Origin of the sequence: Phaeobacter sp. JH204B, assembly GCF_048055755.1 — a bacterium.
Lineage (GTDB): Bacteria > Pseudomonadota > Alphaproteobacteria > Rhodobacterales > Rhodobacteraceae > Phaeobacter > Phaeobacter bryozoorum.
Genome location: NZ_JAYMXF010000007.1, coordinates 56,868 through 114,194, shown reverse-complemented (window position 1 = coordinate 114,194; position 57,327 = coordinate 56,868). Strand labels below are relative to the sequence as shown.

The 57,327-nt window shown below is 58.7% G+C and carries 53 protein-coding genes (2 of these 53 running past the window's edge); 35 read left to right on the top strand and 18 right to left on the bottom strand.

The window, feature by feature from the left end:
• The 8 genes from VXL81_RS02745 to VXL81_RS02710 form a co-directional block, all read left to right on the top strand.
• A protein-coding gene (locus VXL81_RS02745; protein ID WP_416552843.1) for an Hsp33 family molecular chaperone HslO crosses the window boundary here: on the top strand, positions 1–178 show its final stretch. It extends 824 nt beyond the left edge of the window; the window shows 178 of its 1,002 coding nt (coding positions 825–1,002); its start codon lies beyond the left edge, outside the window; it ends in the stop codon at positions 176–178.
• Positions 171–767: a CoA pyrophosphatase gene (locus VXL81_RS02740; protein ID WP_340547141.1), complete on the top strand. Its 597-nt coding sequence runs from the start codon at positions 171–173 to the stop codon at positions 765–767. The genes VXL81_RS02745 and VXL81_RS02740 overlap by 8 nt, the downstream gene beginning before the upstream one ends.
• A complete protein-coding gene (locus tag VXL81_RS02735; RefSeq protein WP_416552841.1) occupies positions 764–1,915 on the top strand; it encodes a CCA tRNA nucleotidyltransferase in 1,152 nt (383 codons plus the stop codon). Before VXL81_RS02740 ends, VXL81_RS02735 begins: the two co-directional genes overlap by 4 nt.
• A gap of 224 nt (positions 1,916–2,139) precedes the next feature.
• On the top strand, positions 2,140–3,978 hold the full coding sequence (locus VXL81_RS02730) for an ABC transporter ATP-binding protein (RefSeq protein ID WP_416552839.1): 1,839 nt from the start codon (positions 2,140–2,142) through the stop codon (positions 3,976–3,978).
• Entirely contained in the window at positions 3,975–5,852 is a 1,878-nt protein-coding gene (locus tag VXL81_RS02725) for an ABC transporter ATP-binding protein (RefSeq protein ID WP_416552837.1), read from the top strand. Before VXL81_RS02730 ends, VXL81_RS02725 begins: the two co-directional genes overlap by 4 nt.
• Positions 5,853–5,940: 88 nt before the next feature.
• Complete coding sequence (locus VXL81_RS02720; protein WP_416534327.1) at positions 5,941–7,188, top strand: class I SAM-dependent RNA methyltransferase; 1,248 nt, start codon at positions 5,941–5,943, stop codon at positions 7,186–7,188.
• 5 nt (positions 7,189–7,193) lie between these two features.
• Positions 7,194–8,003: an ion transporter gene (locus VXL81_RS02715; protein WP_340547146.1), complete on the top strand. Its 810-nt coding sequence runs from the start codon at positions 7,194–7,196 to the stop codon at positions 8,001–8,003.
• Positions 8,004–8,067: 64 nt separating this feature from the next.
• The gene (locus tag VXL81_RS02710; RefSeq protein WP_340547147.1) at positions 8,068–8,586 is read left to right on the top strand and encodes a L,D-transpeptidase family protein; all 519 of its coding nucleotides are present in this window, start codon (positions 8,068–8,070) and stop codon (positions 8,584–8,586) included.
• Between the two features lie 109 nt (positions 8,587–8,695).
• Here VXL81_RS02710 and VXL81_RS02705 read toward each other — a convergent pair whose 3' ends face one another.
• Positions 8,696–9,187, bottom strand: coding sequence for a CAP domain-containing protein (locus tag VXL81_RS02705; RefSeq protein WP_340547148.1), 492 nt, complete (start codon positions 9,185–9,187; stop codon positions 8,696–8,698).
• A 166-nt stretch (positions 9,188–9,353) separates the two neighbouring features.
• Here VXL81_RS02705 and VXL81_RS02700 point away from each other — a divergent pair, with 166 nt between their 5' ends.
• Positions 9,354–9,995, top strand: a complete 642-nt coding sequence (locus tag VXL81_RS02700) for a L,D-transpeptidase (RefSeq protein ID WP_340547149.1) — start codon at positions 9,354–9,356, stop codon at positions 9,993–9,995.
• A gap of 141 nt (positions 9,996–10,136) precedes the next feature.
• Positions 10,137–10,319, top strand: a complete 183-nt coding sequence (locus tag VXL81_RS02695) for a hypothetical protein (protein ID WP_340547150.1) — start codon at positions 10,137–10,139, stop codon at positions 10,317–10,319.
• A 105-nt stretch (positions 10,320–10,424) separates the two neighbouring features.
• Here VXL81_RS02695 and VXL81_RS02690 read toward each other — a convergent pair whose 3' ends face one another.
• From VXL81_RS02690 to VXL81_RS02680, 3 genes are all read right to left on the bottom strand, one after another.
• A complete protein-coding gene (locus VXL81_RS02690; protein WP_416552835.1) occupies positions 10,425–13,454 on the bottom strand; it encodes an aminotransferase class III-fold pyridoxal phosphate-dependent enzyme in 3,030 nt (1,009 codons plus the stop codon).
• 73 nt (positions 13,455–13,527) lie between these two features.
• Complete coding sequence (gene hemH / locus VXL81_RS02685) at positions 13,528–14,589, bottom strand: ferrochelatase (RefSeq protein WP_416552833.1); 1,062 nt, start codon at positions 14,587–14,589, stop codon at positions 13,528–13,530.
• A 128-nt stretch (positions 14,590–14,717) separates the two neighbouring features.
• Complete coding sequence (locus tag VXL81_RS02680) at positions 14,718–15,548, bottom strand: methyltransferase domain-containing protein (protein WP_340547153.1); 831 nt, start codon at positions 15,546–15,548, stop codon at positions 14,718–14,720.
• A gap of 14 nt (positions 15,549–15,562) precedes the next feature.
• Between VXL81_RS02680 and VXL81_RS02675 the strand changes: the two genes are divergently transcribed.
• From VXL81_RS02675 to VXL81_RS02660, 4 genes are all read left to right on the top strand, one after another.
• Complete coding sequence (locus tag VXL81_RS02675; RefSeq protein ID WP_416542717.1) at positions 15,563–16,291, top strand: double zinc ribbon domain-containing protein; 729 nt, start codon at positions 15,563–15,565, stop codon at positions 16,289–16,291.
• Between the two features lie 85 nt (positions 16,292–16,376).
• Complete coding sequence (gene grxC, locus VXL81_RS02670) at positions 16,377–16,634, top strand: glutaredoxin 3 (protein WP_340547155.1); 258 nt, start codon at positions 16,377–16,379, stop codon at positions 16,632–16,634.
• 42 nt (positions 16,635–16,676) lie between these two features.
• Positions 16,677–17,507 (top strand): carbon-nitrogen hydrolase family protein, encoded by an 831-nt coding sequence (locus tag VXL81_RS02665; RefSeq protein WP_416552832.1) that lies wholly within the window; start codon positions 16,677–16,679, stop codon positions 17,505–17,507.
• The gene (locus VXL81_RS02660; protein WP_340547157.1) at positions 17,507–17,947 is read left to right on the top strand and encodes a MarR family winged helix-turn-helix transcriptional regulator; all 441 of its coding nucleotides are present in this window, start codon (positions 17,507–17,509) and stop codon (positions 17,945–17,947) included. Before VXL81_RS02665 ends, VXL81_RS02660 begins: the two co-directional genes overlap by 1 nt.
• Before the next feature lie 270 nt (positions 17,948–18,217).
• Here the strand turns inward: VXL81_RS02660 and ubiG are convergent, their stop codons facing one another.
• The gene (gene ubiG / locus VXL81_RS02655; RefSeq protein WP_416544111.1) at positions 18,218–18,964 is read right to left on the bottom strand and encodes a bifunctional 2-polyprenyl-6-hydroxyphenol methylase/3-demethylubiquinol 3-O-methyltransferase UbiG; all 747 of its coding nucleotides are present in this window, start codon (positions 18,962–18,964) and stop codon (positions 18,218–18,220) included.
• Positions 18,965–19,013: 49 nt separating this feature from the next.
• Here ubiG and pip point away from each other — a divergent pair, with 49 nt between their 5' ends.
• The 6 genes from pip (at position 19,014) to infB (ending at position 26,375) form a co-directional block, all read left to right on the top strand.
• The gene (pip, locus tag VXL81_RS02650) at positions 19,014–19,994 is read left to right on the top strand and encodes a prolyl aminopeptidase (RefSeq protein ID WP_340547159.1); all 981 of its coding nucleotides are present in this window, start codon (positions 19,014–19,016) and stop codon (positions 19,992–19,994) included.
• Positions 19,991–20,833 (top strand): ABC transporter substrate-binding protein, encoded by an 843-nt coding sequence (locus tag VXL81_RS02645; RefSeq protein WP_416552830.1) that lies wholly within the window; start codon positions 19,991–19,993, stop codon positions 20,831–20,833. The genes pip and VXL81_RS02645 overlap by 4 nt, the downstream gene beginning before the upstream one ends.
• Positions 20,834–21,023: 190 nt before the next feature.
• Positions 21,024–21,614, top strand: a complete 591-nt coding sequence (gene rimP, locus VXL81_RS02640; protein ID WP_340547161.1) for a ribosome maturation factor RimP — start codon at positions 21,024–21,026, stop codon at positions 21,612–21,614.
• Positions 21,614–23,239: a transcription termination factor NusA gene (gene nusA, locus VXL81_RS02635; protein ID WP_416544109.1), complete on the top strand. Its 1,626-nt coding sequence runs from the start codon at positions 21,614–21,616 to the stop codon at positions 23,237–23,239. The genes rimP and nusA overlap by 1 nt, the downstream gene beginning before the upstream one ends.
• Before the next feature lie 26 nt (positions 23,240–23,265).
• Positions 23,266–23,886 (top strand): RNA-binding protein, encoded by a 621-nt coding sequence (locus VXL81_RS02630; RefSeq protein ID WP_340547163.1) that lies wholly within the window; start codon positions 23,266–23,268, stop codon positions 23,884–23,886.
• A gap of 8 nt (positions 23,887–23,894) precedes the next feature.
• Positions 23,895–26,375 (top strand): translation initiation factor IF-2, encoded by a 2,481-nt coding sequence (gene infB / locus VXL81_RS02625; protein ID WP_340547164.1) that lies wholly within the window; start codon positions 23,895–23,897, stop codon positions 26,373–26,375.
• A gap of 105 nt (positions 26,376–26,480) precedes the next feature.
• Here the strand turns inward: infB and VXL81_RS02620 are convergent, their stop codons facing one another.
• The 4 genes from VXL81_RS02620 to VXL81_RS02605 all read right to left on the bottom strand — a co-directional run bounded on the left by VXL81_RS02620 (position 26,481) and on the right by VXL81_RS02605 (position 29,257).
• The gene (locus VXL81_RS02620; RefSeq protein WP_340547165.1) at positions 26,481–26,615 is read right to left on the bottom strand and encodes a hypothetical protein; all 135 of its coding nucleotides are present in this window, start codon (positions 26,613–26,615) and stop codon (positions 26,481–26,483) included.
• Positions 26,616–26,778: 163 nt separating this feature from the next.
• Positions 26,779–27,177 carry an 8-oxo-dGTP diphosphatase MutT gene (mutT, locus tag VXL81_RS02615; protein ID WP_340547166.1) on the bottom strand — a complete coding sequence of 133 codons (399 nt, stop codon included), beginning with the start codon at positions 27,175–27,177 and terminating at the stop codon, positions 26,779–26,781.
• Positions 27,174–28,403 (bottom strand): bifunctional glutamate N-acetyltransferase/amino-acid acetyltransferase ArgJ, encoded by a 1,230-nt coding sequence (gene argJ / locus VXL81_RS02610; protein ID WP_416552828.1) that lies wholly within the window; start codon positions 28,401–28,403, stop codon positions 27,174–27,176. Before argJ ends, mutT begins: the two co-directional genes overlap by 4 nt.
• A gap of 2 nt (positions 28,404–28,405) precedes the next feature.
• Positions 28,406–29,257 carry a peptidylprolyl isomerase gene (locus tag VXL81_RS02605; protein WP_416534317.1) on the bottom strand — a complete coding sequence of 284 codons (852 nt, stop codon included), beginning with the start codon at positions 29,255–29,257 and terminating at the stop codon, positions 28,406–28,408.
• A gap of 177 nt (positions 29,258–29,434) precedes the next feature.
• On the opposite strand from VXL81_RS02605, the gene secA reads away from it, so the two are divergent.
• The 3 genes from secA (at position 29,435) to VXL81_RS02590 (ending at position 34,773) form a co-directional block, all read left to right on the top strand.
• Entirely contained in the window at positions 29,435–32,122 is a 2,688-nt protein-coding gene (secA, locus tag VXL81_RS02600) for a preprotein translocase subunit SecA (RefSeq protein ID WP_416542724.1), read from the top strand.
• 137 nt (positions 32,123–32,259) lie between these two features.
• Positions 32,260–33,192 carry a hypothetical protein gene (locus VXL81_RS02595; protein WP_416552826.1) on the top strand — a complete coding sequence of 311 codons (933 nt, stop codon included), beginning with the start codon at positions 32,260–32,262 and terminating at the stop codon, positions 33,190–33,192.
• Positions 33,193–33,216: 24 nt separating this feature from the next.
• Positions 33,217–34,773, top strand: coding sequence for a substrate-binding domain-containing protein (locus VXL81_RS02590; protein WP_416552824.1), 1,557 nt, complete (start codon positions 33,217–33,219; stop codon positions 34,771–34,773).
• A gap of 15 nt (positions 34,774–34,788) precedes the next feature.
• Here the strand turns inward: VXL81_RS02590 and radC are convergent, their stop codons facing one another.
• The 3 genes from radC to dnaK all read right to left on the bottom strand — a co-directional run bounded on the left by radC (position 34,789) and on the right by dnaK (position 38,841).
• Entirely contained in the window at positions 34,789–35,553 is a 765-nt protein-coding gene (radC, locus tag VXL81_RS02585; protein WP_416552822.1) for a RadC family protein, read from the bottom strand.
• 128 nt (positions 35,554–35,681) lie between these two features.
• Positions 35,682–36,845 (bottom strand): molecular chaperone DnaJ, encoded by a 1,164-nt coding sequence (dnaJ, locus tag VXL81_RS02580; RefSeq protein ID WP_340547173.1) that lies wholly within the window; start codon positions 36,843–36,845, stop codon positions 35,682–35,684.
• 76 nt (positions 36,846–36,921) lie between these two features.
• Positions 36,922–38,841, bottom strand: a complete 1,920-nt coding sequence (gene dnaK / locus VXL81_RS02575) for a molecular chaperone DnaK (protein WP_340547174.1) — start codon at positions 38,839–38,841, stop codon at positions 36,922–36,924.
• 212 nt (positions 38,842–39,053) lie between these two features.
• Between dnaK and VXL81_RS02570 the strand changes: the two genes are divergently transcribed.
• On the top strand, positions 39,054–39,656 hold the full coding sequence (locus VXL81_RS02570; protein ID WP_416552821.1) for an alpha-ketoglutarate-dependent dioxygenase AlkB family protein: 603 nt from the start codon (positions 39,054–39,056) through the stop codon (positions 39,654–39,656).
• A 21-nt stretch (positions 39,657–39,677) separates the two neighbouring features.
• Here VXL81_RS02570 and VXL81_RS02565 read toward each other — a convergent pair whose 3' ends face one another.
• Positions 39,678–40,499, bottom strand: a complete 822-nt coding sequence (locus VXL81_RS02565; protein ID WP_340547176.1) for an ABC transporter permease — start codon at positions 40,497–40,499, stop codon at positions 39,678–39,680.
• A gap of 134 nt (positions 40,500–40,633) precedes the next feature.
• Between VXL81_RS02565 and cysQ the strand changes: the two genes are divergently transcribed.
• The 5 genes from cysQ to VXL81_RS02540 all read left to right on the top strand — a co-directional run bounded on the left by cysQ (position 40,634) and on the right by VXL81_RS02540 (position 45,452).
• Positions 40,634–41,431: a 3'(2'),5'-bisphosphate nucleotidase CysQ gene (gene cysQ / locus VXL81_RS02560; RefSeq protein ID WP_416552819.1), complete on the top strand. Its 798-nt coding sequence runs from the start codon at positions 40,634–40,636 to the stop codon at positions 41,429–41,431.
• A complete protein-coding gene (locus VXL81_RS02555; RefSeq protein ID WP_416539860.1) occupies positions 41,431–42,231 on the top strand; it encodes a 3-deoxy-manno-octulosonate cytidylyltransferase in 801 nt (266 codons plus the stop codon). Before cysQ ends, VXL81_RS02555 begins: the two co-directional genes overlap by 1 nt.
• A 184-nt stretch (positions 42,232–42,415) precedes the next feature.
• Positions 42,416–43,309 (top strand): UTP--glucose-1-phosphate uridylyltransferase GalU, encoded by an 894-nt coding sequence (gene galU, locus VXL81_RS02550; RefSeq protein ID WP_416534311.1) that lies wholly within the window; start codon positions 42,416–42,418, stop codon positions 43,307–43,309.
• A 96-nt stretch (positions 43,310–43,405) separates the two neighbouring features.
• Positions 43,406–44,389 (top strand): UDP-glucose 4-epimerase GalE, encoded by a 984-nt coding sequence (galE, locus tag VXL81_RS02545; RefSeq protein ID WP_416539859.1) that lies wholly within the window; start codon positions 43,406–43,408, stop codon positions 44,387–44,389.
• A 1-nt stretch (position 44,390) separates the two neighbouring features.
• Positions 44,391–45,452 (top strand): glycosyltransferase family 2 protein, encoded by a 1,062-nt coding sequence (locus tag VXL81_RS02540; protein WP_416542731.1) that lies wholly within the window; start codon positions 44,391–44,393, stop codon positions 45,450–45,452.
• 8 nt (positions 45,453–45,460) lie between these two features.
• Here VXL81_RS02540 and VXL81_RS02535 read toward each other — a convergent pair whose 3' ends face one another.
• The 4 genes from VXL81_RS02535 to VXL81_RS02520 form a co-directional block, all read right to left on the bottom strand.
• A complete protein-coding gene (locus tag VXL81_RS02535; protein WP_416537719.1) occupies positions 45,461–46,276 on the bottom strand; it encodes an ABC transporter permease in 816 nt (271 codons plus the stop codon).
• On the bottom strand, positions 46,273–47,154 hold the full coding sequence (locus VXL81_RS02530) for an ABC transporter permease subunit (RefSeq protein WP_416539857.1): 882 nt from the start codon (positions 47,152–47,154) through the stop codon (positions 46,273–46,275). The genes VXL81_RS02535 and VXL81_RS02530 overlap by 4 nt, the downstream gene beginning before the upstream one ends.
• Positions 47,154–48,281, bottom strand: coding sequence for an ABC transporter ATP-binding protein (locus VXL81_RS02525; protein WP_340547184.1), 1,128 nt, complete (start codon positions 48,279–48,281; stop codon positions 47,154–47,156). The genes VXL81_RS02530 and VXL81_RS02525 overlap by 1 nt, the downstream gene beginning before the upstream one ends.
• A gap of 114 nt (positions 48,282–48,395) precedes the next feature.
• Positions 48,396–49,481, bottom strand: a complete 1,086-nt coding sequence (locus VXL81_RS02520; protein WP_340547185.1) for a polyamine ABC transporter substrate-binding protein — start codon at positions 49,479–49,481, stop codon at positions 48,396–48,398.
• Positions 49,482–49,622: 141 nt separating this feature from the next.
• Here VXL81_RS02520 and VXL81_RS02515 point away from each other — a divergent pair, with 141 nt between their 5' ends.
• From VXL81_RS02515 to VXL81_RS02490, 6 genes are all read left to right on the top strand, one after another.
• Positions 49,623–50,309, top strand: a complete 687-nt coding sequence (locus VXL81_RS02515) for a GntR family transcriptional regulator (RefSeq protein WP_416552817.1) — start codon at positions 49,623–49,625, stop codon at positions 50,307–50,309.
• A 65-nt stretch (positions 50,310–50,374) separates the two neighbouring features.
• Positions 50,375–51,769: an aspartate aminotransferase family protein gene (locus tag VXL81_RS02510; protein WP_340547187.1), complete on the top strand. Its 1,395-nt coding sequence runs from the start codon at positions 50,375–50,377 to the stop codon at positions 51,767–51,769.
• A 366-nt stretch (positions 51,770–52,135) separates the two neighbouring features.
• Complete coding sequence (locus VXL81_RS02505) at positions 52,136–53,236, top strand: ABC transporter ATP-binding protein (RefSeq protein ID WP_416534309.1); 1,101 nt, start codon at positions 52,136–52,138, stop codon at positions 53,234–53,236.
• An 85-nt stretch (positions 53,237–53,321) separates the two neighbouring features.
• Entirely contained in the window at positions 53,322–54,428 is a 1,107-nt protein-coding gene (locus tag VXL81_RS02500; protein WP_340547189.1) for an extracellular solute-binding protein, read from the top strand.
• 100 nt (positions 54,429–54,528) lie between these two features.
• The gene (locus tag VXL81_RS02495) at positions 54,529–55,800 is read left to right on the top strand and encodes an ABC transporter permease (RefSeq protein WP_340547190.1); all 1,272 of its coding nucleotides are present in this window, start codon (positions 54,529–54,531) and stop codon (positions 55,798–55,800) included.
• 5 nt (positions 55,801–55,805) lie between these two features.
• Positions 55,806–56,981 carry an ABC transporter permease gene (locus VXL81_RS02490; protein WP_340547191.1) on the top strand — a complete coding sequence of 392 codons (1,176 nt, stop codon included), beginning with the start codon at positions 55,806–55,808 and terminating at the stop codon, positions 56,979–56,981.
• A 71-nt stretch (positions 56,982–57,052) separates the two neighbouring features.
• On the opposite strand, the gene VXL81_RS02485 is transcribed toward VXL81_RS02490, so the two are convergent.
• Positions 57,053–57,327, bottom strand: the 3' end of a protein-coding gene (locus VXL81_RS02485) for an acetyl-CoA C-acyltransferase family protein (protein ID WP_416539855.1). 901 nt of this gene lie beyond the right edge of the window; only the last 275 of its 1,176 coding nucleotides appear in the window; its start codon lies beyond the right edge, outside the window — the gene reads right to left on this strand; it ends in the stop codon at positions 57,053–57,055.

Genomic DNA, 57,327 nt, shown 5'->3' with positions numbered 1-57,327 from the left:
GGAGCGGGTACGCGCAAGCCTGTCGATCTACTCCGCCAAGGACATCGCAACGATGACCACTGACGACGGCCGCGTGACAGCCGATTGCCAGTTCTGTGGCGCCCATTATGATCTTGATCCGGCGACGCTGGGGTTTGAGGCCGATAAAACGGATGAGGCAGAGGGCGATAGTGCCTGATCTGCGAGAAAAGCTGACCGCTGCGCTGGGCGCTGAGGGGGGAGGGTCATCCGATTTTGATCTGAACCCCGACGTCGTTCTACCTGTTGATCGTAAATTGCGACCGGCAGGCGTTCTGGTGGCGATCAGCATCGCTGAGGGCGTGCCGCAGGTCATCCTGACAAAACGGTCATCGGCGTTGAAACATCATCCCGGCCAGATCGCTTTTGCCGGTGGGAAGCAGGACGCAGGTGATGCAAGCGTGACCGATGCCGCCCTGCGTGAAGCATGGGAAGAGATCGGGCTGCCGCGTGATCTTCCGCAAATTGTCGGTCAGCTACCTGCGCATGAAACTGTGACCGGGTTCATGGTGACGCCGGTGGTGGCCCTGATTGATCAGACCTTTGATATCAAGGCCGAAGCTGGCGAGGTTGCCGAGGTTTTCAGTGTCCCACTCTCACATCTCTGCGATCCGTCTCGCTATCAGATCCAGTCGCGTCGCTGGCGTGGGGTGCGGCGGAACTACTTCGCTGTTCCATACGGTCCCTATTACATTTGGGGCGCAACCGCGCGAATGCTGCGCGGCCTCGCCGACCGGATGCAGTCATGAGATATCTGACCGCGCCCTGGCTCGATGATCCGGCTGTCCAGCGCGTCTGCGAGGTGCTGACCGAGGGCGGTGCGGAGGTCTATTTCGTCGGCGGATGTGTGCGAAATGCGCTATTGGGCGCGCCGGTTTCAGATCTCGACCTGTCCACTAACGCGCTGCCGCAACAGGTTATCGAACTGGCCGACAAGGCCGGCATCAAAGCCATACCAACAGGCATCGATCACGGCACTGTAACACTGGTGCATCGCGGTACGCCCTATGAGATCACCACCTTTCGTCGTGACGTTGCTACCGATGGTCGTCGCGCTGTCGTCGCATTTGCGGATCGTATCGAGGAGGATGCGGCGCGACGCGACTTTACCATGAATGCGCTTTACGCTCGCCCGGATGGGGAACTGGTTGATCCCCTGAACGGTCTTCCGGATCTGCGCGCGGGGATTGTGCGGTTCATCGGCATTGCCGAACACCGCATTCGCGAGGACTATCTGCGCTCGCTTCGGTATTTCAGATTCCACGCCTGGTACGGAGATTTGGATGCTGGGTTTGATCCGGACGCCCTGTCGGCGATCGCGAGCAACCTGGATGGCATCGCAACCCTATCGCGTGAGCGTGTCGGGAGTGAGATCCTGAAGCTTCTTGCAGCCCCCGATCCGGCGCCGGCGATTGCGATTATGCGGAAAATCGGATTGCTCGCATTGATTCTGCCGGGCAGCGATGATCGCGCCCTGGCACCGTTGATCCATCTGGAAGAGGGGTCCGCCCCCGATCCCATTCGCCGTCTTGCAGCGCTCGGCGGTAGCGCTCCGGGCGAGGTTCTGAGGTTGAGCAAATCTCAGGCCGCCGAGATACGCTTGCTTCGCAAAGAGGTTGAAGGAAGCCAAAGTCCGGCTGCCCTTGCCTATTATCATGGGGCGGCCATCGCCCGCAGCGTGATCCTGTTGCGATCTGCCCTGCTTGAGATGCCGATTTCGCCTGATTTAGAGACTGAAATCAATCTTGGCGCGTCCGCCGTATTCCCCGTGTCGGCGCAGGATCTGATGCCTGAACTCCAGGGGCCTGCTCTTGGCGCAGCGCTCAACTCCTTGCGTGATAAATGGATCAGATCCGGGTTTGCCCTGACGCGGAAAGAGCTGCTGGGACTGGCCTGAAGCGCACGTGCTGATTGTCGTGCGTCGCCCACCGCGTCAAAAGGGGTGACAGAGTGGAATTTTTTTCCTACCCATATGGCACCATCTTATGACGGGAGGAATACGCATGTATCACGGGATCTGGCGCAATTAACGCCTGACCTGTCCGACGTCTGTCGGAGGGGCCACGGCGATGGCCTTTGTTCGCATGACTATTCCATATGCTCAATTATTGGAGCACCCGCATGTTTCGTTTCTTCGAAAACCTTATCGACCCCTATTGTGATTACCCGGAAACCGACACTCCGCCACGGCGACTGTGGCCGTTCCTGAAAGATTATTCGCAGCCCTTCAAAAAGGTCTTTGCGGCCACCGCGTTTATGTCGGTCATCGTCGCAGCCGTTGAAATCGGTCTGATCCATTACATGGGACGGGTTGTGGACCTGTTGTCCGGTGAACCGGCCGATGTCTGGCAGGCTCACGGGACAGAGTTGATCCTGCTGGCTGTATTTATCCTGACCATTCGGCCGCTGCTGCAGCTACTGGATGTGCTGTTGCTGAATAACGCTATCCTTCCAAACTTCGGGACTTTGATCCGCTGGCGTTCACATAAGCATGTATTGCGGCAATCCGTTGGCTGGTTTGAGAATGATTTTGCCGGGCGGATCGCAAACCGGATAATGCAGACACCGCCTGCCGCTGGTGAGGTGGTGTTTCAGGTCTTTGATGCGATCACATTCGCATTGGCCTATCTGGCTGGCGCGGCTCTGTTACTGTGGTTGGCGGACATGCGGCTGATGATGCCCCTGCTGGTGTGGTTTGCGCTTTATGCGATGCTGATCCGCTGGACAGTGCGCCGGGTCGGGCCAGCCAGCCAAGCCGCCTCCGACGCCCGATCCACGGTGACCGGTCGGGTTGTTGACAGCTATTCCAACATTCATTCGGTCAAGATGTTCGCCCATCACGATACCGAACTGAACTATGCCAAAGAGGCGATTGAGCGTACGCGCAAGACGTTCCAGGCGGAGATGCGGCTCTATACAATCATGGATGCCGCATTGGTGACGCTGAATGGCCTGCTGATCGTTGGGGTGGTCGGTTGGGCGATCCTGCTGTGGATGCAGGGGCAGGCTTCAGTCGGGGTTGTTGCCTCTGCTACGGCGCTGACCCTGCGTCTCAATGCTATGACCGGGTGGATCATGTGGGCGCTGACCACGTTTTTCCGGCAGCTTGGTGTCGTGGCCGAGGGGATGGAAACCATTGCCCAGCCGATTGATCTGGTGGATGCAGCTGATGCCAAGCCGCTTGATTTACGCGATGGGGAGATGGAGCTCCGGCAGCTGTCCCATCATTACGGGCGCGGCTCTGGCGGTCTGGATCAGGTCAGTCTGACCATTCGTCCAGGAGAGAAAATCGGCCTGATCGGGCGGTCTGGTGCCGGGAAATCGACCTTGGTGAAACTGCTGTTGCGGTTCTACGATCCCGAGGGCGGGCAGATCCTGATCGACGGGCAAGATATCCGTACCGTCACACAGGACAGTCTGCGCGCCCAGATTGGGATGGTGCAGCAGGACAGTGCCCTATTGCACCGATCGGTGCGAGACAACCTGCTCTATGGTCGGCCTGACGCCAGCGAGGCCGAGATGATCGAGGCCGCAAAGCAAGCGCGGGCGCATGAGTTCATCCTTGACCTAGAGGATCCCGAAGGCCGCAGGGGCTACGATGCGCATGTCGGTGAACGGGGCGTGAAGCTCTCAGGCGGGCAACGTCAGCGAGTGACACTGGCTCGGGTAATCCTGAAGGATGCACCTATCTTGATTCTGGATGAGGCGACATCGGCGCTGGACTCAGAGGTTGAGGCCGAAATCCAGCAAACGCTATACGGGATGATGCAAGGCAAGACGGTGATAGCGATTGCCCACCGTCTGTCCACCATCGCCCAGATGGACCGTATTCTGGTTCTGGATGACGGTCGTATTGTCGAGGAGGGCACCCATGACGTGCTTTTGCGGTCAGAGGGCCTATATGCCCAGTTCTGGGCGCGGCAATCCGGCGGCTTCCTGAACATTGAGGCAGCAGAATGAAACTGGGCAATCTGATCGACGCATTTCAACCGGCCGACGGCGCCCCACCAGATCAGTTGGGGCGCTTTTTGCGATGGTGTCTGTCCGGCGCCTGGCCAATGCTCACGGTGGCTGCGGTCTTTTCGGCGCTCGCCGGGGGAATGGAGGCGGTCACGGCTTATATTCTGGGTCTGGTGATAGATACGGCGATAGCCAGCGGGCCGGACCGGTTCTTCTCGGCAGGTAATCTGGTGATACTTGCCGGTGCGTTGGGTTTCTTCCTGTTGTTGCGGCCGATCCTTTTTGGCCTCTCTGCGGCGTCCAACGCAATTATTGTGCAGCCGAACGTCAATCCGCTGGTGCTGTCCCGTCTCAATCGTTGGACGATGGGGCAATCGGTGCGTTTCTTCGATGATGATTTTGCAGGTCGCATCGCACAGAAGCAGATGCAGACTGCCAATGCGGTGACGTCGGTCGCGGTTGAGGTGATCAATGTCGTCGCCTTCGCGCTGGCATCACTGCTTGGCGCGCTGGCATTGCTAGGGGCGATTGACTGGCGGATCACTGGATTGTTCGTGGTTTGGCTGGTCGGGTATTTTGCCACAATCCGTTGGTTTCTGCCGCGCATCAGAAAGCGGTCTGCGGCGCGGGCTGGCGCGCGGGCTATGGTTACCGGGCAGGTGGTCGATACGATCACCAACATCAAAACGGTGAAGTTGTTCGCCCATGCCGATTTTGAAGAACGGACGGCACAGGATTCGATGGCCGATTTCCGTAACAAGGCGCTTCATTTCGGCTATCTGTCGGCGACCTTCCGGTTCTGTCTGATGACTCTGGCAGGAGTGCTGCCTGTCCTGCTGATTGGTGCTACGCTTGTGTTGTGGCGGGACGGGATGGCGACCGAAGGTGATATCGTTGCGGCGGGCGCGGTGTCGGTGAGGATCGCGCAGATGACGGGCTGGGTCAGCTTTACGCTGATGGCGATCTACTCCAACATTGGCGAAATCGAAAACGGCATGAAGACGCTAACGCGTCCTGACCGGGTTGAGGATCAAGACACCGCCAAGACGCTGCGGACCAAAGGTGGACGCATTGAATTCCGAAATGTCGGCTTTGCCTATGGGCGCGATGTCGGCGGTATTCAGGATGTTTCCCTGACAATTGAACCGGGTGAAAAACTGGGGATTGTCGGGGCTTCCGGCGCGGGGAAATCCACGCTCGTGTCGCTTCTGTTGCGGCTCTACGACGGGGAAAACGGCCAAATCCTGATCGATGGGACAGACGTTTCAGAGGTGACGCAGAACTCGCTGCGCAGCCAGATCGGCATGGTCACGCAGGAAACCGCAATGTTCAATCGTTCGGCGCGCGACAATATCCTTTACGGTCGGCCGGACGCCAGCGAACTGGAGCTTATTGCCGCCGCTAAAAAGGCGGAGGCTCATGAATTCATTCTTGACCTGGAGGATGCACAGGGCCGCAGCGGCTATGATGCCCATCTCGGCGAACGGGGTGTGAAACTGTCGGGCGGCCAGCGTCAGCGGATCGCGCTGGCCCGAGCCATCCTGAAGGATGCACCCATTCTGGTACTGGATGAGGCGACCTCGGCGCTCGACTCCGAGGTGGAGGCGGCGATTCAGTCGGCGCTGGAGCGGGTCATGCAGGGCAAGACGGTTCTGGCCATCGCACACCGCCTGTCGACGCTGAGTGAAATGGATCGGATCATCGTCATGGATCAAGGTCGGATTGCGGAGGTGGGCACCCATGATGCACTGCTGAAGCAAGGCGGTCTTTACGCGAAGTTCTGGTCGCGGCAATCCGGCGGCTTCATTCGGACCGAAGGCGATGATGATGAGGTCGATCCGATCACTCGACGATCGTGGGATGCGGCGGAATAGGAAGTACTGAGCGCCCGCACAAAAGTCGTTCACACGCAGACTGCGCATTTTTCTTTTGCGCGGGCCAGTCGCAGGGTATGCAGCGGCCATGACACATGCAGCTAGAACCACAGCCACAATCATTCGTCTTGGCCATCAGGGGGACGGAGTCGCCGAGGGCCCGCTTTTTGCGCCGCGCACCCTGCCGGGAGAGACCGTCAGCGGTATTCGCGACGGGCACCAGCTCACGGATATCCGCATCGAGAACCCGTCAGAGGCACGCGTCCAGGCGCCTTGTCGGCATTATAAATCCTGTGGTGGCTGTCAGCTGCAACATGCGACAGATGATTTTGTCGCGGGCTGGAAGGTCGATATTGTGCGCAATGCGCTGGCTGCCCAGGGGATTGAGACGGCGTTTCGCCCGATCCACACCTCACCGCCACAATCGCGCCGTCGCGCCACGCTGTCAGTGCGCCGAACCAAGAAAGGGGCGATGGCTGGATTCCATGGCCGCGCGTCCGGGGTAATTACAGAGATACCCGATTGCCAGTTGCTGGCACCACAGCTTCTGGCTGCTGTGCCGATGGCGGAGGCACTGGCCATGGCTGGCGCCAGCCGCAAGGCACCGCTTTCGGTGACGGTGACCCTCTCGGAGGTTGGCGTTGATGTACTGGTGACCAACGGCAAGCCGCTGGATGGCGCGCTTCGGATCGCGTTGGCGCAGGTGGTCGACGCGCATCGTATTGCAAGGCTGACCTGGGAGGACGAGCTGATCGGTATGGAACAGCCGCCAACTCAACCCTTTGGTCCGGCACATGTCTGCCCGCCGCCGGGTGCCTTTCTACAGGCTACCCGTGATGGCGAGGCGGCCTTGCTCGCGGCGGTCGAGGAGGTTGTCGCGGGGGCAAAACGTCTCGTCGACCTATTTGCCGGCTGCGGGACTTTTTCGCTGCCACTGGCGAAAAACGCTGAGGTCCACGCTGTCGAGGGTGAAAGCGCCATGTTGCGCGCATTGGATGCCGGTTGGCGGCAGGCCAAAGGCTTGAAGAAAGTCACCACCGAGACCCGCGATCTGTTTCGCAACCCGTTGCTGCCGGAGGATCTGAATCCGTTTGGAACGGAGTTTGACGCTGCAGTGATTGACCCGCCGCGCGCTGGTGCTGAGGCCCAGGCCACTCAGCTGGTTGCAGCACGTACGAAACGGGTTGCCTATGTTTCCTGCAATCCTGTCACCTTTGCCCGTGATGCGAAGATTTTGACCGATGGCGGCTATCGGCTGGATTGGGTACAGGTGGTCGATCAATTCCGCTGGTCCTCGCATACGGAACTCGCGGCCAGCTTTTCCTACGTAGGGTAGAACCGGTGAGCATCAGTGCAAAACAAACCCTGAACCAGCGGCTGGGCGATCTTATCGCCAGTGATCGTTTTGGCAACTTCATCACTGTGGTGATTCTGATCAATGCCGTGACGCTGGGAATGGAGACATCTGATACGATCATGTCCCGGTTCGGGACGATCGTTCTGTTTGTCGATCAGCTGTGCCTGGGGATTTTTGTCGTTGAACTGCTGGCAAAACTCTGGGTACAGCGGCTGCGGTTTTTCCTGCGCGGCTGGAACATCTTTGACTTTGTGATCGTCAGCATCGCCTTTCTTCCTGGGGCGCAGGGGATGTCCGTCCTGCGGGCGCTGCGCATATTGCGGGTGTTGCGCGTCATCTCGGTTGCGCCGCGGCTGCGCCGGGTGGTTGAGGGTTTCATTACTGCGCTACCGGGCATGGGCTCAGTCTTCCTGCTGATGGCTATCATCTTCTACATCGGCTCCGTCATCGCGACGAAACTCTTCGCGGACAGTTTCCCGGAATGGTTCGGTAATCTCGCGCTGAGCGCATATTCCCTGTTCCAGATCATGACTTTGGAAAGCTGGTCCATGGGCATCGTACGCCCTGTCATGGAAATCTATCCCTATGCCTGGGCGTTCTTTGTGCCGTTTATCATGGTCACCACCTTTGCGGTTGTGAACCTCTTGGTCGGCCTGATAGTGAATTCGATGCAGGATGCCCATCACGAGGAAGAAGGCGAACGCACGGACGCTTATCGGGATCTGGTTCTGGCTCGGCTGGAGGCAATCGAGCAGCAAATCGCGACGCTGCAACCGCCGCACGAGAAGAAGTGATTTTGAATTTTCCACCGAAGATAGTAGTTGGAAAATGAGGCAAATCAGGCAGAGACCTAGAATAATGGATAGACGTACATTCGGATTGGGCGCCGCGGCGACCCTTGGGCTGGCGGGCTGTAGCTCCGGCCCTAGCAAATTCCGCAGTTATAATGGCCCCGAGGTAACCTCGGTTGTTGTCAATAAAGGCGCCCGCAAGGTCTATCTTCTGCACAATGAGGATATTCTGCGCGAATATGAAATGGAGCTGGGTTTCGCACCGCAGGGCCACAAGCAGATCGAGGGCGATGGCAAAACTCCCGAAGGCACCTATCTGATCGACCGGCGCAATCCCAACAGTCGTTATCACCTCTCCATCGGGATCTCTTACCCCAACGCACAGGACCGGGCAAAGGCAGCGGCGATGGGCAAGAAACCGGGTGGCGAGATTTTCATTCACGGTGAGCCAAACAACCCCAAGGAACGCAAACGCGCTGCGCGGGTGGATGACTGGACTGCGGGCTGCATTGCGGTCAGCAACGATGAGATCGAAGAGATCTATGCGATGGTGCGCGACGGTACGTTGATTACCCTGCGTCCCTGATCGTCTGCACTGTAACCGTGCCAGCGCTGATCGTCTCGTGATAGAAAAGGCCCGATTGCCATGCAGCGATCGGGCCCTCTTCGTTCAGGTACAGATTGGATCGGCGCGCTTAGCTACCCATGACCAGGGTCCACCAGATCTTGCCATTGGATTCCTGAAACCAGGAGAAGCCCATGGTGCGCGCTTTGGCGTCCATGATGACCGAACGGGTGGCCGGTTGTTCCATCCAGGCTGTAAGCGTCTGCAACTCGGTCTCATATGTTTCCGAAATCGTCTCGCCGATCATTGTGCCGGTGAAACCAGTGCGGGCAACGCGGTCGAGCGGGGAAGAGCCGTCGGAGCCAAAATGCCACGGACGGTTCTGGACCGACATGTCGCGCGAATGGGTTGCGGCCGCAGCGGTCAGCTGGGGGTTCAGCTGGACAATCGGCTTGCCTGCCGCTTCGCGAAGGGCGTTGACCGAGTCGAGCATCCGCAGCTGTACTTTGTCGGCGTTACGGATCCGGTACACGCTGCCGCCTGTGCTGCCATCAGGTGCAGGGGCACAGGCTGCGACAAGGGTCATCAGCCCGGCGATAAGGATCAGAAATACACGTGTCATACTACACCTTGCTTCGTTGACTGGGGCTGCAATAGCCCGGCTGTGACATAGGCGCAAACATGTCAGCGGTGAATTGACCGTCGCGGGATTGTTTGATTTGCGACTGAGGCATTCGCGCCATAAGATACGGCATAACGAATGCATATCTCCGCAGTTTGGAAAAGTCATGACCCGCAGCCCCTTCGAATCCTTCTCTAGACGGCAATTTCTCGCCGGTTCCGTTTCTGTCGGCGCATCGCTGGTTGGCGGCGGTCTTGCCAGCGACGTCTGGGCACAGGATGCCACGGACACGACCGCGGAGGGTTTTGACCCGCTGCGCCCGCCGCCTGAGCCCGAGGCGCCGGTTCAGCGTAACATCTCGGCGTTCCGGTCCAAGGACTGGCGGCCCTATTTCGACAATCTGCGCAATGGAGCCGTGCTGGTGGATATCGACAGCCGCGCCCTGCATTTCTGGTCGGAAGACCAGAGCACCTACAAGCTATATCCCTCGTCCGTGCCGCTCTCCGATGATCTGACGCGCCGCGGCCGGACCCAGATTATCCGCAAGGTCGATGGGCCTGGCTGGGCGCCGACTCCGAACATGCGCAAGCGCAACCCGGAGTGGCCTGCCTATATCCCGCCGGGGCCGGACAATCCGCTTGGAACCCATGCTTTGTATCTCAGCTGGAAGTATTACCGAATCCACGGCACGCATGACACGCGCAAGATCGGGCGCAGGTCATCAAACGGCTGTATCGGCCTTTATAACGAGCATATTTCGCAGCTGTTTGCGCTCACGAAAGTGGGCACTCAAGTGTTGCTAATTTGACGACATCGGCCCATTCCAGAGGCCGAATCATGCAACAAGCAATTGCAATGTCGCGATTTTGCTGATTAGAAAAATATTACGAGGTAAGTCTTGGGCGCGTGGTTCGGGTGGACTGAACTGCGCATATTTTTGGAGGTTAACATGAAAAAACTCGTTATCGCTGCTGCTCTGACTGCTGCTGCTTCGACCGCTTCCGCGGGCAACCTGGCTGAGCCGATTGTTGAGGCGCCGGTTATTGTTGAGCAGACCGAAAGCTCCTCCAGCGGCATCCTTCTGCCGCTGCTGCTGCTGGTTCTGGTTGGCGCAGCTGTTGCAAGCAACTAATTGCTTGTCTCAGAACGGTAAGAAAGGCGGTGGATTTTCCACCGCCTTTTTTCATGTCTCCCGACCTGACATGGGCCGGGGAATGCAATTTTGGTTCAGGGTGGCTCAACCGTCGTGAACTTCGGACAGAATGCTGTTCATCGATGCGAGAATCATCTCGATTCCCTCTGCATCAATCGTCAGCGGGGGGCGAATTTTCAGAATGTTGTCCTTTGGCCCTTCGCTACCGATCAGGATGCGATGATCGCGCATGCGGTTCTTCACATAGGCGCAGATATCCGTCGCTTCTGATCCGTCGTTGCGGATCAGTTCGACACCGATAAATAATCCCATGCCGCGCACATCCCCGATCGACTGATAACGGGATTGCAGTTCGCGCAGGCCTTCGATCAGTTCGGCCCCACGCACCCGCGCATTCTCCTGTAACCCTTCCTCATCGACGATATTCAGCACTTCGGTACCGATGCGGCACGACAGGGTGGAACCGCCAAAGGTCGAGAAGAACTCAGGCCCCTGTGCAAAGCTGTCCGCGATGGCGCGGGTTGTTACCAGCACACCTAGGGGGTGGCCGTTGCCGATTGGTTTACCGAGTACCACGATATCGGGGCTGGCCTCTTGGTGTTCAAAGCCAAAGTAGTAGTCACCAAGGCGTCCTAGACCGGTTTGAACCTCATCGGCGATACAGATACCACCTGCGGCGCGGATCTTGTCATAGACGGCGGGCAGATAGCCCTTTGGCGGAATGATCTGACCGCCGACAGAAGGGAAGGTCTCGGCAATGAAGCCGGCCACCCCATGACCGCTTGCACGCAGTTTTTCGATGGCCGGATCCACTAGGTCCGCGTATTTCTGCGCGCGGTCTGCGTCATCACGCCGGTAAGATCCGCGATAGTCATCGGCAACTTCGACCAACTGCACCCAGTCAGACGGGCCCACGCCACCCTTTGCATTGAACTTATAGGCGGAAACGTCAATCACGCCAGTGGTGTTGCCGTGATAGCCATGATTGGGCGTTACCATCCCCTTGGCACCTGTGTGCGCCCGTGCGAGGCGCAGGGCCAGCTCATTCGCTTCGGTGCCGGAATTGACGAAGAAGCAGACCTCCAGATGGTCGGGCATCTTTGACAGCACCTTTTCCGCAAAGGCGGTTTGTGCCGGGTGCAGATACCGGGTGTTGGAGTTCATGCGTTTCAACTGATCGGCAGCAACCGCCTGAACGCGGGGATGCGCGTGGCCTACATGCGGCACGTTGTTATAGGCATCGAGATAGGGGCGGCCCATTTCGTCAAACAGATGATGTTTCCACCCACGCAGCAGCATGACCGGATCGCTGTAGGTCAGGCTGAGATTGCTGCCGAAATGTGCCTTTCGATCCGCCAAAACCCGGCGCTTGTCAGTCGGTTCATATCCGGTTTTCTCCGCAGGCAGGTTCAGTAACGGTGCAGGGTTTGGGCAAAGTGCGTTCCACAGCAAGAGGTCGTCAGGATCCGCCACTCCGGGCCAGTCTGCCTCAATTCCCTTGGTCGATAGCGCCAGTTGGAAATGCACATGTGGAGCCCAGCCGCCGTTCTCAGTTGCATCGCCGAGCTGGCAGAACGGCGCGCCCTTGGCGACCCGGTCGCCAACCGAAAGCTGAGTACAGCAGTCAGGGTCAAGATGACCGTAGAGCGTATAAAATTCTTCTCCGGTGTCGGCATGGTGTTTCAGGATGACAACACCGCCGTAGTCCAGATGAGCATCGCGGTTCTCCACCGCCACGACCTCACCCTCCAGGGGGGCGTAGAGCGTCTGACCGGCCGGGGCAAAAACATCCACTGCGAGATGGACGGTACGCCGGTCGCTGGCTTTATACGCGCCTTTGCGGAAGGCTGGGGCAGTATAGATCAGCCGTGGTTCGTTGTAATATCCAAGCCACCAGTCGGCACCGTTCTCGCCGGAAAACTCTCGCCCGACTTCGGCAGCCTCGGCCAGCGGCATATCAAAAGGGTTCTGCGGCCAGGTCGATGTCTCGACCGAGAGAGACCCCATCGGCAGACCCGTCAAATCGCGTCCCATCAGCGGAGCGAACTCACCGGAATATTTCTCTAGATAGGCAATTACCCTGTCGGCACCATCGACCACCGAAAAGCCGCAGGTCGCTCTCAGCCGGGCCGAAATCAGGGCCGGATGCTCACTTGGCTGCTCCAGAAAACGCCATGCAGGATCCTGCGATATGGTCACATAGGGGTCATCGGGATTGTCTTTGGCCACCAGCGTGGAATTGACGACGCTGACGGCCAGACGCATCCGCAGCAGAGGCCAGAGAAGATCTAGTTCGGTTTCGGTCAACGGATTGACGGCGTGGTAGCCTTCTATCAGCGCGGACAGGGCAGCCTGCGGTCGGGGATTATCCAGCACGATATACGCAGCTGCAATGGCCAGATCACAGATTCGCGGCGCAGCACACATGTCGCCAAGGTCGATCAGACCGCCGACATGGCGTGGTTGGCATAGCGTGCCAATAACGAGAATGTTGTAGTCATTGGCGTCATTATGAATCGCCTGTTTAGGCAGGGAGCCAAGCACCGGCTTCAGCTCTATGAAATCGGCGCAGATCGCAGCAATCAGGCTCCGGCGTTTGCTGTCTGCGATGCAGTCGAGATCGCTTGCCACCCAGTCGGCAGACATCAGATCCCATTTGAAATTGCGTAGCAGCGCGGGATGGTCAAAGGTTTTGAGCGCGCGGGTTATGCTTCCAAGCGCGGCACCGATTTCCCTGATGAGAACGGATGATTTTGGCGCGCTTTTGGCATAGCAGCGGCCCGGCAGCTGAGTTTGCAGCCAGACCAGGCGCTCAACCCCGGTTTCGTCTGCAAGATCGAGGCAGAGCGCACCATCGGCGGTTGCCACGGCGCGTGGACATGGCAGATCCGGGTCAGTTTGATGGAGATGCGCCAGCGCAGCGATTTGCATCTCGACGAGATCAGGGGCGCAACCGGGGCGCATGACCTTTAGAATATAGCCCTGCCCATCCTCGGCGAGTGCACGAAAGTTCAGGTCATATTCCCCGTCCAACCGTGACAGGTCAGCGGTGATGCCCCAGTGATTATTCAGGGCATCGGCCCAATGCAATTCGGCCAGGTTCAATGCGGTCATGAGAGGTCCCTGTTCAAATATCCTCAGCCCCGTTGGCCGGGGCGTTTTGGTTATTTGGACCGGGGAGTGGCGATTAGTCCAGCCACCCTTTCAAATTGCGTTGGATAACGCCGGACAGCGCGTCAATGTGCTCGGCGTCATCGTTCAGGCAAGGGATATAGAGAAATTCCTCTCCGCCCGCGTGCTCAAAGCTTTCGCGAATTTCCTCGTTGATTTCCTCAAGCGTCTCAATGCAGTCCGCCGAGAAGGCGGGGGCGATCACCGCGATGTTTTTCTTGCCTTCTTTGGCGAGGGTGGCGACGTGATCCACGGTATAGGGCTTCAGCCATTCTTCGGGGCCAAACACCGACTGAAACGTGGTGGTGATTTCGGTATCGGTCCACCCCAGACGTTCTTTCAGGAGGCGCGTCGTTTTCTGGCACTGACAATGGTAGGGATCGCCCTGCATCAGATAGCGCTTGGGCATCCCGTGATAGGATACAACCAGAATTTCGGGTTTTTTCTCGGCGATGGCATAAGCTTTCTCCACCGAACGCGCGAGGGCGTCGATATATGCCGGATCGTCAAAATAGGGTGCGACAGTGCGAGCGGCGGGCTGCCAGGTTTCTTCCATCAGGGCGCGGAAAAACTGGTCGTTGGCGGTGGCCGAGGTGGCCCCGGCATATTGCGGATAAAGCGGGACGAAGAGGATTTTCTGACAGCCGGCCTCAACCATTGCCCGCACTTTGGATTTAGTTGAGGGATTGCCGTAGCGCATACAGAAATCCACCATGACCTCTTTGCCATACCGCTCCTGCAACGCTTCCGACATCGCGGCGGTCTGCTCCTTGGTGATGGTCATCAGGGGGCTTTCGCCCTTGTCATGGTTCCAGATGGACTTATAGGCCGCTCCCGAGGAAAACGGCCGTTTGGCCAAAATGATCAGTTGCAACAGCGGCTGCCATTTCCAGGCAGGATAGTCGATCACACGCTTGTCCGAGAGAAACTCGCTCAGATACCGGCGCATCGGCCAGTAGCTATAGTCATCGGGGGTGCCCAGATTGGCCAACAGTACGCCGACCTTCGCCGGGGCGATCTTGGGGTGGTCTGCCGGCGCATGAGCGGGGCAGGTGGCGGGGGCAGTGGCGTCCAGCATCTATCAGGGTCCTGTGCGGTAAACGGTCAGCGGATCGTTGGTCCGCCCTAGCTATATGAAGATACGGCGGAAATGACCAATTGGATCATTCCACCAGAGCCATAGGATAGACCTATGGCTGGTTCTGTCTACTTTGGCAGCGGTGTTTCCGGCACCTTCAGCGCATCCGCCAGTCGCGCCTTTGCCGATCCGGGGCGCAGCGGTTTTTGCTGGGTGTCGGACGGGGACCAGCCGGTCAGGCAAATCAGTTCAAAGGTTGCAGGCAAAAGACCGTCCTCCGTTGCGTAGGTGGACCGGTAGATATCCGCAGTGTCAGCGAACAATTTGCGCGTGGTTGCGGTCTTTTGCCTCTGTGTCATGGCATTGGTTTCGCCCATGCCGCGCAGTTCGTGCATCAGGTGCCACAGGTCGCGGTACTTTGCAGTCAGCGGCACAACATCCGCCACCGGAAGCGCAAATCCGGCCCGTTGCAACAGCGCACCCAGATCGCGCACTTCGCCCATCGGGGCCACGCGGGGCGACAGCCCGCCGGAAAGGCGGGTTTCGGCGGTGGCCAGGGCGCTGCGCAATTCATGCAGGGTCTGGCCGCCCAGCATCACGACCAGCAGCAAGCCGTCTTCGGTCAGGGCCCGGTGACATTGGATCAATTGTCCGACCGGATCATTGGCCCAGTGCAGTGACATGGCATGGACCACAAGATCATGGGCACCAACCGCCAGATCCAATGTTTCGTCATCCGCGACATGTTTGGCATCGGGCAGACAACTGTCCCAGCCTTGCGCAAAAGGCGCCACCAGCGCTGGGCGCGTAAAGCTCCTGTTAACCATGGAGAGCCGATCCTCAATCTCATCGCGTGCGATGTCGTGCAGGAACAGGGCTTCGGGGGTCAGGCGGCTGCGATGGGCGGCGAGTGCGCTGCGGTCAAAGAGCTGCGGGCGGGGCGTCGTGGCTTTGGTCATGAGGGCTATTTAGGATGTTGAAGGCGCGGATACAAACGGCTGTTTCGCTGATCTACCCGCCACGCTGTCTGGCCTGCGGTGAGTGGGTCGACAGCGATTTCGGACTTTGTGGCCCCTGCTGGCGCGAGACGCCGTTCATACATGGAACCTGTTGCCATGGATGTGGAGTCCCTTTGATCGGGGAGGAGGATGGGTTTCGCCTCGAATGTGATGAGTGTATGGATCACCCACGGCCCTGGCAGGAAGGACGCGCCGCGCTGACCTATGAGGGCACGGCCCGGCGGCTGGTACTTGCCCTGAAACACGGGGATCGAACTGAAATCGCCCGGCCTGCAGGGCGCTGGTTGGGGCGGGCGGCTGCCAGTTTGCTTGTGGATGATCCCTTGGTGGCGCCAGTGCCGCTACACTGGTCGCGGTTTCTGCGCCGCCGCTATAATCAATCTGATCTGCTGGCCCGACAAATGTCCCGAGACGCTGGCTTGGACTACTGCCCGGACCTGTTGCGGCGCGTTCGCCGTACACCTTCGCTTGAAGGGCAGGGCCGCTGCGAGCGCTACGCAACGTTGGCGCGGTCGATTTCGGCGCATCCGAAACATGCCGCACAGATTGACGGGCGTATCGTCCTGCTGGTCGATGATGTGATGACCAGTGGTGCCACGCTTGCGGCCTGTAGCGAGGCTTGCCTTGATGCAGGCGCAAGCGCGGTCCGTATCGCCGTGCTTGCAAGGGTCACGCAGTCGTGATCTGAACGCGCTGGGGCTGGCAATTCTATCATGGACTGCCCAAGTTCAGGGCCAAGCCACTGAATATTTTCAAACGGAGACCCGAATGAAACCGGTCGAAATCTACACTTCCCCGCTCTGCGGGTTTTGCCATGCCGCAAAACGCCTGCTGACCCAGAAAGGCGTAAGCTTCGACGAAATCGACGTCTTGGCTAATCCTGATCGCAAGGCTGAAATGATCGAGCGTGCCAATGGTGGGCGTACCGTTCCGCAGATTTTTGTCGGCGAGACCCATGTCGGTGGATGCGATGATCTTTATGCACTGGATCGGTCCGGCAAGCTGGATCCGCTGCTGGCAACCTGAGGCGCGGTGATTAAGATCGGTGACCATCGGAGGATATAACAGATGCGTGCGGCCTTGCTTCAACTGACATCAAGCGACCAGCCAGCTGAAAATCTGGTGATGGTGCAGGAGATGATTGCCGAGGCCGCTGCCGCTGGCGCCGGTTTTGTACTGACACCAGAAGTGACAAACTGCCTTTCTGGAAGTCGCAGCCACCAGACGTCGGTCCTCCATCATGAAGCGGATGATCCGACGTTGGCGGCCCTGCGCAGAACTGCCGAGGAGCGCGGTCTCTGGCTGTCTCTCGGATCCCTCGCGTTGAAGACGACGGATGCTGATGGACGGTTTGCCAATCGCCAGTTTCTGATCGATCCAGCCGGTGAGATTGTTGCGCGCTATGACAAGATCCACATGTTCGATGTGGATGTCACGCCTGAAGAAACTTACCGCGAGTCGGATGGATACCGCCCGGGCCGTCAGGCTGTGGTTGCACAGACTCCATTTGCAGCCCTGGGAATGACCATCTGTTACGACGTACGCTTCCCCTATCTGCATCGGCGTCTGGCCAAAGCAGGGGCTCAGGTGCTTCTGGCGCCCGCAGCCTTTTCGCCTGTTACCGGTGCGGCCCATTGGCACGCATTGCTTCAGGCGCGTGCAATCGAGACGGGCTGCTATGTGCTGGCGGCTGCTCAGACGGGCACCCATCCGGCAACCAAGGGAAAGTCGCGACGCACCTATGGCCATTCTCTGGTGGTGTCACCCTGGGGGGAAATTCTGGCCGATGGCGGCGTTGAGCCAGGGGTCACCTACATTGATCTTGACCTTGAAAAAGTGGCACAAGCGCGTCGACAGGTTCCTTCCCTGTTTCATGACCGAGAATTCGACGGCCCCTGATGGACGATACCAATTCCCTTGCGGTTTCGCTGTTCAGCGAAATTCTGATGGCAGATCAGCTGGCGCGGACCCGGCTGGGACAAGTGCTGCCTAAGGGAATGGAACTGTCGCATTTCTCGGTATTGAACCATCTCGCACGTACCGGAGTTGAGCGGTCGCCCGCTCAGCTGGCCAAGGCGTTTCACGTGACCCGTGGGGCGATGACCAATACATTGAGCAAGCTGGAAGCGGCGGGCTACGTTCATATCCGCCCAGACTGGGATGATGCGCGACGCAAAATGGTCGCGATCAGCCCGGCGGGACGACAGGCGCGCGACGCCGCATTGGCCAGCATTGTTCCGATGATCCGCGAAGTGGTTGAGGAACTGGGGGGTGACCGGGTCAAATCCGCGCTGCCGATCCTGCGAGAGTTCCGCATTAAGCTGGGAAGTCGCGACTGATTGGCGACTACGGGCGCAGGGCCCCAATCCTGTAAAACGGAAAAGGACGTCTGCGAACAGACGTCCTTGGTGCCCCCCGTCAGGCTGGTCCGTGAGTGGTAGGCTTAACGACAGGGCGGCCCGGAACAAGGGCCTCTGTGCATTCACTCGGTGACAGGTCAGCAACATCTGACCCTATCCACGGTCTACCACGTAGAAGTTAGCGGCCCAACGACGCAGAAGGATGATTTCCTATCCTAAAGTATAGGGGCAGGGCTTTTGCCTCCGCGCTTAGCGAGGCTTAGTGCTGGCTGTCACGTAGTTTACGCTTAAATCACGGTCCGACAGCGACCAGCTCCAGAAGATCGGATTGAACACAAAACCCTTCCGATCGACAGGCGTCAGCCCCGCCTTTGAGAGCAGCTCGAACAGCTCGTCTGGTGTAATGAACTTCGACCATTCATGTGTCCCGCGCGGCAGCCATCGCATGACAACCTCGGCGCCTAAAATGGCCATCGCGTAGCTTTTGGGATTGCGGTTGATGGTTGAACAGATTTGCAGACCACCGGGCCTGAGCAGCTGCTGCGTGGCAGTTAGATAGCTGAGCGGATCGGCAACATGTTCGACCACCTCCATGTTGAGAACCACGTCGAACTGCTCGCCCGCCTCTGCCAGCGCCTCGGCCGTGGTGTGGCGATAGTCGATGTCCAGACCGGATTGCTGGGCGTGAACCTGAGCGACTGGAATATTGCCCGCTGCGGCGTCGGCGCCGACGACATCGGCACCCAGACGGGCCATTGGTTCGCTGAGAAGCCCGCCACCGCAGCCGATGTCCAGAATGCGCAGTCCGGAAAAGGGCGCCTGATCGGATAGGTTGCGATCAAATTCACCAGCAATTTGCCGGGTGATGTAGTCCAGCCGACAGGGGTTCAGCATGTGCAATGGTTTGAATTTTCCAGTGGGATCCCACCATTCGGCGGCCATGGCCTCAAATTTTGCGATCTCGGACGGGTCTACCGTGGATTGAGGCGCTTGCATTCCTGTCTCCGTGTGTTCTTTTATCATTCAGGACTAAGTTAGGTCAGTAATGGACAAATACCCGTATCAAAAGCGCGCAGTGCAGTATTTGTACCCGCCCATTGAACCCTTTGATCAGCGGATGGTCGATGTGGGGCAGGGCCACCATATCTATATGGAGCAGAGCGGTAATCCGGACGGTATCCCTGTGGTGGTCTGTCACGGAGGCCCGGGTGGCGGGAGCAGCCCGGCCATGCGGCGGTATTTCGACCCTGACCACTACCGGATTGTGTTATTCGATCAGCGCGGTTGCGGACGGTCGCGGCCGCATGCCTCTTGCGCTGACAATACAACCTGGCATCTGGTCGCGGATATGGAAATCATCCGCCGACTTCTGGGGCTGTCGCGGTGGATGGTGTTCGGCGGGAGCTGGGGGGCAACTTTGTCGCTGATCTATGCCCAGACCCATCCCGAGCGGGTGCGCCATCTGATCCTGCGCGGCGTCTTCCTGATGACCAAGTCAGAGCTGGACTGGTTCTACGGTGGTGGTGCTGGCCGTTTCTGGCCGGAGACCTGGTCGCGTTTTGTCTCGATGATCCCCGATGGTGAGCGGGGCGATCTGATCGCCGCCTATAACAGACGGCTGTTTTCCGGCGATATGGCTGAGGAGATCCTGTTCGGCCGGGCTTGGTCGGCATGGGAGAACGCGTTGGCCTCGATCCATTCCAACGGCACATCGGGCGAAAGCCCGGGCGACTACGCGCGCGCCTTTGCACGACTGGAGAATCACTATTTCATCAATGGCGGGTTTCTCGACTACGATGGTCAGATCTTTGCCAATATGGGGCGCATATCGCATATTCCCGGCATCATCGTGCAGGGGCGGTATGATATGATTTGTCCGCCGACCTCCGCCTGGCGATTGAAAGAGCTGTGGCCAAATGCCGAGTTGAAGATGGTGCGCAATGCGGGCCATGCTCTGTCCGAACCGGGAATCAGCGCCGAGCTGGTGCGCGCAATGGACCAGATTGCAGAGGAGCAGGAGCCATGACACGGATCGACAGGCGTGCGCTGTTCACATCTGGCGCCGCGGCTGCCCTGCTGGCTGCAACCGGGGCCGCGCTGGCTGATACGCCGCGGCAGGGCGGGATCCTTCGTCTCGCGGTACCGCGAGACGGTGGGCTGATGGATCAGGTCGCTCGTGGGGCCGTGTTTGACACCTTGATGGAAATTGGCCCTGACGGCTCCTTGCGGCCTGAGCTGGCCAGTCGCTGGAGCAGCAGCCCCGATGCGCGGGTCTGGCAGTTCGATATTCGGGCAGATGTGACGTTTCACGATGGAACACCGGTGCGGGCGGCGGATGTGGCGGCGAGCCTGCTGGGCAGCGATATCGGCGATGGCGCTGCTCAAATCGACATACTCTCGCCCGGTAGCATCCAGATTGTGCTGGGCGCGTCCAATCCGCATCTCCCTTATTTATTGGCCGATGGCCGGTTTGCGATTGCCGCCGGCGGGGAAACCTCAGGCGACCTCTCAGCCGCAAACGGGACCGGGTGCTACAGGGTGGAGCGCGCGCGCGCTGGGCGCGACTTCCGCGCGGCGCGGGTGCGGAGGCACTACAAATCCGGTCAGGCCGGTTGGGTCGATACGGTTGAGTTGATCGTGATTCCCGATGCCACCGTGCGGGCTGAGGCGCTGCGGGATGGATATGTCGATGTCGCCGCCCTGCCAGCACCCGAAGGTCTCATCTCGCGCGGCAGTTTTCACTACCATCCATCCGTTGATGACATGGCGCTGGCAGCCCGGCGGGATGTTGGTATGCCTCGGACGATAGGCACTCGGTCGGCTTTGGACGATGGTCGTATTGCGGAACGCTGGTGGCGCCTCTGATCTGGAAGATTTGCAAGCCTGGGTCCGCACAGAACATGGGTCAGGGGAACTGCCTCTTGCAGTTTGGCCTGATCCGGCGTATATGCCTTTCGTAACAGCGGCGCGTCGGGTTTGACCCTCAGCTCCACCGGAAAGTTCAACGGGCCGCGCGCCCGTTTTTTTGTGCCCGAATCACAGATCTGGAATTCGTATGACCAATGACCTGATAGCCAAGGCAGCCATCGACCGTCGGCTTGCCGAGATCATCACCCCGGTGATTGAAGATCTCGGTTTTGAGCTGGTGCGTATTCGGCTGATGTCTGGCAAGACGACCACCCTGCAGATCATGGCCGACAAGCCTGAAGGCGGCATCGAGGTGGATGGCTGCGCTGAGATCTCCAACGCGGTCAGTGCGACGCTGGACGTGGAGGATCCGATCCTTGACAGCTACGCGCTTGAGGTCTCCAGCCCCGGTATCGACCGGCCGCTGACCCGTCTCAAAGACTTCGATATGTTCGAGGGCTATGAGGCCAAGATCGAGACCAGCGAGCTGATCGACGGCCGCCGCCGTTTCAAGGGCGAGCTGGCCGGTGTTGAGGATGACGAGGTTCTGATCAATATCGAAGAACATGGCGAGACTGTTACCATCGGCTTGAAATTCGACTGGTTGAGCGATGCCAAACTGGTTCTTACCGATGATCTGATCAAAGAAATGCTGCGTCAGCGCAAGGCTGCCGGCACCCTGAACGAAGACGCATTCGACGAAATCGAGGCCGATGGGTCCGAAGAGGAGAAAAAGTAATGGCTATCACATCAGCAAACCAGTTGGAGCTTCTGCAGACCGCAGAAGCCGTGGCGCGCGAAAAGATGATCGACCCCGGTTTGGTTGTCGATGCGATGGAAGAGAGCCTGGCGCGGGCCGCCAAGAGCCGCTACGGCAGCGAGATGGATATTCGTGTGTCCATTGACCGCAAGACTGGCCGTGCGACCTTTACCCGCGTGCGGACCGTGGTCGAAGATGACGCGCTGGAAAACTACCAGGCGGAAATGACTGTTGAGCAGGCCAAGCAGTATATGGCCGATCCTTCGGTTGGCGATGTCTTCGTCGAGGAAGTGCCCCCTGTCGAGATGGGCCGGATCGCTGCCCAGTCCGCCAAGCAGGTGATCCTGCAGAAGGTGCGCGAAGCGGAGCGAGATCGTCAGTACGAAGAGTTCAAGGATCGTGCCGGCACCATCATCAACGGCCTGGTCAAACGTGAAGAATACGGCAACGTCATCGTTGACGTGGGTGCGGGTGAGGCGATCCTGCGCCGGAACGAGAAAATCGGCCGCGAGAGCTACCGCCCGAATGACCGGATTCGCTGCTATATCAAGGATGTGCGCCGCGAGCCGCGTGGCCCTCAAATCTTCCTGTCGCGGACCGCGCCGGAGTTCATGGCTGAGCTGTTCAAGATGGAAGTGCCTGAAATCTATGATGGCGTCATTGAGATCAAGGCGGTTGCCCGTGATCCGGGTTCGCGCGCAAAGATTGCTGTGATCAGCTATGATGGCTCCATCGATCCGGTTGGCGCCTGTGTCGGTATGCGCGGTTCGCGCGTTCAGGCCGTGGTCAACGAACTGCAGGGTGAAAAGATCGACATCATCCCGTGGAACGAAGATCAGCCGACCTTCCTCGTGAACGCGCTGCAGCCTGCGGAAGTGTCCAAGGTTGTTCTGGACGAAGAAGCGGGCAAGATCGAGGTTGTGGTCCCCGAAGAGCAGCTGTCGCTGGCAATCGGCCGTCGTGGTCAGAACGTGCGTCTGGCATCGCAGCTGACCGCGCTTGATATCGACATCATGACCGAGGAAGAGGAATCGGCCCGCCGCCAGAAGGAATTCGAGGCGCGCACCAAGCTGTTCATGGAAACCCTGGATCTGGACGAATTCTTTGCCCAGCTGCTGGTCTCCGAAGGCTTTACCAACCTCGAAGAAGTTGCCTATGTCGAGCTGGATGAGCTGCTGGTTATTGACGGTGTCGACGAGGGCACCGCTCAGGAGCTTCAGGCGCGTGCGGCTGACTACCTGGAAGCGCAGGCGAAAGCGGCGATTGATGCAGCCCGCGCATTGGGTGCCGAGGACAGCCTGATTGACTTTGATGGTCTGACGCCCCAAATGATTGAGGCACTGGCCAAGGATGGCATCAAGACGCTTGAAGATTTTGCCACCTGCGCTGACTGGGAGCTGGCCGGCGGTTGGACCACCAACAAGGGTGAGCGCGTCAAGGATGACGGCATTCTGGAACCATATGATGTGTCGCTGGAAGATGCTCAGACTCTTGTCATGACCGCCCGCGTTCTGCTGGGTTGGGTGGATCCCACCGAACTGGAAGCGGATGCTGAAGACGATGCCGACATCGAAGACGGCGAAGCAGAAGAGGGCGAGGCCTGAACTCAGGCCTCGCAGCGAGGATAGCAATGACACGCGGTGGCAGTGACAAAGACCGGTCCGACGGACCGGAGCGAAAATGTCTGGCAACAGGCGAGATACAGCCCAAAGAAGGGCTGATCCGCTTTGTTGTTGGCCCCGAAGGTCAGGTTGTTCCTGATGTGATGGGAAAGCTGCCGGGGCGCGGGGTCTATGTGACCTCGACCGAGGCAGCGCTCCAAACTGCGGTAAAGAAGAAACTCTTTGCCCGCGGTTTCAAGGCGCCGGTGACGGTGCCTGACGGGCTGGTGGATGAAATCAAAGGTCAGGTGCTGCGGCGCCTGATCGAGCTGATCAGCCTGGCGCGCAAGTCGGGTGATGCGGTCTCTGGCTATGAGAAGGTCAAAGACTGGCTGGCCAAGGAACACGCCCGCGTATTGATCCAGGCTTCGGATGGATCAGGACGGGGCAAATCAAAATTGAGCACGCCGCACCGTGGGAAATTCATCGGATGCCTCACTGCGGATGAGCTGGGCATGGCCTTTGGGCGCCAAACTGTGATACATGCGGCGCTGGCCTCTGGTGGACTCGGCAAACGTGTTGTAGAGGAAGCGCAACGACTACAAGGTTTGCGCGAAACGGTGGGCGGCAAGGGCCGCACGGAAGGATAAAGAGCTTTATGAGCGATAGTGACGGCAAAAAGACGTTGGGTCTTCGTGGTGGGTCCCGGCCCGGGAATGTGAAACAGAGCTTCAGCCACGGTCGGACCAAGAATGTCGTGGTGGAAACCAAGCGCAAACGCGTTGTGGTCCCCAAGCCGACCGCGGCCAAGGGGGGCTCAGGTGCGACGCCGTCCGGTGACGCATCGCGGCGTCCGGCTGGCATCAGCGATGCAGAGATGGCGCGCCGCCTGAAGGCGTTGCAGGCCGCCAAGGCCCGCGAAGTAGAAGAAGCGCAGCAGCGCGAAGCCGAGGAAAAGGCCCGTGCCGAAGAGCGTGAGCGCCGCCGGGCTGAACAGGAAGCCAAGGAACGTGAACAGCGCGAAGCTGAAGAGCGTGCCCGCCAGAAGGCTGAAGAAGAAGAGCGCAAGCGTGTCGAAGCTGAGGCTGCTGCGCAGCGTGCGGCTACTGATGCCGAAAAGAAAAAGTCGGAACCGGCTGCGGCCCGTCCCGAGCCGGGCCCGTCTTCGCAGCCTCGTAAGGGGGATCGCGAACGTGATGACCGGCAGAACCGCAATGCCAAAGGTCGCAACGAAGGCGGTGGCCGTCGCTCCGGTAAGCTGACACTTGGTCAGGCGACCGGTGGTGAAGGTGGTCGTCAGCGCTCCATGGCGTCGATGAAGCGTAAGCAAGAGCGCGCACGCCAGAAGGCCATGGGTTCGGTCGAACGTGAAAAGGTTATTCGTGACGTCCAGCTGCCCGAGGCGATTGTCGTCTCCGAGCTGGCAAACCGGATGGCCGAGCGCGTCGGCGAGGTTGTCAAATCGCTGATGAACATGGGCATGATGGTCACGCAGAACCAGACCATCGACGCGGATACCGCCGAGCTGATCATCGAAGAGTTCGGCCACAACGTGGTGCGTGTTTCTGATTCGGATGTTGAAGACGTCATCAAAGAGGTCGAGGACAAGGAAGATGACCTTCAGCCGCGTCCTCCTGTTATCACCATCATGGGTCACGTTGACCACGGTAAGACGTCTCTGCTGGATGCGATCCGCGACGCGCGGGTTGTTGCAGGCGAGGCAGGTGGCATTACCCAGCACATCGGTGCCTATCAGGTGAAAACCGAAGGCGGGGCTGTGTTGAGCTTCCTCGACACGCCGGGCCACGCGGCCTTTACCTCTATGCGTTCGCGCGGTGCGCAGGTCACGGATATCGTGGTCCTTGTTGTGGCTGCAGATGATGCTGTGATGCCGCAGACCGTCGAAGCGATCAACCACGCCAAGGCGGCGGGTGTTCCCATGATCGTGGCGATCAACAAGATCGACAAGCCGGCCGCAGACCCGATGAAGGTCCGCACCGATCTGCTGCAGCATGAAGTTGTCGTGGAAGCGATGTCTGGTGAAGTACAGGATGTGGAAGTCTCTGCCGTAACTGGTCAGGGTCTGGACGAGCTGCTGGAAGCCATTGCGCTGCAGGCGGAAATCCTCGAACTGAAGGCCAATCCGGATCGCGCGGCTCAAGGTGCCGTGATCGAGGCACAGCTGGACGTGGGTCGCGGACCTGTGGCCACGGTGCTGGTTCAGAACGGCACCCTGCGTCAGGGTGATATCTTTGTTGTCGGTGAGCAGTACGGTAAGGTCCGTGCGCTGATCAACGACAAGGGTGAGCGGGTTCAGGAAGCTGGCCCCTCGGTTCCGGTCGAAGTGCTGGGTCTCAATGGTACACCCGAAGCAGGCGACGTTCTGAACGTCACCGAAACCGAAGCGCAGGCCCGCGAGATCGCCGAGTACCGCGCCCAGGCCGCCAAGGACAAGCGTGCAGCGGCCGGTGCCGCGACCACGCTGGAACAGCTGATGCAGAAGGCCAAGGAGGACGAAAATGTCTCCGAGCTGCCGATCCTGGTTAAAGCTGACGTGCAAGGCTCTGCCGAAGCCATCGTTCAGGCGATGGAGAAGATCGGCAACGACGAAGTGCGTGTTCGCGTGCTGCACTCCGGCGTTGGCGCCATCACCGAGAGCGATATCGGTCTGGCAGAGGCCTCTGGTGCTCCTGTCATGGGCTTCAACGTGCGTGCCAACACATCGGCACGGAACTCGGCCAACCAGAAGGGCGTCGAGATCCGCTACTACTCGGTCATCTATGACCTCGTCGACGATGTGAAGGCGGCGGCGTCCGGCCTGCTGTCAGCTGAGATCCGCGAGAACTTCATCGGCTATGCAGAGATCAAGGATGTCTTCAAGGTATCCAACGTTGGCAAGGTTGCGGGCTGTCTCGTGACCGAAGGTGTGGCACGCCGCTCCGCTGGCGTCCGCCTGCTGCGTGACAACGTTGTGATTCACGAAGGTACGCTGAAAACTCTCAAACGCTTCAAGGATGAAGTGGCAGAGGTTCAGTCCGGTCAGGAATGCGGCATGGCGTTTGAGAATTACGATGATGTCCGCAAGGGAGATGTGATCGAGATCTTCGAACGTGAAGAAGTGACCCGCACACTCGACTGATCCACGATCATAGCATGAATAAAAAAACCCCGGCCAAACCAGGTCGGGGTTTTTTTGTGGCTGGTTCAGGGAGGAGAACCAGTCTGCTAAGGAGAGTGTGGGGGATCAGGCGGCGCGGCCGACCGGTTCACCTTCATAGGTTTTGCTACCGACGCGCACCGAAATCTTGCCATCGGGCAAGCTGCGCACGAATGTGCCTTGGATGAAGATAAATGCACCCTGCTTAATCGTTCTGATCATGATCGCTACCGCCTCTTGCCGTCAGAAATACCGACATTACGCTGCCTGTTGGCTCTCAGGGTTAACGAAAAAAGTTAATGATTGATTGATGTACGTGAAGGATACCGCCGCAGGACGCGGCGGTGGCTAAGCCGTTCTGTGCGGGAAACCGGGCAGACCGGAACTAGAGCCAGTCCCGCAGGATCGGGATCAGCGGCACATCGGCCGCCGGCATGGGGTAATCACGCAGGTTCTGCGCGCGGACCCATTTCAGTGTCTGCCCTTCTTTCGCCTGCGGGATACCCTCCCATTTACGACAGGCAAATAGCGGCATCAGCAGGTGAAAATCTTCATAGCTGTGGCTTGCAAAGGTCAGCGGTGCCAGACAGGACGCCCAGGTGTTGATGCCGAGCTCCTCTTCCAGTTCGCGGATCAGCGCCGCCTCGGGCGTTTCACCGGGCTCGACCTTGCCGCCGGGAAATTCCCACAGACCCGCCATCGACTTGCCCTCGGGGCGCTGAGCAAGCAGCACGCGCCCCTCGATATCAATCAGTGCAACCGCAGATACCAGTACGGTCTTCATGACCGGTAGTCCGCGTTGATGGTGATATATTGGTGCGTAAGGTCACAGGTCCAAACAGTGCTCTGCCCCTTTGCCAATCCCAGATCAACCTTGATGACGATCTCCGACTTCTTCATTTCGGCGGCGCCGGCTGCTTCGCGATAGTTTGGCGACACCCAGCCTTTTTCGGCGACCAGTACATCGCCAAAGGAGATGGACAGCTTGTCCCGATCGGCGGCTGCCCCGGATTTGCCGATTGCCATCACGACGCGGCCCCAGTTCGGATCCTCCCCTGCAATGGCCGTTTTGACCAGCGGCGAATTGGCAATCGACAGGCCATGAACCTTGGCGTCGTGGTCATTCATCGCGCCGGTCACCTGGATCTCGACGAATTTGGTCGCGCCCTCACCATCGCGCACCACTTGATGCGACAGGTCCAGCATGACTGATTCCAGCGCCTCGGCGAATTCAGCATGTCCGGTTACATCAACGCCAGAGGCGCCAGTGGCACAGAGCATCAGACTGTCCGAGGTCGATGTGTCGCTGTCCACCGTGATGCAGTTGAAGGTCCGGTCACAGGTTTGCGACAGAAGCTCCTGCAACGCCGTCTGCGGCATCTTCGCATCTGTGAAGATATAGACAAGCATGGTCGCCATGTCGGGGGCGATCATACCTGAACCCTTGGCAATCCCCACGATAGAGACTGTTTTTCCGTCGATCTCGATTTTCGCGCTGGCCCCTTTGGCAAAGGTGTCCGTTGTCATGATCGCGCCGGCAGCAGCTTCGATGGCGGTGGCGTCCAACCCATCCTTCAGCGCAGCGATCTGGGCGACGATGCGGTCGTGCGGCAGTGGTTCGCCGATGACTCCGGTTGATGCGGTGAACACCCGTGCGGCCGGAACTCCCGTGCATTCTGCTACACTGCGGGTGATCTCGGCAACCGAGGTTTGACCATAGTGCCCGGTAAAGGCGTTAGAATTGCCGGAGTTCACGAGGATCGCCGCGCCGTGCGCGGTGTCGTTTTCTGCCGAAGCGAGTTTTACCTGACAGTCCAGAACGGGGGCGGAGCGGGTCGCGGAGCGGGTAAAGACGCCGGCGACGGCCGTTCCGGGTGCCATCACCGCGAGCATAACGTCCGTACGATCCTTGTATCTCACGCCGGCGGCTGCCGATGCGAACCTAACACCGGTGATTTCCGGCAGCTCGGGGAAATGGTCTGGTGCAAGCGGAGAGCGGGGCAGTGCCATTTTCAGTTCCTAACCAGGTCAAGGTTTTTCAGGATTGCGGGGTCTAGATCTTCGATCTCAGGGCGTTCAATCGTTGCCGAGGTGGTCAGGGAGAGTACGCGCTCTTCTACCGCGTCCTGGCGCATCTGCGCTGCAAGCTCTTCGCGGACCTCGTCAAAGGTAGGCGCAGCAGAGGTGCGCCGTTCGTTGAGCTTGATCACATGCCAGCCGAACTGGGTTTGAACCGGTTCGGAGACGTCACCGGTACGCATCGCGAGGACGGCTTCTTCAAATTCCGGGACCATGCGCCCCTTGCCAAACCAGCCGAGCTCCCCACCGTTCGGGCCGGAGGGACCGGTCGACCGTTCGCGCGCTAGAGTGGCAAAATCAGCACCAGCCTCCAGCTCGGCGCGAATTTCGGCTGCATCCTCCTTGCTCTCGACCAGAATATGCGAGGCGTTGAATTCATCACCGCCGGTTCCGTCGGTGTATTTCTCGTCGTAGGCGGCGCGAAGGTCCTGTTCGGAGGCGGCACCCTCCATCACCTTTTCGATGACATCAGCGGCCAGCAGCGAACGGGCTTCGTTCTCTAGGGAGAGTTCGACGTATTTCGGAACCTCGCCATTCAGTTCCTGTTTCAGGCTCGTTTGCTGAATCAGCTGGTCCAGAATTGCGTCATAGAGAACATCATCCGGCAGCTGCTGATACTGCTGCGGCAGCGTCGCGCGGGCGATGATCATGTGACCAATCGTGATCTCTTCGCCATTCACCTTTGCAACCACTGTATTGGCATGTGGTTCGGCCACAGCGGGTATGGGCAGTGTCAAGGCGGCCGTCAGGGCCAGCCCCGACAAATAAGTGAGACCTTTGCGCATTGAATTCTTCCTATTCTCTGGCCACGGCTGGGCGTAGCGTTGACACCGTATTTGCGGGACCTTACATCGCCATGAGGCCTTTGACAGGACCGCTGTTCCATCATTGTTTATGAGTTGCAAGCGGGGCGGGCAAGCCTGCCAACGCCAGGGGCCAATGACAGGACGGTTGGAGAACACATGCTGGGTATCGGAACACTCGCCAAAAAGGTTTTCGGCACGCCGAATGACCGCAAAATCAAGGCGACACGGCCGCTGATTGCCAAGATCAACGCGCTGGAGCCCGAGTTCGAGAAACTCAGCGATCAGGAGTTGCAGGACAAAACCGCCGAGCTGCGCAAGCGCGCCGGTGACGGCGAGAGCCTGGATGACCTTCTGCCCGAGGCTTTTGCCAACGTACGCGAGGCGGCGCGGCGTGCGCTGGGGCTGCGGGCCTTTGATACGCAGCTCATGGGTGGCATCTTTCTGCACCAGGGCAATATTTCCGAGATGAAGACCGGTGAGGGTAAAACCCTCGTTGCGACCTTCCCGGCCTATCTCAATGCGCTGACCGGCAAGGGCGTGCATGTGGTGACGGTGAACGAATACCTCGCCAAGCGCGACAGCGAGTGGATGGGCAAGGTCTTTGCGCAACTCGGCATGACCACCGGCGTGATCTGGTCCGGCCAGCCTGATGCAGAGAAGATGGCTGCCTATCAAAGCGATGTCACTTATGCGACCAACAACGAGCTGGGCTTTGACTACCTGCGCGACAACATGAAGCCGAGCCTCGATCAGGTTTTCCAGAAACACCATAATTTCGCGATTGTGGATGAGGTCGACTCGATCCTGATCGACGAGGCGCGTACGCCGCTGATCATCTCAGGTCCGGCGGAAGATCGCTCGGAACTCTACTCGACCATCGACAAGATGATCCCGCTCCTGAGTGATGATCACTATGAGCTGGACGAAAAAACCCGCGGCGTGACCTTCACCGAGGATGGCAACGAATACCTCGAGCAGCAGTTGATCGCCCATGGCCTGCTGGAAGAGGGCGCGTCACTGTATGATCCTGAGAGCACTACGGTAGTACATCACGTCAACCAGGCGCTGCGGGCGCATAAGCTGTTCCAGCGCGACAAGGACTACATCGTGCGCGATGGCGAGGTGGTGCTGATCGATGAATTCACCGGTCGGATGATGGCCGGTCGCCGCCTTTCCGAGGGTCTGCATCAGGCCATCGAAGCCAAGGAAGAGGTTAAGATTCAGCCCGAGAACACAACGCTGGCCTCCGTGACCTTTCAGAACTACTTCCGCCTCTACAGCAAGCTGTCCGGGATGACCGGCACAGCGATGACCGAGGCCGAGGAATTTGCCGAGATCTACGGTCTGGGTGTGGTCGAGGTTCCAACCAACCGACCAATCGCTCGTAAGGATGAGGACGATCAGGTCTACCGCACGGCTGTCGAGAAATACCGTGCGATGATTGAAGAGACCAAGAAGGCCCATGAAAAGGGCCAGCCTGTTCTTTTGGGCACGACCTCGATCGAAAAATCCGAGCTGCTCAGCCAGATGCTGGAGAAAGAGGGCATCAAGCACAACGTGCTGAACGCCCGTCACCACGAACAGGAAGCCAAGATCGTGGCGGAGGCCGGTCGTCTGGGCGCTGTGACCATCGCTACCAACATGGCCGGCCGCGGGACTGACATTCAGTTGGGCGGTAATGTGGAGCTGAAGGTGCTGGATGCGCTGGACGCCCAGCCCGATGCCGACCCGGTTGCCCTGCGCACCGAGGAAGAGGCCAAACATGCCGCGGAAAAGCAGAGTGTTCTGGACGCAGGTGGCCTGTTCGTGATGGCTTCCGAACGCCACGAGAGCCGCCGGATCGACAACCAGCTGCGCGGTCGCTCCGGTCGCCAGGGCGATCCGGGTCGCACCGTGTTCTACCTCAGCCTTGAAGATGATCTGATGCGCATCTTCGGGTCAGAGCGGCTGGACAAGCTGTTGTCGACCCTTGGCATGAAAGAGGGCGAGGCGATCATTCACCCTTGGGTGAACAAGTCGCTGGAACGCGCCCAGGCAAAGGTCGAAGGCCGCAACTTTGACATGCGTAAGAACGTTCTGAAATTCGACGACGTGATGAATGATCAGCGCAAGGTAATCTTTAACCAGCGTCGCGAAATCATGGCTGCTGAAGATCTGTCCGAAATTGTCGGTGATATGCGTCATGAGGTGATCGACGATCTTCTCGATGTGCATATGCCGGCCAAGACCTATGCCGACCAATGGGACAGCGAGGGCCTGCAGGCGCAGGTCCGCGAGAAACTCGGGCTTGATGTCCCCGTGGTCGACTGGGCTGCCGAAGAAGGCGTCGATGACGAGCAGATCCGCGAACGTCTGGTCGCCGCCAGCGATGCCAAGATGGCAGAAAAGACCGAAGCGTTTGGTGCTGAAACCATGCGCAATATCGAAAAGCAGGTTCTGCTTCAGACCATCGACGCAAAATGGCGCGAACATCTTCTGACGCTGGAACATCTGCGTTCTGTGGTGGGCTTCCGGGGCTATGCGCAGCGTGATCCGCTCAATGAATATAAGAATGAGAGTTTCCAGCTGTTTGAAACCATGCTCGATACGCTGCGTGAAACCGTCACTCAGCAGCTCGCACATGTGCGCCCCATCAGCGAAGAAGAGCAGCGCCAGATGATGATGCAGCTGGCCGCCCAGCAGGCGGAACTGCAAAGGGCCGCTGCTGGCGCTGCGTCGCCAGAGGCACCAGCCGATGGGTTTGTTGAAGACGATCCCTCGACATGGGGCAATCCATCTCGCAATGACAAATGCCCTTGTGGGTCTGGCAAGAAGTTCAAACACTGCCATGGCAGCCTCAGCTGAGGCGCCGGACAGGTGACATAGTCTGGCGAAAACAGTGAAAATTGCATGCTTTCGCCAGATTCTCAGCAAGGGGCGGCCATCAATTGGTCGCCTTTCTGCGTCACGGTTCCTTAACCTTTTTGGGTAAGGAGTCGGTAATGATCAGCAAACGTACAGCCTTGATGAGCGCGGCCACCCTCTGTAGCGCACTGGCGATCGGTCTTGTTATGCAACATGCCGATGGCGGTCCGCAGGCGACTGCAGAAGCCGCGGTTCCTGCGAAGGGGCTTGCGGTTGCGGCCGTAGACAACCTGCCAGACCTCTCGACCGATGGTGCACTTCAGATTGAGGCGATCAGCCTCACTGCGGCCACACCTGCTTCCGACGGCGAGGGCGAAGCCCGTCAGGCCGGGCGTCATGACCCAGAGACCACCTGCGACATGACAGCAGAAGCCGTCGCCAGCCCGATGGCAGAGGTGCGTTTGACGATCTTGTCCCTTTGCCGTCCCGGAGAGCGGTTGACCATTCATCACAATGGAATGATGTTCTCCAGCCGCCTGGACGATACCGGCGCGCTGACCGTTCAGGTGCCGGCACTTTCTTCTACCGCAGTTTTTATCGTCGAGCCGAAAACAGGCCGTGGTGCAGTGGCGACAACTTCGGTGCCTGATCTAAATCTGGTCAGCCGGGTGGTCCTGCAATGGGCTGGCAATAGCGGCTTTGAACTGCACGCGCGCGAGTTTGGCGCGGGGTATGGCAGCGCTGGTCATGTCTGGCACGGTGCTGATCTTACAGCTGGCCGGGGGTCGGTCGTGCAGCTTGGCGATGCCTCGCAGCTGGCGCCGCGTTTGGCAGAGATCTACAGCGTTCCACGGCTTGGCGGCGACCGTAGTGGTGTGATCGACCTGACAGTCGAGGCCGAGGTGACCGCGATCAATTGCGGTCGTGACGTTTCGGCGCAGACGCTTGAACTGCGCGATGGAAAGCTGCGCACCCGTGATCTGACACTGGCGATGCCTGATTGTGCCGCTACGGGTGATTTTCTTGTGTTGAATAATTTGCTAGAAACACTGAAAATCGCCGCAAATTAACTAGCGGTTTATTCAGGATTTCTCATGGCTTTGCTTCGTGCGGCGGTAGGCGCCGCACTCTTTCTTGTCGCTGGAATCCTGCCGCTCAATGCGCAGGATGTGACCCTTTCCTCACCTGACGGCGCCGTTGAGATCACCGGGAATATTCTGGGTTTTGATGGTGAATTCTATCGCGTTGATACGAAGTTCGGTGAGCTGACGGTTGATGGGTCCGGCGTCAGCTGTGAGGGGCCCGGTTGCCCGAGCCTGTCTGATTATGTTGCGGAGATTACCCTGTCGGGTTCTTCCACCATGGCAGAGGTTCTGTTACCGGCGCTGATCGAAGGGTTCGCACTCAGAAACGGTTTCCAGACCCGGCGAGATCCGATGCCCGACAATAATTTTGACTATGTGTTACTGCGGGACACAGGTCGAGTCGCCGCCAGGTTCAGCTTTTTTGTCAGCAATACCGACGAAGGGTTTGCCGATCTTCTGGCCAATGAAGCCGATATCGTGATGGCCCTGCGCGAAATCCGCAGCGCGGAGCGTGAGCGCGCGCGTGAGGCCGGAATGGGGGATATGACAGGGTCACAACGCAGTCGCGTTCTGGCGCTGGACGCCATGGTTCTGGTGGTGGCACCGGGGAACCCTGTGCGCTCGATTTCGGTGTCGAATCTCGCGCGCGTTCTATCCGGGGATCTGAAAAACTGGTCTGAGCTGGGTGGGGCTGACGCGCCGATCTCTCTTCATTTGCCCGTCGCGGGCTCTGGCTTGGCTCAGGCGATTTCTGACCGGCTTGAGCCGCCAAATATTGCGGCGCTTGGCAGTCGTCTGCGGCGCCACGACCGTGGCAGCACCTTGGTGCGAGTCGTTGCGACTGATCCCTTTGCCCTTGGGCTGGCGAGCTTTGCCGAAACATCGACCGCACGCGTCCTGACCCTGCGCGGCGCGTGTGGCTTCTCGCTGCGGGCCAATCGCCGGTCAATCAAGACAGAAGACTATCCGCTGACCGCGCCGATGTTTCTATATCTCCCGTCACGACGGTTGCCCAAGCTTGCGCGGGATTTTCTGAGTTATGTTCGCGGTCCCGCGGCGCAGATTGTGATCCGCAGAGCCGGGTTCGTTGATCAGGCACCAGAGAGAATTTCGATGAATGTTCAGGGCGACCGTCTGGCCAATGCCATCAGCGCAGCCGGGCCGGAGGTCTCCCTTGCGGAGCTGCAGAGATTGGTCAGTCGCCTGGACGGTCTGCAGCGGTTGACCACGTCGTTTCGCTTTGAACCGGGATCGACCCGCCCCGATGCGCAATCGCGAAGCAATATCAATCAGCTCGCCCGGTCTCTGGAGGCTGGCGCCTATGATGCGCGGGAGCTGGTTTTTGTCGGCTTCTCAGATGGCGATGGCCCGGCGAGCGGTAATAAATCCATTGCGTTGAAACGAGCGGAGGCGGTGCGAGATGCGGTCATCGCGGCAGCTGAAACCGCGAATCTCGAGCGGACCGAAATAGCGGTGGAGGCCTTTGGTGAGGCGCTGCCGATGGCCTGTGAAGACCAGCGATGGGGCCGACAGGTCAATCGACGGGTCGAAGTCTGGGTTCGATAAAAGAGCTTCAGACCGCTAGAGATATCCTTCGGAGCGAAAGCTCAGTTCGCGAGATTTTCCGATGATCAGATGATCATGCAGAACGATATCCAGAGTGGCGAGTGCCCGCGCAACCCGGTCGGTCATCTCGATGTCGCTCTGCGATGGGGTCGGGTCGCCCGACGGGTGATTATGTACCAGGATCAGGGCGCTGGCGCTTATTTCAAGGGCCCGCTTGGCGATCTCTCGCGGGTAGACCGGCACATGATCGACGGTGCCCCTGGCCTGCTCTTCATCCGCGACCAGGGTGTTCTTGCGATCCAGGTAGAGGACACGGAACTGTTCGGTCTCACGATGGGCCATGACGGTATGGCAATAGTCCAGAAGCGCGTCCCAAGAGGACAAGACCGGTCGCTGCATGATTCTGGCGCGGGCCATTCGATGGGCGGCAGCCTCCAGGATCTTAAGATCCGCGACGACAGCCTCGCCGATGCCATTCACCTTCGAGAGACGTTCAGGGGGCGCGGTGATAACCCGGTTGAAATCTCCGAAGGTCTCAAGCAGGAGCCGGGCCAGAGGTTTGACATCGCGGCGCGGAATGGATCGAAAGAGCAGAAGTTCCAGCAACTCATAGTCCGGCATCGCAGCCGCGCCCCCGTCCATAAAACGCTCGCGCAACCGCGCGCGGTGATCCCTGATATAAGAGGGCAGGCGCCGCTCTGGCGGGGAGGCAGGCCCCATCTCTGCGCTGTTGGGGAACAGCGGGACAGAGACATCCTGAAACGCGGGATCCTTGGCCATAGGCTATGCTGTGGCCATCGTGGTTGAGGAAGGGTTAATGCAAATGGATCACCATGCGGCCAGCCGCAAAACCAACGAAAAAAGCGCCCCATTGGAGCGCTTAATATTGGTTTAGAATGGGGAGGGGATCAGCCCTTCATCCCGTCCCAGAAGCTTTTCACGGAGGAGAAGAAACTCCGGCTTTCCGGGTTGGTGTTGTCCTCGGAGAGATCCTCGAATTCACGCAGCAGTTCCTTCTGCCGGGCGGTGAGGTTCACCGGGGTTTCCACCGCCAGTTCTATGAACATGTCACCGGTTGCACCGCCTCGCAGGGCAGGCATGCCCTTGCCACGCAGGCGCATCTGGCGGCCGGACTGGCTACCTTCCGGGATCTGCACACGGCCACGGCCACCATCAATGGTCGGAACTTCTATGGCGCCGCCCAATGCGGCCTTTGCCATGGATACCGGTACCCGGCAGTATAGGTTGTTTCCATCCCGCTCAAACAGGTCATGTGCGGAGACTTCAACAAAAATATAGAGATCACCGGGAGGGCCACCGCGCATACCGGCCTCACCCTCGCCGGCAAGGCGAATGCGGGTGCCGGTTTCCACGCCTGCCGGGATGTTCACCGACAGGGAGCGATCTTTCTCTACACGACCATGGCCCTGGCAGGATTTGCAGGGGTTCTTGATGATCTGGCCAAGGCCGGAGCAGGTGGGGCAGGTGCGCTCCACCGTGAAGAAACCCTGCTGCGCGCGAACCTTGCCCATGCCGGAACAGGTCGGGCATGTCGTTGGTTCCACTCCGCCCTCAGCGCCAGTGCCTTCGCAGGATCCACAGGCGACAGCGGTCGGTACGTTGATCGTTTTGTGCATCCCCGCAAAAGCATCCTCAAGCGAGATGCGCAGGTTGTAGCGCAGATCCGAGCCGCGCGCGGCTCGTTGCCGCCCGCCACCCTGGCCGCCGCGTCCACCCATGAAGTCGCCGAACAGATCGTCGAAGACATCTGAGAAGGCAGACGAAAAGTCGCCGCCGCCAAAGCCCTGGCCGCCTTGACCGCCGCGTTGGCCGCCGCCCATGCCGTTTTCAAAGGCGGCGTGACCGTAACGATCATAAGCGGCCTTCTTCTCAGGGTCCTTCAGGACATCGTAGGCCTCATTGGCCTCCTTGAACTTCCCCTCGGCTTCGGGATTGTCCTTGTTCCGGTCGGGGTGCAGCTCTTTGGCCTTCTTGCGAAAGCCTTTCTTGATTTCATCGGCGGTGGCCCCTTTGGACACCCCGAGAACGTCATAGTAATCTCGTTTGGACATCGGAATACCCTTCTTGCCGCAACGAAAGCGGGCCGGCCCGGGGTTCGGACCGGCCCGCTTTGGCCAAAATCAGACCTTAACGCTTGTTGTCGTCCAGATCTTCGAATTCGGCATCGACAATGTCATCATCACCGGGGCCTGAAGCCTCATCCGCGGCGGCGGGTTCATCCGCTGCCTCTTCCTGGCTCGACTTGTAGATCGCTTCGCCCAGCTTCATGGCCGCTTCGGTGACGTTCTGAACGCCAGACTTGATCTTGTCGGCGGTGGATTTCTCGTTTTCGAGGTCATCCTTCAGCGCGGCAATGGCCAGTTCGATCGCTTCGATGGTGGTCGGGTCCACCTTGTCCGCATGCTCTTCCATCGATTTCTCGGTGGAGTGAATCAGGCTTTCGGCCTGGTTCTTCGCTTCGATCAGCTCGCGACGTTCCTTGTCTGCCTCGGCATTGTCCTCGGCATCCTTGACCATTTTTTCGATATCCTCATCGGACAGACCACCGGAGGCCTGGATGGTGATATTCTGCTCTTTACCAGTCGCCTTATCCTTGGCGCCAACGGACACGATGCCGTTGGCGTCGATGTCGAAGGTCACTTCGATCTGCGGCATGCCGCGCGGTGCGGGCGGGATGTCCTCAAGGTTGAACTGGCCGAGCATCTTGTTGTCGGCCGCCATCTCGCGCTCACCCTGGAACACACGAATGGTCACGGCGTTCTGGTTGTCTTCGGCGGTAGAGAACACCTGGCTCTTCTTGGTCGGGATGGTGGTGTTGCGGTCGATCAGTCGGGTGAAGACGCCACCGAGGGTTTCGATACCCAGGGACAGCGGTGTCACGTCGAGCAGAACAACGTCTTTCACGTCGCCTTGCAGAACACCGGCCTGAATGGCGGCGCCCATCGCAACAACCTCATCCGGGTTCACACCCTTGTGGGGGTCTTTGCCGAAGAATTTGCTGACTTCCTCGATCACCTTGGGCATGCGGGTCATACCGCCGACCAGAACAACTTCGTCGACGTCAGATGCCGAGAGACCGGCATCTTTCAGCGCAGCGGCGCAGGGCTTCATCGACGCCTTGATCAGATCGCCAACCAGGCTCTCCAGCTTGGCACGGGTCAGTTTCATGACCAGGTGCAGCGGCTGGCCCGAGGACGGATCCATCGAGATGAACGGCTGGTTGATTTCGGTCTGGCTGGAGGAGGACAGCTCAATCTTGGCTTTTTCAGCGGCTTCTTTCAGACGCTGCAGAGCCATTTTGTCCTTGGTCAGGTCGACGCCGTGCTCTTTCTTGAATTGGTCTGCCAGGTAGTTGACGATGCGCATGTCAAAGTCTTCACCACCAAGGAAGGTGTCGCCATTGGTGGATTTCACCTCAAACAGGCCGTCGTCGATTTCAAGAATGGTCACGTCGAAGGTACCGCCACCAAGGTCATAGACCGCGATGGTTTGGGTTTCTTCCTTGTCCAGACCATAGGCCAGGGCCGCTGCTGTTGGTTCGTTGATGATGCGCAGCACTTCGAGACCGGCAATCTTGCCGGCGTCTTTGGTGGCCTGACGCTGGGCGTCGTTGAAATACGCAGGCACGGTGATGACGGCCTGGGTCACTTCTTCACCGAGGTAGGACTCGGCGGTTTCTTTCATCTTGCCCAGGATGAAAGCAGAGATCTGCGACGGGGAGTATTTCTCACCCTTGGCTTCGACCCATGCGTCACCATTGCCGCCGTTGATTACGGCGAAAGGCAGGTTTTTCTTGTCTTTGGCCAGATCGCTGTCATCGAACCGGCGACCAATCAGGCGCTTTACGCCGAATACGGTGTTGTCCGGGTTGGTGACGGCCTGACGTTTGGCAGGCTGGCCCACCAGACGCTCATCGTCGGTGAAGGCTACGATCGACGGCGTGGTACGGGCGCCCTCAGCGTTTTCGATAACGCGAGGCTGCGATCCGTCCATGATGGCCACACAGGAGTTGGTGGTCCCGAGGTCGATTCCGATAACTTTGCTCATTTTCGATCCCTTTTCACTTTCTAAGGCGATTACCCGAGGTCTGAACCCATTTTGGCATTCCGGCCCCGATTCAGTTGCGGTTTGGTCTGCACCTCCCCGCTTCCCGGCGTATATAGGGAGCGCAAATGCCCCCTGCAACCGCCAGATCGTGTCCTGTTTCGCGAATTACTGCGGTTTTTGACAGGGGAGCGGTTAAGAACAGGCTAACGGTGATGATGAAGTTGCGGTTGCGGGGATTTGAGCTGACAAAACCCCTGTTGGATACGGAACGGCAGCGACAGCTGATTGACTGTCTGCGTCCCGTTCTGCGCGCCGCTCCTCTGTTCTCGCCCGAGGTGCCCGGTAGCGGCAAGATGTCGGTGCGAATGACCTCGGCCGGGGTATGCGGCTGGGTGAGTGACAGGGGCGGGTATCGTTATCAGGATCGGCATCCCTCCGGCCAGGGCTGGCCGAAAATCCCGGCAGAAATCCTGGATATCTGGCGGGCCAGCACAGGGCTGGAGCGACAACCGGACTGCTGTTTGATCAACTACTATGGCGAGGGCGCCCGCATGGGTCTGCATCAGGACAAGGATGAGGCGGATTTCTCCTACCCGGTGGTGTCCGTCTCTCTGGGCGATGACGGCCTTCTGCGGATCGGCAATCAATTCCGTGGCGGTAAGACGGAGACCGTCTGGCTGAACTCAGGCGATGTCGTCGTGATGGGGGGCGAGGCGCGGCTGACCTATCATGGGGTTGACCGCATCCGCTTCAAATCCTCGCGTTTGCTGCCAAAGGGTGGTCGCATAAACCTGACACTTCGCGTGGTGACCTGAGCCATTGCGGCAATCCGTCGATCAGCGTTTGGCACCCCAACTGATCGAGGCACGGCGACGGGTGTAAAACTCCCCCATTAGTCCGATCATGATCAGGACGAGCGCCACCCAACCTGCGTATTGCCAGTTGCTGAAATGGGGGTTGTAGTTGATGAACACAAACCCACGCGCCTGATCTATGCAATGAAACAGCGGGTTCCAGTCGAACATCGACAGCATGAAGCTGGGCAGAGTGTTCGCCAGGAACATCTTGCCCGAGGCGATCATATTGGCCCTTTGGTAGATCGTGGAGATGATGCCAACAGTCCCGGGCGACCAAGGTTTCATGACCAGCAGGATCAAACCTACCGCAGCACCGGTTATCCAGGAGAGCAGCACCATGCCAAAGGCCGCAATCGGTTCCTCTATTTCAATCGGGGTGAACGCCACGTGATAGACGAACAGGATGATCAGCATCGACAGCACCTGAATATACAGTGATCCCAGTGCCGCCGACAGAATGGCGACGATCGTGTTCATCGGGGCGTGCTGCATCATAGGGCTGCTTGGCCCCTCTGCTCCGGCGACAGCGGAAACGGCCTTGGTGTGGGTCAGGAACAAAAACACACCCGACATCACATAGAGCAGGAAATCGCCGCGAATGGCCGAACCGCGCAGGCCGAGCAGGGAAAACATCACGTAGAACACGATGACAAACATCACCGCCTGCGTGAGATTGGTCGCCAGAGCCATGAACGCATTATTATGTTTGGAGCGAACGCTGCGGGCCACGGAATGAAAGACAACCTCACCCATGGCGATGAGGCTGCTGAGACGTGACCGTTTGTGGCGTTGCTCGAACATGATGTCGCTTAGCCGGACCTGCTTTAGGTGAAACTCTGCTTATCGTTACCACGGAAATCTTGCTGTTCCGTTTCACCCCGACCATAAGGGGGACAACTGCTGTAATCAACCAAACCCGGTCAGGGAGAGTGTTTGTGACATATGATGAGCTTATTCCGGTAATCCGCCGATTGGCGATCGAAGCCGGAGAGAAGATCATGGAGATCTATAATTCGGATGAATTCGAGGTGAAGGTGAAATCGGATGAAAGCCCGGTAACCGCCGCTGACGAGGCCGCCGATGCGTTGATTTCTGCCGGGTTGCGCGCAGCCTTTCCCGACGTGATGCTGGTGACCGAGGAACAGGCGGAATCGCACAGCAAGAGCGGGCACACCTTTCTGATTGTGGATCCGCTGGACGGAACCAAGGAGTTCATCCACCGCCGCGGTGATTTTACCGTCAATATCGCATTGGTCGAAAACGGTGTGCCGACGCGCGGCGTTGTCTATGCGCCGGCGCGGTCTCGGATGTTCTTCACCTTGGCGGACGGATCAGCGGTTGAGGAAACCGGCGCTTTTGATCCCTCAGCCATGGGAGAGATCAAACCCATTCGTGTTGCAGACAGTGATAATGATGCGCTGATGGTGGTTGCGTCGAAATCGCACCGTGATCAGGCCACCGATGATTACATCGACAAATACGCCGTGAAGGACAGCAAGAGCGCGGGGTCTTCGCTGAAGTTCTGTCTGGTCGCAACAGGCGAAGCCGACCTATATCCGCGGGTGGGGCGGACCATGGAATGGGATACCGCCGCTGGTCATGCGGTCCTTTGCGGTGCCGGTGGTCAAGTGGTACGCTTTGATGATCATTCGCCACTGACCTACGGCAAGGAAGGCTATGCGAATCCTTTCTTTATAGCCTATGCGCCGGGTGTGGAGCTTAAGAAAGCCTGATGTCCGTCCTTATCGTCATTCCCGCCCGCTATGCTTCGACCCGCTATCCTGGTAAGCCGCTTGTTGCTTTGACCGGGTCCAGCGGCGAGAGCCAAACGCTGATCGAACGCTCCTGGCGTGCGGCCATGGCCGTCAATGGCGTAGATCGTGTGGTTGTCGCAACCGACGACGACCGAATTCGCGATGCTGCCACCGGGTTTGGTGCCGAGGTCGTTATGACCTCCGAAAGCTGCGCCAACGGGACGGAGCGTTGCGCCGAAGCGCTGGATAAACTTGGCGGCGGTTATGATATCGTGGTGAACCTGCAAGGGGACGCGCCGCTGACGCCGCATTGGTTTATCGAGGATCTGATTGTCGGCCTGCGCGGCGCGCCTGACAAAGGGTTGGCAACGCCGGTGCTGCGCTGCGACGGCGCGACGCTGAACAGTCTGCTGGCAGACCGTAAGGCCGGTCGTGTTGGCGGCACCACGGCGGTGTTCGGTAGCGACCATAATGCGCTCTACTTCTCCAAGGAGGTGGTGCCCTTTACGTCCGAAACCTATGGTTCAGATCAGGAGACGCCGGTGTTTCACCACGTCGGTGTCTATGCCTATCGCCCGGATGCGCTGAGCGCCTATCCTGGCTGGCCTGTCGGGCCATTGGAAACCCTCGAAGGGCTGGAGCAGCTGCGCTTTCTTGAGAACGGGCGCAAGATTCTCTGCGTGGAGGTTGAAGCACGTGGACGCGAGTTCTGGGAGCTGAACAATCCCGAGGATGTTCCCCGGATTGAGGCGATGATGAAAAAAATGGGTCACAAATAGGCCTGAATTGTCGATAATATGAAACATGATACGGGATGCCGTGAGCGAAATGTGACTGGGGGTATATTTTCTGAATTGCCTACGGAATACTCTGACCGGCCTTTCGAGGCAGGTTTTGCCACCTAAACGGCCCCACTGACGAACCGCATCAGAACGGTTTGAGAAATAGAAACGAGAGTGCGAGATGCGTAGAAAAGTAACGAAGGCAATTTTTCCGGTGGCCGGGCTTGGAACCAGATTCCTGCCGGCAACCAAATCGGTTCCCAAAGAAATCATGACGCTGGTTGACCGCCCGCTGGTCCAATATGCCATTGATGAGGCCCGAGAGGCCGGCATCAAGGAGTTCATCTTTGTCACCTCGCGCGGCAAAGGAGCGCTAGAGGATTATTTCGACCATTCGCCCATGCTTGAGCAGGAGCTGCGCAAGAAGGGTAAGGATGATCTGCTGGAAATCCTGAAAGCGACCAATATGGACTCGGGCGCGATTGCCTATATTCGCCAGCATCAGGCGCTGGGCCTTGGTCACGCGGTCTGGTGCGCGCGTCGCCTGATCGCCAATGAACCCTTTGCGGTGATCCTGCCTGATGATGTCATCGCGGCGGAAACCCCCTGCCTGAAGCAGATGGTGGAAGCCTACGAGGAAACCGGCGGCAATATGGTCGCGGCCATGGAGGTTCCGCCAGAACAGACATCGTCCTACGGCGTGCTGGATGTGCGCGACGACATGGGCTCGGTGGTGTCGGTAAATGGCATGGTTGAAAAGCCCAAAGCCGAAGATGCCCCGTCTAATCTGGCGGTAATTGGTCGCTATATCCTGGCGCCATCGGTCTTGCGCAATCTCAATAAAAAGAAACAGGGCGCCGGTGGTGAGATCCAGCTGACCGATGCCATTGCCGAAGATATCGCCGACGATGTACCGGTCTACGGCTATCGTTTCCGTGGTCAGCGCTTTGATTGCGGATCCAAGGCTGGTTTCCTGCAGGCAACCGTCGCCTTTGCGCTGGCACGTGAAGAGCTGCGCGATGATCTGATGTGCTACATCAATGAGATTGCGCAGGTCGACAAGGCGGCGCAGTAAGCCGATCACTTCGCCGAGAGTGGCGGAGATTGTGAACATCTGGAAATTGGGTGGCCGGACAGCAGTGTCCGGCCTTTTGATCAGGAAGACGCTGCTTTGACATATATTCTGGTGACTGGTGGAGCGGGTTATATTGGCTCTCATGCCTGCAAGGCACTAAAGGCTGCCGGTTTTACCCCCGTAACCTACGATAATCTGGTGACTGGCTGGCAGGACGCCGTGAAGTTCGGACCCTTTGAAAAGGGGGATCTGGCTGATCGTCTGCGACTGGACGAGGTTTTTGCCAAATATCAACCGGCCGCCGTGATGCACTTCGCCGCGTTGAGCCAGGTTGGTGAAGCCATGAGCGAACCCGGGCGCTACTGGGCCAACAATGTCGGCGGGTCTCTCACGCTGATTGAAGCCGCGGTGGCAGCCGGCTGCCTCGATTTCGTTTTCTCATCAACCTGCGCCACCTATGGGGAGCATGACAATGTGGTGCTGGACGAAAGCACGCCGCAGCTTCCCCTTAATGCCTATGGCGCGTCCAAACGCGCGGTAGAAGACATCCTGCGCGATTTTGGCGCCTCGCATGGGCTGCGGTCGGTGATCTTCCGTTACTTCAACGTGGCGGGTGCCGACCCCGAGGCCGAGGTGGGCGAGTTCCACCGCCCCGAGACTCATCTGGTGCCGCTGGTGCTGGATGCGATTGAGGGCAAACGTGACGCGCTGACCATTTTTGGAACCGACTATGACACCCCGGATGGCACCTGCGTGCGTGACTATGTTCACGTCTGCGATCTGGTCGACGCCCATGTGCTGGGCTTGCAATGGCTGAAAGACGGCAAAGGGAGCCAGGTCTTCAACCTGGGGACCGGCACCGGTTTCTCCGTACGGGAAGTCATGGACAAGGCGGAGGCGACAACCGGTCAATCGGTGCCTCACTCAATTGGTCCTCGTCGTGCCGGCGATTGCACCAAGCTGGTGTCGGGTTCGGTGCGGGCGGCTACCCTGCTTGGGTGGGAACCGAAGCGATCGGATCTTGAAACTATGATCGCGGATGCCTGGGGCTGGCACAAAGCCGGCGCTTACGAGCGCTAGGGTGACGGGGCCAGAGCGGGCTCCAGGTACTGTACCGCTGCCGGAAATCTCCCTGGCGGCGGCCTATCGGCTGAGGTGGCAGCGACGTCGGCTGCTTTGGCGCTCTTTCCGGTCCCGGCATCAGCTGACGACGCTGACGGACCGCACTCGCATTTTGCAACGGGATGCAATTCTTGCCATCACAGTGCTGCGCAATGAAGCGACCCGGCTTCCGTTTTTCCTGGCCTTTTATCGCGATCTGGGTGTCGACCATTTTCTGATCGTCGACAATGGCAGCGATGATGGCAGCGCCGCCTATCTTGCCGGTCAGCCTGATGTCTCGCTCTGGCATACAGGCGCCAGCTATCGCGATGCTCGGTTTGGTCTCGACTGGGCGACATGGCTTCAGATCCGTTATGGTCACCGGCGCTGGTGTCTTAGTGTTGATGCAGATGAATTGCTGGTGTTTGGCGGTGATGCCCGGCACGGTCTGCGCGGATTGACAGATTGGCTGGACCGTCATGGCAGGGCTGGCTTCGGTGCCTTGATGCTGGATCTTTTTCCCAAGGGGTCAGTGGGAGAGGTGAGTTACGTCCCAGGTGATGATCCCCGCCGAGTATTGCCGTGGTTTGATACCGGGCCATATCGCCGGGTTCGACAGGCGCCGCGCGGCAACCTGTGGGTACAGGGCGGCCTCAGGGAGCGGATGTTTTTTCCTGATGAGCCGCAACGGGGACCTACGCTGAACAAGGTGCCGCTGGTCAAATGGCACCGCAGCTTCGCCTATACGAATTCTACCCATGCAATGCTGCCCAGGCGGTTGAATGCACTATACGATGGGCCAGGTGGGGCAGGTCCGTCCGGGGTTCTGCTGCACAGCAAATTCTTGCCCGAAATCACCAAGAAGGCAGAGATCGAAAAGCGGCGTGGCCAGCATTTCAGCGCGCCGGAATTGTTCGACGGCTATTACAACCAATTGGCTGCGGCACCGGATCTCTGGCACAGCGACGCGATCCGATATCAGGGACCGGATCAGTTGGAGGCATTGGGGCTGGCCCGCGCCCCTGATTGGGACGCGGATTGAGCCGCGGCTTAGCTGCGTTCGGCGTTCTGCTCGTCACGACGCTGGCGGACCAACTGATGTTTGGTGACCAGCGAGGCTGTGACAACGCCGACGGTAACAATGCCGATCATGATCGTCGAGAGCGCGTTGATCTCCGGGCTGACACCGAGCCGCACCGCAGAGAAGATCTTGATGGGCAAGGTTGTCGCCGCAGGGCCTGCGGTGAAGGAGGCAATCACCAGGTCGTCCAGCGACAGGGTAAAGGCCAGAAGCCAGCCTGAAATCACTGCGGGCGCGATGATCGGTAGCGTCACTAGGCGGAACGCCTCTGCCTGCGAACAGCCCAGATCCAGCGCGGCTTCCTCCAGCGATCGATCAAAGGTTACCAACCGCGAAGAGACCACGACCGAGACATAGCACATGGCAAAGGTCGTATGCGCGAGCACGATGGTCATAATCCCGCGGTCCAGCCCGATCCCGATGAACAGGAGAAGCAGCGAAAGGCCTGTGATTACCTCTGGCATCACCAATGGCGCGTAGATCATGCCGGAAAACAGCGTACGCCCCAGGAACCGCCCGCCGCGCACCAGCACATAGGCGGCCATGGTGCCAAGGACCGTCGCGATGCTGGAGGAGATAACGGCTACCTTCAGCGTGACCAATGCCGCACTGAGGAATGCCTCGTTGTGCAGCAGTTCACCATACCATTTGACAGAGAACCCGGCCCAGACGGTAACCAGCTTGCTTTCGTTGAAGCTGTAGGCGATCAGGATGACCATCGGGATATACAGAAACGCAAATCCCAGCGTCAGCGAAACGGTGTTGAACCAGCTCAGTCGGGTCATTGTTCCGCCTCCTGTTGTTTCTGCTGGTTGCGCTGGAACAGCACGATCGGCACGATCAGGATCAATAGCAGCACAACTGCCACCGCAGAGGCCACTGGCCAGTCACGGTTGGAGAAGAACTCTTCCCACAGAACCTTGCCGATCATCAGTGTGTCCGACCCCCCCAGCAGTGACGGGATCACGAATTCGCCCAGCGTCGGAATAAAGACCAGGAAGCAGCCCGCAATGATGCCGGCGCGCGACAGCGGGATGGTGACCAACCAGAAGGCCTGCGTACGTGAGCAGCCCAGATCCTCGGCAGCCTCGATGAGCGATCCGTCCAGCCGCTCCAGTGCCGAGTATATCGGCAAAATCATGAACGGCAGGTAGGTGTAGACGATGCCGATATAGACCGCGGTATTGGTGTTCAAAATGGTGAGCGGCGTGTCGATGATCCCAAGCCAGATCAGAAACTGGTTCAACAGCCCCTCATTCGACAGGATGCCCATCCAGGCATAAACGCGGATCAGGAAGCTGGTCCAGAAGGGCAGGATCACCAACATCATCAGCGTCGGACGCCATTCAGACGGGGCGCGGGCCATGCCATAGGCCATGGGGTAGCCGACCAGCAGGGTCAGCACAGTTGAGATTACAGCGATCCGAAGCGAGCTGAGATAGGCTTTCCAATAGAGGTCGTCTTCTGTCAGCCAGACGAAATTCTCAAAATCCAGATCCGCAATAAAGGCGCCGATACCAGTGACCCAGTCGAACTGCGGCATATAAGGCGGGCGCGCGACGGCGGCGTCCGACAGGGCGATCTTGAACACGATGGCAAAGGGCACAAGGAACAGCGCCAGAAGCCAGGCGTAAGGGATGGCAATCAGGATAAAGCGGCGCATCAGTTCGCCAGTAGGACACCGGCAGTGGCTGTCCAGGACAGCCAGACCGGGTCTTCCCAGGTAAAGGCGCGCCGGGCGATACGGCGGGTATTTGCGGTCTGAGCTTTGATCACCGCACCAGATGGCAGTTCGACATGGTAGGTCGAGATATTGCCGAGATATGCTATATCGAGAATACGGCCCTGCACGCTATTGTCGGCCTCGGCGGGACGATCCGCACTGATCGTGACCTTCTCCGGGCGGATCGCCAGATGGCAGGCTTGGCCATCAGAGAATGTCGCCTGGCTTTTCACCGTCAGCGGGGCGGCGCCATCTTTCCAGCTGACCGCATATTCATCGGGGCCCGTGGGCGAAGCGGTGCCGTCGATGATGTTCACATCGCCAATGAAATCAGCCACGTAAAGCGAATTTGGCGTTTCGTAGATACGATCAGGAGTGGCAACCTGGACGATCTGGCCATTGTCCATCACCGCCACGCGGGAGGCGACCGTCATCGCCTCTTCCTGATCGTGGGTGACAATAACAAAGGTGGTGCCAGTCTTTTCCTGAATGTCCATCAGTTCGAACTGGGTGTCCTGGCGCAGCTTCTTGTCGAGCGCGCCGAGAGGTTCATCCAGCAAGAGAAGTTTGGGTGCTTTGGCCAGCGATCTTGCCAAGGCCACCCGCTGCCGTTGACCGCCGGAGATCTGGTGCGGCTTGCGCCGCGCGAATTTCTCCAGCCGGGTCAGGCGCAGCATTTCCTGTACCCGCTCGGCGATATCATGTTTGGGCTTGTTCTCGCGCTTCAGTCCAAAGGCGATATTGTCCCAGACGCTCAGATGCGGGAATAGCGCATAGGACTGGAACATCATGTTGACCAGACGCTTGTTCGGCGGGACCGGTGCAATATCCTGACCCGACAGGAAAATTTTGCCTTCGGTTGGCGTTTCAAACCCTGCCAGCATCCGCATCATCGTGGTCTTGCCGCAGCCCGAGGGGCCAAGCAAGGCAAAGAACTCTTTCTCGTAGATCCCAAGCGTCAGATCGTCGATCGCGGTGAACTCACCAAAGCGCTTGGTAACATTCTGGAATTGGATCAGGGGCTTAGCCTCTGGATCGTTCCAGGGTTCAAAAACAGGAATAGTCACGCTGGCCCCCAATGTATGACGCAAGTGGCGGAACGGGCATGGAACAGCTGCCGACGTTCCCGCAGGAAAAAGCGCGGGGCATATCCGATGCCCCGCGCGTCAATCAATCTCGGGTCAGGTCCCAGATTTGATCTTGGTCCACATACGCGTCGCCGTACGCTGCAATTTGGGCGGATAGGCTTCTTTGATGTAGAGGTTTTTCAGGGTGTCATCGTTCGGATAGATCGCGGGGTCGTTGATCACATCCTCTTCGAGGAACTCCTGGCTCGCCTTGTTGCCATTGGCATAATAGACGTAGTTGGATGCCGCAGCCATGTTCTCGGCTTCCATAATGAAGTTCAGGAACTTGTGAGCCCCGTCGGGGTTAGGGGCGTCCACCGGGATCGCCATCTGGTCGAACCACATCAGTGCGCCTTCCTTGGGCGCGTTGAAGACGATTTCGACACCGTTTTCGGCCTCGTCGGCACGATCGCGCGCCTGCAGGATATCGCCGGACCAGCCAAAGGCCACGCAGATGTCACCATTTGCCAGTGCGTTGATGTACTCTGAGCTGTGGAATTTCTTCACATAGGGGCGGATCGCCATCAGCACGGGTTCGGCCTTGGCAACCACATCGGGGTCCATGCTATTGGGATCTTCACCGATATATTGCAGGGCGGCCGGGATCATCTCGTCCGGGGCATCCAGAATGTACACGCCACATTCGGCCAGCTTTTCCATGTTGGCAGGGTTGAACACCAGATCGAGCGAGTCGATCGGTGCATCCGCGCCCAGAGCCTCTTCGACCTTTGCGGTGTTTGCACCGATCCCAGTCGTGCCCCACATGTAGTTGATGGAATAGAGGTTGTCCGGATCATAGCGTGCTGTACGCTCCTTGATCACGTCCCACATGTTGCCTGCGTTCGACAGCTTGTCGGTATCCAGTTTCTGGAACGCGCCAGCCTGAATCTGACGCGCCAGGAACGAGCCGGTCGGAACGACTACATCGTAACCGGAGCCGCCGGCCAGCATCTTGGTTTCCAGCAACTCGTTGCTGTCGAAGACGTCGTAGATAAGTTCGATGCCGGTCTCGGCTTCGAATTTCTCCAGCAAGGCTTCGTCAATATAGTCGGACCAGTTGTAAACGCGAACTTCTTCGGCGACGGCGGCCGCACTGCTCAGCGCCACGATGGCTGTCAATGTCATCGTCTTGAGTGTCATGAGTATCTCCCTGTGCGTGCCGGTTTCCGTGCCCGGCTGATAAGGATTTGATCAAGTTTTGCCTCATTCGGCAATACTGTTTATGTTTTCACTTGGGGAAACTTGGTGCAAGCTGCCCAAAATTTAGGAGGAATTCAGAAGGTGAACCTGAGCCAACCAGCCGCATCATCCGGCAGTCAGCCCACTGTCAAACTGCCCGCCCATGAAACCGTCTACCAGACCTTGCGCGGGCAAATTCTGTTTGGCGATCTGGCGCCGGGGCAGGCGGTCACCATCCAGGGTCTGGTCGAGTCGTTGGGGGCCGGGATGACCCCGGTACGCGAAGCCATCCGCCGACTGATCTCTGATGGCGCGCTGGTGTTTCAGGGAAATCGCCGTGTGTCTGTGCCGATGTTGCGTGAAAGTGACCTGAACGAGCTGATTTATGCAAGAAAAACAATAGAGTGTCAACTTGCTCGGTTGGCAACCACGCGTGTATCTGCGGATGATATCACCGCGCTGGAGGCCATCGACACAGCTCTGGATCAGGCTATTTCGGCAGGAGACGTCACTGGCTATCTGGTGCAGAACTACCGGTTCCACACGCGGCTTTATGCATATGCCGATGCGCCTATCCTGACAGATCTGGCGGATCGGCTTTGGCTGCGCTTCGGTCCATCGTTGCGCGTGGTCTGTGGACGGCTCGGCACGCAGAGCTTTCCCGACCGGCACAAGGACATCCTCGAGGCCCTGCATCGTCAGGACGCAGATCTGGCGGCGCTGGCCATGGAGCGGGACGTCGCTCAGGGGATGGATCAGGTAAGTCAGGGGCTGAATCAGTCGAGCTGATTCGATTGACACGCTAGAATTTGATCATATTCTGGGCGCAATCTCTTCCTTCAGGAGTCTGCCCCATGACTGCGATTACAAATCACCTGCCCACGGCCGAGCTTCAGGCGCTGGATGCGGCCCATCACATGCACCCCTTCACCGCAAACGGTGAGCTGGCGGAAAAAGGCGCGCGGATCATCACGCGCGCCACCGGCGTCACGCTGACAGATAGCGAGGGCAACCAGATACTGGATGCCATGGCCGGCCTGTGGTGTGTCAACATTGGCTATGGACGGGACGAGTTGGCAGATGTCGCCGCCCGCCAGATGCGCGAGCTGCCGTACTACAACACATTCTTTCAGACCACACACACGCCCGCGATCGCGCTGGCGGCGAAAATCGCCGAACTGGCGCCCGAGGGGCTGAACCATGTGTTCTTCGCCGGGTCTGGTTCAGAAGCCAATGACACCAATATTCGCATGGTCCGCCATTATTGGGCGATGAAGGGCAAGCCGACAAAATCGGTGATCATCAGCCGCAAGAACGGGTATCATGGCTCCTCCGTTGGCAGCGGCAGCCTGGGCGGTATGACTGCGATGCACGAACAGGGCGGCCTGCCGATCCCGGATATCCATCATATCAATCAGCCCAACTGGTGGGCCGAAGGCGGCGATATGGCGGTAGAGGAGTTTGGTCTCGCGCGCGCTCAGGAGCTGGAACAGGCGATTCTTGAGTTGGGCGAAGACCGGGTCGCGGCCTTTATCGCCGAACCGGTTCAGGGCGCCGGCGGTGTCATTGTTCCGCCTGCAACCTACTGGCCCGAGATCCAGCGGATCTGCGACAAATATGAAATCCTGCTGATCGCTGATGAGGTGATCTGCGGCTTCGGGCGTACCGGCAATTGGTTTGGAAGCCAGACCATGGGCATTCGCCCCGATATCATGACCATCGCCAAGGGGCTATCGTCCGGCTATGCGCCGATTGGCGGATCTATTGTCAGCGACGAGATTGCAGCCGTGATTGGATCCGGTGAATTCAATCATGGCTACACCTATTCGGGCCATCCGGTTGCCGCCGCGGTGGCGCTGGAGAACCTGCGCATTCTCGAGGAGGAGAACATCATCGACAATGTGCGTGATGTTGTGGCGCCTTATCTCAAGGAGCAATGGGAGGCGCTCGTCGATCATCCGCTGGTGGGCGAAGCCAAGATTGTCGGCATGATGGGATCGATTGCACTGACCCCGAACAAGGCGACGCGCGCGGCCTTTGCCGCTGAAACCGGAACTGTCGGCTACATCTGCCGGGAGCGGTGCTTTGCCAATAATCTGGTGATGCGCCACGTTGGTGATCGGATGATCATCTCGCCGCCGCTGATCATCACACCCGAAGAGATTGATACGCTCATCGCGCGGGCGCGCCAGTCGCTCGATGAATGTTATGCAGCGCTGAAAGAGCGAGACTTGCTGCACAGCGCGTGACGCGGGCTGAAGCTGTTTGACCAAGGCGTCGGTTCCGGTCGGGAGCCGGCGCCTTTGCTATTTCCGCGAATCTTTGTGGCTCGGTTAAAGCTGCTCGGTTAAATTCGGTTATTTGAGTGTTTCCGGTAACGGGCGTTTGCGATCAATCAAGGCGTGTACACATAGAGTTTTTATCTGAATTGCAATCGAAATCCTGTCGCTTTTCGAACCTTGTTCGTCGCAATACGTACCGTTGTCGGCGTTATCGGCCCTAAGGTAAACTACAGAGATGATCCGGACGATCCGGTTGCACACCAACACTCGTGTGTGCTTACATCACGACAGAAGTGCAGAGCTAATCTGCCGAACCAAACCAGGGAGCCTCACTTGGCTGATGCGTCAAACACGAGCGCGTTCGTTGAATTCGAACGCGTGCAGAAGAGTTATGACGGCGAGAACCTCGTTGTCAAAGATCTAAACCTCACCATGCCGAAAGGCGAATTTCTGACCATGTTGGGCCCGTCCGGTTCGGGCAAAACGACCTGCTTGATGATGTTGGCGGGTTTTGAGACAGCGACCCATGGTGATATTCGGCTTGGTGGCGTCTCAATCAACAACATTCCGCCTCATAAACGCGGCATCGGAATGGTGTTCCAGAACTACGCGCTTTTCCCTCACATGACCATTGCCGAAAATCTGAGCTTCCCGCTGGAAGTCCGCAACATGGGCAAGTCTGAGCGTGAGCAGAAGGTGAAGCGCGCGCTTGACATGGTCGAGATGGGCGCCTTTGGCGGCCGCCGTCCGGCCCAGTTGTCCGGTGGTCAGCAGCAGCGTGTTGCCTTGGCGCGTGCGCTTGTGTTTGAACCCGAACTGGTGCTGATGGACGAACCTCTGGGCGCGCTGGACAAGCAGCTGCGCGAGAAGATGCAGTTCGAGATCACCCATCTTGCACATCAGTTGGGCATCACCACCGTTTACGTGACCCACGACCAGACCGAAGCGCTGACCATGTCGGATCGCGTGGCAGTGTTCAACGATGGTCGTATTCAGCAGCTGGCGCCGCCGGATGAGCTGTACGAAGAGCCGGCCAACAGTTTCGTTGCCCAGTTTATCGGTGAGAACAACACGCTGGAAGGCACGGTCAAAGAGGTCAACAATGGCATCGCGCTGGTACAATTGGACGATGGCGAATTGATTGACTGCAAGCCGATCAACGTCTCCAAACCTGGTGAGCGGACCCGCGTGTCGATCCGGCCCGAACGTGTTGAGTACAACAAGGACCGGATGCAGGAAGGCGCCCATACGCTCAAGGCTGAAGTGCTTGAGTTTATCTACATGGGCGACATCTTCCGCACCCGTCTGCGCGTCGCCGGAAATGATGAGTTCATCATCAAGACCCGCAACGCACCCGATCAGGTACGGTTGAAGCCCGGCCAGCAGATCGAAATCGGCTGGTTGCCTGAAGATTGCCGCGCGCTGGACGCCTGACGTCCGCGCGCGCCCGAACCTCCGGCAGCGAACGACCGGCGGACAATCCAGATAAATAACGATTTCAACAAGGAGTAGAGTGTCTATGAAACTCACCAAACTGACTGCCCTGGCAGCCACTACGGCACTGTGTGCGCCGATGGCGATGGCTGCTGACATGGCCAACGAGATGACCATCGTGTCCTGGGGCGGCGCCTATCAGGAAAGCCAGCTGAAGGCCTATGTGGTTCCTTATCAGGAAATGCACCCCGATCTGAAAGTGATCTGGGATGAAAGCTCGGCCGAGGCGACCGCAAAAATGCGCGCCATGACCGAAGCGGGCAATGTCACCTGGGATCTGGTCGACGTTGTTGCTTCTGATGCGATGCGTATGTGTGACGAAGGTCTCGCCGCCGAGCTGAACCACGACGAAGATTTGGCTGCGGCGCCCGATGGCACACCCGCAACCGAAGACTTCGGCGATCTGATCGTCAGCGACTGCTTCGTGCCGCAGATCGTTTATTCGACCACCTTCGGGTACCGTATGGACAAGGTTGGTGACACGCCGCCGAGCTCCATCTGCGATGTCTTCGACACTGCGAAATATCCGGGCAAGCGCGCCCTTCAGAAGCGTCCGATCGACAACGTCGAGTGGGCCCTCTACTGCGACGGCGTTGCCAAGGATGAGATCTACGACGTGCTGAGCACCGACGAAGGTGTGGAGCGTGCCCTGGCCAAGCTCGACACAATCAAGGATCAGGTCGTTTGGTGGACTGCTGGTGCGGAAACGCCGCAGCTGCTGGCAGATGGCGAAGTGGTGATGGGCTCGACCTTTAACGGTCGTCTGTTCTCGGCAATTGCTGAGCAGAACCAGCCGATCGAAATGCTCTGGGATATGCAGTCTTTCGACCTGGATGGCTGGATCGTTCCGGCTGATCTGCCCGAAGACCGCAAGGCTCGTGTGATGGACTTCCTGAAGTTCGCAACCGACACCCAGCGTCTGGCAGATCAGGCCAAGTTCATCTCCTATGGTCCGGCGCGCGCCTCCTCTGCGCCGCTGGTTGGCAAACACGCCATTCTGGGTATCGACATGGCACCGCATATGCCGACCGATCCGGCGAACTCCGGCAACGTTCATGTCTATGACTACGAATGGTGGGCAGACAACCGCGACGATCTGGACGCGAAATTCCAGGCGTGGCTCGCCAAGTAATCTGTCCGCGAACAGATACTGACATTATCGGGAAGGGGCTGTGTGCCTGGCGCGCAGCCCTTTCTCCACCAACAAAAAATTCCGACGGGGGCTCCTACCCATGAGCGATACCACCCACACCGGACCGGTCTTGGCCGCCGATGGCACGCCGCTGAAGCGTAGCCTGGCCCGAGCTCTCCGGATGCAGAAAATTCGCGCCCTGATGCTGATCGCGCCGCTTCTGCTGTTTGTTCTTCTGACCTTCATTCTCCCGATTGCTGATATGCTGTTCCGCTCGGTTGAGAATAGGATCGTCTCTGACACCCTGCCCAAGACCGTTGTCGCGCTTCAGGATTGGGATGCAAACTCCGGGCAAGCTCCGGATGAGGCTGTGTTTGCCGCATTGGCTGCCGACCTTCAGGTCGCCGCCGAGGAGAAAACCCATACGCGCGTCGGCTCGCGCCTGAACTACGAAAACCCCGGCATTTCCTCGCTGTTCCGCAAGGCCGGGCGCAAGGTCAAGCGTTGGGATCTGGCTCAGGATGGTCCGTTCAAGGAGCAGTTCTTCAAGATTGACAAGGACTGGACCGACCCGGAGGTCTGGCGCACTATCCAGACTTACTCTGGGGCCTATACCAACGGTTATTTTCTGAATGCGGCTGATTTCCAGAAAGGCGCAGAAGGGGCAGAGCTGCGACCCGAGAACGAGCGGATCTATGGAACATTGTTCCTGCGGACACTGATCATGTCGTTGGCGATTACGGTGAGCTGCATCATACTTGGATATCCGGTGGCCTGGATCCTGGCGAATTTGCCGTCAAGATCCGCAAACCTGCTGATGATCCTGGTGTTGCTGCCGTTCTGGACGTCGCTTCTGGTACGAACATCGGCCTGGAAGGTCATGCTGCAGCAGCAGGGCGTCATCAATGACACGCTGGTCTGGCTGGGACTGGTCGCAGATGATGCGCGCCTTGTGATGATCAACAACCAGTTCGGTACGATCGTGGCGATGACCCACATTCTGCTGCCGTTCATGATCCTGCCGATGTATTCGGTGATGCAGACGATCAATCCGTCCTATCTGCGCGCTGCCAAGTCTCTTGGCGCCACCAACTGGACGGCGTTCTGGCGGGTCTACTTCCCGCAGTCTGTGCCGGGTATCGGTGCGGGTTCGATCCTCGTCTTCATTCTGGCGATTGGCTACTACATCACGCCGGAGCTGGTCGGCGGCACCAAAGGTGTCTTCATCTCGAACCGGATCGCTTTCCACATCTCGCAGTCGCTCAACTGGGGCCTTGCGGCCGCGCTTGGCACTATTCTGCTGGTCGTCGTACTCGCGCTCTACTGGGCCTATGACAAGATTGTCGGTATCGACAACGTGAAACTGGGATAAGACACATGGCTTTGACACCTGTTGAAAACCAAACTCCTGGTTTCGTGGCGATGGTCGCTGCGGCGGCCGGCGCCTTCTTCGGCCTGTTTGTCGGCACTGCGCAGGGCTCTGGCCTTCTGGGGGTACTGATCGGCGCTGCTCTTGTTGGCGGGCTGGGCTTTGTCTTGGCGGGGCTTCGCGATCAGGAGCGGCTGATCCGATGGATCCTGATCGCAGCCTTTGCCATCGCAGGCTTTGTAATGGGCGGGCTGCCCTCGGCCGTCATCGGTATACTGTTCGGTGCCTTTGTCGGCTGGTTCATCTTCTGGCTCTCGACGTCACGCTACCGTGTGCATCTGGCGCCATATCTCACACCTGGCCAGGTGCTTTGGCACTATACGTTTCGGGTAATCTGCGGGGCGGTCTTCGTTTTTCTGATCACGCCGATCCTTGTGGTGATGCCACTGTCGTTCAACGCTCAGGATTTCTTCACCTTCACGCCGGAGATGCTGCAATTCGATCCCGAAGGCTATTCGCTGAAGCACTATCGTGACTTCTTCACCAATGCCGACTGGCAGCAGGCGATGTGGAACTCCATCAAGATCGCGCCGATGGCGACCATTCTGTCGGTGGGTTTCGGTACGCTGGCCGCCATTGGCCTCAGCCAGCCGCATGTGCCCTTCCGTCGGGCAATTATGGCGATCCTGATTTCGCCGATGATCGTGCCGCTGATCATCTCGGCTGCCGGGATGTATTTCTTCTACAGCCGGATTGGTCTGCAGGGGACATACTTTGGTGTGGTTCTGGCGCATGCAGCCCTTGGCATTCCGTTTGTGATCATTACCGTGACCGCCACTCTGGTTGGTTTCGACCGGTCTCTGACGCGTGCGGCTGCAAATATGGGGGCCGGTCCGGTCACCACCTTCTTCCGCGTGCAGATGCCGCTGATCCTGCCCGGCGTGATTTCTGGTGGTCTGTTTGCCTTCATCACCTCCTTTGATGAAGTTGTCGTTGTGCTCTTTGTCGGGTCTGCCGGGCAGAAAACCCTGCCCTGGCAGATGTTCACCGGCCTGCGCGAACAGATTTCGCCGACCATTCTGGCGGTTGCGACCATTCTGGTCGTGGTGTCGATCTGCCTGCTGACGGTGGTCGAGATGCTGCGTCGCCGGTCGGAGCGTCTGCGCGGCATGAGCCCGAGCTGATATCAGCGTCATCCAACAAAAAGGCCCCGGTGAGAACCGGGGCCTTTTTTGCGTTTCAGCGGATGCGGGGATCAGAGGCGTTCGATTGCGAGGGCGATACCCTGGCCGCCACCAATGCACATGGTGATGAGCCCCTTGGAGCCGCCGATCCGCTCCAGCTCGTAAAGTGTCTTCAGCGTGATGATCGCGCCAGTTGCGCCCACCGGATGGCCAAGCGCAATCGCGCCGCCATTCGGGTTTACCTTGGCCGGATCCAGTCCCAATTCCTTGTTCACGGCCAGCGCCTGCGCGGCAAAGGCTTCGTTCGATTCGATCACGTCAAAGTCGCTGGCGGAGAGCCCGGTTT

Excerpts from the sequence above, each read along its gene's own strand:
- VXL81_RS02490 (WP_340547191.1), top strand. The coding sequence starts at position 55,806 with ATGGCTTTGACACCTGTTGAAAACCAAACTCCTGGTTTCGTGGCGATG.
- argJ (WP_416552828.1), bottom strand. The coding sequence starts at position 28,403 with ATGGCACTGCCCCGCTCTCCGCTTGCACCAGACCATTTCCCCGAGCTG.
- VXL81_RS02645 (WP_416552830.1), top strand. The coding sequence starts at position 19,991 with ATGACACGGATCGACAGGCGTGCGCTGTTCACATCTGGCGCCGCGGCT.
- VXL81_RS02535 (WP_416537719.1), bottom strand. The coding sequence starts at position 46,276 with ATGACCCGACTGAGCTGGTTCAACACCGTTTCGCTGACGCTGGGATTT.
- VXL81_RS02730 (WP_416552839.1), top strand. The coding sequence starts at position 2,140 with ATGTTTCGTTTCTTCGAAAACCTTATCGACCCCTATTGTGATTACCCG.
- grxC (WP_340547155.1), top strand. The coding sequence starts at position 16,377 with ATGAAACCGGTCGAAATCTACACTTCCCCGCTCTGCGGGTTTTGCCAT.
- mutT (WP_340547166.1), bottom strand. The coding sequence starts at position 27,177 with ATGAAGACCGTACTGGTATCTGCGGTTGCACTGATTGATATCGAGGGG.
- secA (WP_416542724.1), top strand. The coding sequence starts at position 29,435 with ATGCTGGGTATCGGAACACTCGCCAAAAAGGTTTTCGGCACGCCGAAT.
- VXL81_RS02590 (WP_416552824.1), top strand. The coding sequence starts at position 33,217 with ATGGCTTTGCTTCGTGCGGCGGTAGGCGCCGCACTCTTTCTTGTCGCT.
- VXL81_RS02495 (WP_340547190.1), top strand. The coding sequence starts at position 54,529 with ATGAGCGATACCACCCACACCGGACCGGTCTTGGCCGCCGATGGCACG.
- VXL81_RS02735 (WP_416552841.1), top strand. The coding sequence starts at position 764 with ATGAGATATCTGACCGCGCCCTGGCTCGATGATCCGGCTGTCCAGCGC.
- VXL81_RS02500 (WP_340547189.1), top strand. The coding sequence starts at position 53,322 with ATGAAACTCACCAAACTGACTGCCCTGGCAGCCACTACGGCACTGTGT.
- VXL81_RS02630 (WP_340547163.1), top strand. The coding sequence starts at position 23,266 with ATGACACGCGGTGGCAGTGACAAAGACCGGTCCGACGGACCGGAGCGA.
- VXL81_RS02720 (WP_416534327.1), top strand. The coding sequence starts at position 5,941 with ATGACACATGCAGCTAGAACCACAGCCACAATCATTCGTCTTGGCCAT.
- dnaK (WP_340547174.1), bottom strand. The coding sequence starts at position 38,841 with ATGAGCAAAGTTATCGGAATCGACCTCGGGACCACCAACTCCTGTGTG.
- VXL81_RS02695 (WP_340547150.1), top strand. The coding sequence starts at position 10,137 with ATGAAAAAACTCGTTATCGCTGCTGCTCTGACTGCTGCTGCTTCGACC.
- VXL81_RS02665 (WP_416552832.1), top strand. The coding sequence starts at position 16,677 with ATGCGTGCGGCCTTGCTTCAACTGACATCAAGCGACCAGCCAGCTGAA.
- VXL81_RS02705 (WP_340547148.1), bottom strand. The coding sequence starts at position 9,187 with ATGACACGTGTATTTCTGATCCTTATCGCCGGGCTGATGACCCTTGTC.
- dnaJ (WP_340547173.1), bottom strand. The coding sequence starts at position 36,845 with ATGTCCAAACGAGATTACTATGACGTTCTCGGGGTGTCCAAAGGGGCC.
- pip (WP_340547159.1), top strand. The coding sequence starts at position 19,014 with ATGGACAAATACCCGTATCAAAAGCGCGCAGTGCAGTATTTGTACCCG.
- rimP (WP_340547161.1), top strand. The coding sequence starts at position 21,024 with ATGACCAATGACCTGATAGCCAAGGCAGCCATCGACCGTCGGCTTGCC.
- VXL81_RS02680 (WP_340547153.1), bottom strand. The coding sequence starts at position 15,548 with ATGACCAAAGCCACGACGCCCCGCCCGCAGCTCTTTGACCGCAGCGCA.
- ubiG (WP_416544111.1), bottom strand. The coding sequence starts at position 18,964 with ATGCAAGCGCCTCAATCCACGGTAGACCCGTCCGAGATCGCAAAATTT.
- VXL81_RS02520 (WP_340547185.1), bottom strand. The coding sequence starts at position 49,481 with ATGACACTCAAGACGATGACATTGACAGCCATCGTGGCGCTGAGCAGT.
- VXL81_RS02660 (WP_340547157.1), top strand. The coding sequence starts at position 17,507 with ATGGACGATACCAATTCCCTTGCGGTTTCGCTGTTCAGCGAAATTCTG.
- infB (WP_340547164.1), top strand. The coding sequence starts at position 23,895 with ATGAGCGATAGTGACGGCAAAAAGACGTTGGGTCTTCGTGGTGGGTCC.
- VXL81_RS02595 (WP_416552826.1), top strand. The coding sequence starts at position 32,260 with ATGATCAGCAAACGTACAGCCTTGATGAGCGCGGCCACCCTCTGTAGC.
- VXL81_RS02570 (WP_416552821.1), top strand. The coding sequence starts at position 39,054 with ATGATGAAGTTGCGGTTGCGGGGATTTGAGCTGACAAAACCCCTGTTG.
- VXL81_RS02620 (WP_340547165.1), bottom strand. The coding sequence starts at position 26,615 with ATGATCAGAACGATTAAGCAGGGTGCATTTATCTTCATCCAAGGCACA.
- nusA (WP_416544109.1), top strand. The coding sequence starts at position 21,614 with ATGGCTATCACATCAGCAAACCAGTTGGAGCTTCTGCAGACCGCAGAA.
- VXL81_RS02565 (WP_340547176.1), bottom strand. The coding sequence starts at position 40,499 with ATGTTCGAGCAACGCCACAAACGGTCACGTCTCAGCAGCCTCATCGCC.
- VXL81_RS02605 (WP_416534317.1), bottom strand. The coding sequence starts at position 29,257 with ATGCGCAAAGGTCTCACTTATTTGTCGGGGCTGGCCCTGACGGCCGCC.
- VXL81_RS02725 (WP_416552837.1), top strand. The coding sequence starts at position 3,975 with ATGAAACTGGGCAATCTGATCGACGCATTTCAACCGGCCGACGGCGCC.
- VXL81_RS02675 (WP_416542717.1), top strand. The coding sequence starts at position 15,563 with ATGTTGAAGGCGCGGATACAAACGGCTGTTTCGCTGATCTACCCGCCA.
- VXL81_RS02700 (WP_340547149.1), top strand. The coding sequence starts at position 9,354 with ATGACCCGCAGCCCCTTCGAATCCTTCTCTAGACGGCAATTTCTCGCC.
- galU (WP_416534311.1), top strand. The coding sequence starts at position 42,416 with ATGCGTAGAAAAGTAACGAAGGCAATTTTTCCGGTGGCCGGGCTTGGA.
- VXL81_RS02710 (WP_340547147.1), top strand. The coding sequence starts at position 8,068 with ATGGATAGACGTACATTCGGATTGGGCGCCGCGGCGACCCTTGGGCTG.
- VXL81_RS02555 (WP_416539860.1), top strand. The coding sequence starts at position 41,431 with ATGTCCGTCCTTATCGTCATTCCCGCCCGCTATGCTTCGACCCGCTAT.
- VXL81_RS02510 (WP_340547187.1), top strand. The coding sequence starts at position 50,375 with ATGACTGCGATTACAAATCACCTGCCCACGGCCGAGCTTCAGGCGCTG.
- radC (WP_416552822.1), bottom strand. The coding sequence starts at position 35,553 with ATGGCCAAGGATCCCGCGTTTCAGGATGTCTCTGTCCCGCTGTTCCCC.
- hemH (WP_416552833.1), bottom strand. The coding sequence starts at position 14,589 with ATGCTGGACGCCACTGCCCCCGCCACCTGCCCCGCTCATGCGCCGGCA.
- VXL81_RS02530 (WP_416539857.1), bottom strand. The coding sequence starts at position 47,154 with ATGCGCCGCTTTATCCTGATTGCCATCCCTTACGCCTGGCTTCTGGCG.
- VXL81_RS02690 (WP_416552835.1), bottom strand. The coding sequence starts at position 13,454 with ATGACCGCATTGAACCTGGCCGAATTGCATTGGGCCGATGCCCTGAAT.